Genomic DNA, 57,671 nt, shown 5'->3' with positions numbered 1-57,671 from the left:
CCTCGCCTTCCGGCACGGCCAAATAGCCCTTGACTTTGAGCCCTTGGCTGCCGTACGTAATCAAGTACAGCTTCACTTGTTTGGCATGACAGCGAAGCTCCTGCCTCTCCAGCAGTTGGCCGTCGCGAACCGCGGTTTCCGATATGGACATGATGGCCCTCCTATTTTTGACAGTAGTGCGGGGTTGCGCTAGACTTAAACTGAATCGATCTTTATATTTATCATCCACCGAAAGGCTAAAACGTATGAATACACAATTGGAAAAGGAATTTGACGCATTGATGGAAAAAGCGGCCGAGCTCCTGACAGGCGATACGTCCCCGGAAATGATCGCCAAAATAAAAATTTGGGCGATGTACAGCCACATCCACAAATCGCTTCCGGCGCTGACCTCGCACTGGAACCAAACCCACCCGGAAAGCAAGGCGGCGATGCGCGGCATTTTCGAGGAGATTCGCAGCCTGAACCAGGCGCTGAAAGCAGCCGGCCCGAACGGCGAGGGTTCAAAATAGGGACGCATCCGGTCGCTTCAAGGGCTTGGCAGCGGGCAAATCTGGAGCACGTCTATTTTTTGTTCAGCAGCGAGGCTGAAATTTTGTCGAACGCGCGGGGGAACAGGTTGAACAGCTTGACGCCGACTCCCGCGACGAACGGCAAATTTTTTTCCGGTATGTTTTTCTCGATGGCGCGGATCAGCTCGTGCACGACTTTTTCCGGCTTCAGCATGAACCAGGACACATTTTTTACATAATTGCCGGTCGGATCGGCTCTGTCAAAAAATGGCGTAGCGATAGGGCCGGGATTGATCGTCGTCAGCGATACGCCGCTGCCTGCCAGCTCCTGGCGAAGGCTGTTGGAAAAGCCGATCACCGCATGCTTCGTCGCCGAATAGCCGGTGGATTTGGCCGTGCCGACTTTGCCCGCCATCGATGCGATATTTACAATATGGCCCGAGCGCGCCTGCAGCATATGAGGCAAAACAGCCTTGGTACAGCGCACGATGCCCAAATAATTCACGTTCATCATGTCTTCGAAATGCTCCAACGGCGCGTCCGCAAACGTCTCGAAAAGGCCGTATCCCGCGTTGTTGATCAATATATCAATCCGCCCGAACTTGCCCATGATGTCCCGGACCGTTTCGTTCACTTGCTGCGTATCCGTCACATCGAGCGGGTAGACCGCGCTCTCCCCCGGCAGGCCGGCGGCAATCCGTTCGAGTTTGTCCCTGCTTCGGGCCGTCAGAACCGGGATAGCTCCTTTGGCGGAAAACTGCTGCGCCATGACCTCGCCGATCCCGCTGGACGCTCCGGTAATAAGAACGATTTTGTTCGCAATGTTCAAAGGCGCTTGCTCCTTATTTGTAAAATAATAAAAAAATGGAGAACCGCGGCATGCAGCACTCCATTTCATTGTATCATATGTTCCTGCAAAACTGCTTGCCGTTCCTTATGTAATGAGGACTTGAATATCCAGCTCGCCGATGCTCTCCATGATAAGAGGAATCGTTAACGCTTTTTTGGGCACAAAGCCTGCTGCGGTTACGGATTGAATGAGCTTCGGCGGGGTAATGTCGACGCGAACTCCCTGGTTGAACAGCATCGTGCTGGCGTTGCCGCTGATCATATTGCCCAGCTCCGATATGGCGCTCTTGCCCATTTCGTCCATTTCGGTAATGACGAACCCGCCCATCATGGCGGAAACCATCTTGAGCGCGACTTCTTCGGCAATCCCGAATACGATGTCGCCCTCCATTTGCCCGGTCATACCGATCTGAATCCAAATGTAATTTTCCACAAATTTGACGTCTTTGACGCCGAGCTGCCCTGTTGTAGGACGAATGTTGGCAACTTGCTCGATGACGATTCTAGCCGATTCTAAAAAGGGGGTAATATACTCAGCCTTCATCTGCTCCGGTCTCCTTCGTGAACATGATCCCTCGACGTTTTTCTACATTATACCTAAATTTTTAGGACAAGTATACTGCTTTTGTTCACAAAATAGTGCAAATTGCTTACGACCGCATGCCGACCATTTTCCCGGAGCCGTTCATCGCTTTCCGCTTGCTCAACGGCCTGAAGCCTGGCCGGAGGCCAGGCTCGTGCGTTCTTTCGCCAATTTCGGTGCGCCGTGCATCCGTTCCGCCCGTCCCGGTTTCACTCGCTATCAAGCGCAGCGTATGGGACGGGACGGTCCCGATCCTACGGTTATACCGGTCCGATTTTGGGCCAGGCCAGTTCGATCCCTCTGGCTGTCAGCAGCGACTGCAGCCCTTCCAGCTTCGTTTTGTCACTGCGGACTTGACTGGGCGTATAGCCGTTATCCAGGCAGTAGGCAGCCGTATATCCGGCCGATTCGCCTATATTCCACTCCACGGGATGAAGCCTGTAGCATCCGTTCGTAATATGCGTCGTGCCGATGTTTTTGCATGCGGCTAGCAAATTGTTCACCCTTCTAGGAATGAGACTGCCGAGCGGAATTTGGAACGGGACGGACGAAATATCGAGGAAGTTGCGTCCGCTCATGCTCGGATGCAGATCGATCCGGTAGCAGCCGATCCCGACGCTGTCGTCGAACGGCACGGCGCCAAGCTCGCCGCGAACCGCCGTGCTCACGTGCTGCTCCAGCACCGTGAACTCCGCTTTAATCCGCCGCGATTCGCGGATGTACGGAGCCTGCGCCATCCCGTCTTCGGTGCCGACCACATCGGGACGCAGCCTCAATCCGGGATAACCGGCTTTGCCGTCCGGACGCGGCGCTTCGGTCTGCAGCCAGTACAGCAGCGAATAGCTGAGCTGCTTCGCTTCCTCAAGATGCTTCTTTTTCTTCTCCTTCGAAACGTCATAGATGTTGCCCAGGAAGTAATCGTTCTGCGCCCAGTTCACCAAAGTGATATCCGACAGGTAAGTTCCCGGAACAAAATTGTTTTTATCCGTTATTCGGCGGTAGATGAACAGCGGGTATTTGTCCGTGCCCGGGAATAACGTTTCCTCCGTCGGCTCCAAGGTTTTAGGATCGGGCGATACCCAGTTAAGCTGAGGGTTCGGCCAAAAGTCGGCCCGGAACGATCGCCAGAAGTTATAGTCCTTGGGCTTGTCAATCGTATGGTTCTCGCCTTCGAAATAATCCATCGCAAAGCAATAGGTAAACGCTTGAATATCGTGCGGATCGGCCTCTCCGTCCAGTGCGTGAGGTTCTCCCGTCTGGCTTTTGGACTCCGCTCCCGTGACATATTCCACTCCGGCAAGCGGAAGCACATCTCCGCATTCCGTCGCATCGAGGAAATACGAGGCGTGGATCGTCAACTTGTCGCCGCAATCGTTTTTGACAGTGACCGCTCGGATTTGATCGGAATCGGTTTCGGCTTTGACGATTTTAGAGCGGGTTTGAATGGTTAGCAAACCGCTGTTCATATAAGGAATTAACATCAGCTGCAACACCGCCAGCATGACGCGGGGCTCGGCGCAAAGCCGGCTCACCCCTCCGTTGCCGGGGTTCAGATACACGGCCGAACGGCCATAATCGGATAGCGGAAAATATTGTCGATAATAGCTCCTCACATGTTCCCGGAACAAGCGATAGCTTCGGGTGCACCCGAACTGCTCGATCCACTTATGCTCATCGGGCGGCACGGCCTGGCTCGTCAACTGACCGCCGATCCAATTGTATTCCTCTGTCAGACATACTCTCTTCCCCATGCTGCAAGCGGCCAGAGCCGCCGCACAGCCGCCTACGCCACCGCCAATAACCGCTATGTCCGCATGTATTTCACTGTGCATCTCAAAATCCTCCTTATCCCATTTATGGTTATTTTCACCTCATTTTACTAGACGCTAGAGGTTCGTTGAAAGTTGCGAAAAGGCTGAAATTCAAAACGCACCGGGCGAGCGGCCGACAAGGTGCAAGCTTCAGAAAATGTTGGCAAAATGTATGATTTTCTGTCGAATCCTGATACAATTATGGTAGAAAATCCCTCAAGGAGATGAGAGTCTATGACCGCTAACCAGAATGGGCCGAATCAGCATTGGACTTTATTCCGAATAGCTCTCGTATATCATCTGGCCGCTTTTTTCCTTCTGCTTGTAGACTTGTTTTTCCTGCATCGCATCCCCTATTTGCAGGATTTCCGCTTTGCGGGAATCGCCATTGACATATTTTTCATATGCCTGATCGCCGGTCTCGCGTATTATTGTCTCATGCATTTGAAGTCGGAAGACCGCATCATGAAAGAACAAGCCCAGAGGTACAAGTCCCTGTACGACAACCACCCCGATTCGATCATTTCCTTTAGCCTGGACGGCGAAGTGCTCTCCGTCAATCACGGACTCGAAAGCTTGATCGGCCATGATACCGGCAGTGCGCGCCGCACCTCCTTCATTCCTATGATCAACCCGCCGGATCTGCTCAAGGCGCTGCATCACTTTCAAGTAGCTTCCGCCGGAATGCCCCAGCATTTCGAAGCCGCTTTTATCCATCAAAAGGGATATCCGGTCCAGTCGAACGTCACGTTCGTTCCTACCAAGGTGGACGGCAAGATCACAGGGGTTTACGCGATTCTTAAAGATTTGACGGAAGTCAAGGAACAGAAAAAAGAAATCGACAAGCTGCACCGGCAAAACCAGCTCATTCTGAACTCCGTCTCGGAAGGCATTTACGGTGTCGATACGGGCGGGCGAACGATATTTTGGAATAAAGCCGCAGAAGCGATGACAGGCTGGAGAGTCGATGAAATGCTCGGGCGCAAAATCCAGAACGTAATGCGGCCCAGGCCCTCCTCCGACAATACCTCCGGTTCGGACGAGGAATCTTCTTTGCTCTGCTCGCTTTTGAATCAGGAGGTCAGCGTAGTGAAGGAGGAGCAGTTCTGGCGCAAGGACGGGTCGGGTTTCCCTGTCGAATATATGTGCAGTCCGATTCTCGAAGGGGACGGGCAGCTGCTTGGGACGGTCATAACATTTAAAGACGTTACCGAGCAAAAGAAAACCGAGGAGCTTCTTTTCAAATCCGACAAGCTCTCGGCGGTCGGACAGCTGGCCGCAGGCGTCGCGCACGAAATCCGCAACCCGCTCACGGCATTGAAGGGCTTTTTGCAGCTGATGAAAACGGACAACCCCAAGGAAAAATATTACATTGAAATTATGCAAAAAGAGCTGCAGCGCATCGAATTTATCGTCAACGAATTTCTTTTTGTTTCCAAGCCTCAAGCGATCCAATTCGAAGCCCGCGGCCTCGATTCCATCGTGCTGAGCACGATCGAACTGCTGCAGCCGCAGGCGCTGCTCAATAATATTCAGATTGAAGCGGACCTGTCGTCCGGCTTGCCGCTCGTTTCGTGCGACGAGCATCAGTTGAAGCAGGTGTTCATCAATATTTTAAAAAATGCGCTCGAAGCGATGTCGCTTGGGGGCACGATGCGCATACAGGCGTTTCCGGCGGATGACCGCAAAACGCTGTGCATCCGTTTTATCGACCACGGCTGCGGCATTGCTCCGGAACGGCTGCCCAAGCTGGGGGAACCTTTTTACAGCACGAAAGAAAAAGGGACCGGGCTCGGGCTCATGGTTTGCTATCGCATTATCGAGGCGCATGGAGGTACAATGAAAATACGCAGCAAGCTTGGGGAAGGAACGACGGTGGAAATCACCCTGCCTTCCATGCAAGACGATGCATTTCCGGCGCAGGCAAGCGTCGGCTGACGGAAGGGAGCGCATTTGCAGCATGAACGGATTTTTGATCGATTTGGACGGAACTTTATACCGGGGGCATGAGCCGATTCCTCATGCTCAAGCTTTTATCGGGCTGCTTCAAAGCAAAGGACTGCCTTATTTGCTAGTCACGAACAATTCCTCCCGCACGCCGCAGCAGGTGGCCGACCATTTGCGGGAGTTCGGCATCGAAGTGCCGGCGGAAGCCGTCTACACGTCCTCGCAGGCGGCGGCGCAGTATATGGCGGAGCGCCGGGCCGGGCGGCGCGTCCATATGATCGGCGAAACCGGGCTGCGCACAGCCCTGGAGGCGGCCGGCTTCATCCTGGACGCGGAGACGCCGGACTACGTCGTCCAGGGCATTGACCGCAGCTTCAGCTACGCGAAGCTGACGGAAGCGGTACGCCACCTGAGCAGAGGCGCGGCGTACGTATTGACCAATCCCGACCACCTGCTGCCGTCGGACGGAGGGTTGATGCCCGGCGCCGGCTCGCTGGCGGCGGCGATTCGCACCGCGTCCGGCGCGGAGCCGACCGTGATCGGCAAGCCTTCGCCGATCATTATGGCGTACGCCATCGCGCGGTTGGGGCTGCCGGCAGGCGACGTGTGGGTCATCGGCGACAATGCGGCGACCGACATCCGTGGCGGAGCGGTGGCCGGATGCCGCACGGCTCTCGTGCTGACCGGCGTCGCCAACGCCGGCAACGTGCAGGAGCAGCTGGCGCTGGCGGGCGTCACGCCGGACCTCGTCTGCGAAGATCTGCGCGCCTTCGNGCGGTGGCCGGATGCCGCACGGCTCTCGTGCTGACCGGCGTCGCCAACGCCGGCAACGTGCAGGAGCAGCTGGCGCTGGCGGGCGTCACGCCGGACCTCGTCTGCGAAGATCTGCGCGCCTTCGCGCTGAGCGTTATCGCCGGCAGTGCGGAGGCAGATTTTGCTGCGGGACCATCCGGCGGAAGCTCCGCGATAGCACGCGATTGAATCGCGCACCGGGGCTTCCCGCGCGGTCATTGCAGGCCCGGGCGCGCCCGGCGAGACAGCGTTCGGCCGCTCCCTGCGCGGTGCGGGGAACGGCCGAACGGCTCGCTGGCTGGAGCCGGCGCATTGACAGCAACGCTGCTTGCAGAAGTCAGACTGTCCGGGAAAGACACGATGCTCTGTTGTTAGGGCAGCTCTCAGTGGGGCGCCCTAATTGGGGGCCAGCCATCTTAAAGCGGCATGGCGAGCTGAAAACCTGCAAAAGTGCAGGCTTTTTTGCGGGAAGCAGTTTGTTTGGCGGAAAAGCCTGCGATTGTGCAGGAATTTTCCATTAAAATGAGCCTAAGCTCATGTTTGAGCTGAAAAACCTGCACTTTTGCAGGAATATCTCGTTACCAGCGAATCAACGAGCAAAAAACTGCACTTTTGCAGGTTTTATGGACCGGTATGCTGCTTTTTGCGGGTTGCCTTCTGCCAGGGCAGGGGTTTGCAGACCGGCATGCTGCTTTTTGCGGGTTGCCTTCTGCCAGGGCAGGGGTTTGCAGACCGGCATGCTGCTTTTTGCGGGTTGCCTTCTGCCAGGGCAGGGGTTGCAGACCGGCATGCTACTTTTTGCAGGGTTGCCATCTGCCGGGGCAAGGTTTGGCAGACCGGCATGCTGCTTTTTGCAGGGTTGCCATCTGTCAAGGCAGGGGTTGCAGACGGGCATGCTGCTTTTTGCAGGTTGCCTTCTGCCAGGGCGGGGTTTGCGAACCGGCGAGCTACTTTTTGCATGGCCGCCATCTGTCGGAGCAGGTTTTGCGGACCGGCAAGCTGCTTTTTGCGGGTTGCCATCCATCTGCCAGCCCGCTTGGCGAATGGCTGCGCAGGCTCTGCCAGCGCTGATCCAAGCGCGTTCGCACAGTGGTCGGCCGACCGCCGTCATGCAGTGCAGCAACGCATACTGGAAGCTGCGCGGGGGTACGGGAACACGAAAGGACCTCAAATTCCACTGCCAAGTGGAGAATGAGGTCCTTTCTTTAAGTTAGGACGGCCCAGTTTGGGCCCGTTCAATCGATCGTTTCCCACTCTATATTCAGCGGGCTTCCTATTTCCTGCAAGCGGCCTGCCTTCGCGTCGGCCTGCAGCCGCTGCAGCCATTTCAGCTCGGTCTGGGCCCGACTGTAGCCGCCAATCATCATATGCAGTACGACGCGCGGAACGATGGAAATGTGCTCCTCATACAAGCTTTTCATCTTCAGCATGAGCGCTTTTTGATCCAATATTTTGTACTCCAAAATTTCGGCGATTTTATCCTGATTGCCATAGACGGAAAAAGGCAGAGCGATATACAGCGGATGGTCGAAACGAATCTCCTCGTGGAACTGCTCCAGCAGCAGCTTTTGAAAAAAACTTTTCCCCGACTCGGTGATCCGGTAGATCGTCTTTTCGGGACGATTCGTATCCCGCACTACTTTCAGAGCCTCGACATGCCTGTCCTTCTTGAGCTGGTCGATGGCATAGTACAGCGATCCGTCCTGCAGCTTCATATAATTGTTCATGCCTCTTTCTTTCATCGTCTGCCTGATTTCGTAAGGGTGGCGGTCCTTCTCCATCAGCAAACCGAGAATGACAAGCTTTATCGACATGGCAATCACCTCCTAGTGGCCGGAAGGCACGCTGCCTTTAACCGGAGCTTTGCCCACTTCAAGTTTGGCGCTGCCCATTAGCAAAATAAAAATAAGCCCGAGCACAGCCAAAATGATCGTAATTTGGAACACGGTCGCGATAGAATCGGCAAGCGCGGCAAGCAATTTGTGCAAAACGTCCGGAGGAATTTGCGATCTCACCTGCGGCTGCAGCAGCGCTCTGGCATCGTGGAATTGATCGGCCATGGCCGGATTCGGCACGGCTGCCTTGATTTTTTCCGTTAGCGAATTCACCTGCACGCTTCCGAACACCGCTACCCCGATGGCCGAACCGACCGAGCGGAAAAAACCGACCAGCGATGTGACGGAGCCCCGGCGGCGGAAGTCGATTTTGTGCAGAGCGGACATCGATATGACCGGAAAATTGGCGCCCAGCCCAAGTCCGAGCAGCACCATATAAATCGTCAGCGTCCAGCGCTTGGATTCGATGGAAATCCCGCCCAAAAGCGACGTGGCGACGATGACTACGGCGATGGAAACCAGCAGGACGTTGCGGTATGAAAAGTTGCCGATAAAGCGGCCGCCCAAGGCGCTGCTGGCGACAACTCCCAGCATCATCGGCGTCAATACGGAGCCTGAGCTTGTAGCCGAGCCTTCAAAGACGCCTTGGATGAAAATCGGAATATAAGTGCCTGCGGAGATCAGAATAGCCCCGTAAGCAAAGCTGGCTCCCATACTGGAGGTGAACAGCCGGTTTTTAAACAAATCGAGCGGCACAATCGGCTCCGAAGCGGCTTTTTCCACCGCGATAAACAGTAATAGTAAAACGGCAAAGCCTGCAAAAAGGCTTACGATTTGCCAGGAGCCCCAAGCGTATTCTTTGCCGCCGAGTTCCAGAGCGAACATCAGCGAAAGTATGGCCGCGGTCAGCAAAATAGTGCCGCCCCAATCGATTTTCGGCTTGCTGTGTTCCACCGACTCGTGGTACGAGAAAATAATGAGCAGCAGCGAAATAACGCCAAGCGGCAAATTGATATAAAAGATCCACTGCCACGTCACATAGTCCGTAAAATAAGCGCCTATGACAGGCCCCAGCACGCTGGAGATGCCGAATACGGCTCCGAACAGCCCCTGCATTTTCCCGCGCTTCTCGGGCGGAAAAATATCGAAAATAATCGCAAACGCGATCGGCATCAGCGCCCCGCCGCCGATTCCCTGAATGGCGCGATATACGATCAATTGAGTCATCGAAGCGGAAGTTCCACAAAGCGCGGAGCCGATCATAAACACGACGATTCCGATGAGGAAAAACAATTTGCGCCCGTACATATCGGACAATTTGCCAAAGATCGGCATGGCTGCTACGTTGGCGATCAAATAGGCTGAAAATACCCATACGAATTGCTCGAAGCCGCCCAGCTTCGAAACGATGGTAGGCATGGCCGTTGAAACGATCGTCTGGTCGAGGGAAGCCAACAACAGTCCCAGCAGCAGCCCCACGACGACCCAGGTAGTATTCGACTTGCGTTCTGACATGCTTACAGCTCCTTCTTTACCACATAAGAATGATTAAGTTCTTTACAGCGCTAAAGCGCGTAGAACAGCATTCTTATTGGCGAATAAACCTACCTCTGAACGCGGTCGCTCATCTTCGAAAAGACCTCGGTAGAGGTTTATCTCATGTACGTCATTCTATACATAAATTATTATATTCAAATTTGAGTATTTTGCAATGAAAATTACCCCCTCTTAGCATTGTCCCATTTCCCAATATTCCCCTATCCCATACAGAAGCATTGCCGACACATCGCTCATGACTTATAATGAGGTTAGAAAAGGTTTTTATTCCCTTTACAATTTCGATAAATTTTATTTGTATCCTAACATGAAGAAGGAGGTGTGCGCATGAATATGAACCAGTTGGAAACGCTGCTCACTATCTCCAAAACGATGAGCTTTCGGAAAGCCGGAGAAATTCTTAACTTGACGCAACCTGCCGTATCCGCACAGATCAAAAGCCTTGAAGATGAATTTGGCACCGTGTTGATCGATCGCAACCAGCCTGTAACCTTGACCGACAGCGGCAAACTGTTCCTTGAACACGCCGAAAAAATATTGCGGATCGCAGGCGACCTGAAGCAGCGCTTGGCCGACCTCAACCAGACCCCTCAAGGCCATATTCATATCGGCACAACGACTTCGATCGCCATGCAAATTCTTCCCCGGGTGCTGTCTTACTTCCAAGATCAGTTTCCGCTCATCAAAACGACGATTCATTCCACGACTTCTTCGCAAATTATGAACAGCGTGGAAAATGGTCAGATTGATATCGGGATCACTTATTTGTTTGAAAAAAATCAGTCTTTGGAGACGTCCGTGCTTTACTATGACACGTTCGAACTGATCGTTTCTTCCCAGCACCCGCTCAGCCGTTTCTCTCATTTATCGATCGAAAAGCTGCGCAACATTCCGTTTATCATGCTTTCGCCGGAAACGGCCGGACGCCGGTTTGTCGATCAGGTTTTCAAATCGTACGACGTTTCTCCCCATATTGTAATGGAGCTGTCCAGCAGCGAGGAAGTGAAACGAATGGTCGAATTGAACCTCGGCGTCGCGATCATCTCCAAGCTTTCGGTCACCGACGAGCTTCGCCACGGCACATTGAAAATGCTCAAGGTCAATGAACTGGATATTACGCACCCCGTAGGTGTAGTATATAAATCAGGTCGTTATTTAAGCTCTGCCATGCAGCAGTTTTTACGGGATTTGAAAGGCATGCCGGAAACGCAGTTTCTCGGCTCGGAATAAGGATTACGCTTATGAGGAGGGGGAGCCCCATGAAATTTGATCTACATACGCACCACGATCGCTGCGGTCATGCGCAGGGTGAAATTCGGGATTATATTGAAGCGGCTATCGCAGGAGGTTTGTCGGTGATTGGAATTTCCGACCATTCTCCCTATTTCGGCAGTCCGGAAGATCATGCACAGCCGCAAATCGCTATGGCCAAAAGCGAATTCCCCCGCTATATCGAGGAAGTGCTGCAGCTGAAACAGGAATATGCCGGACGAATCGATGTCCTGCTCGGCGTGGAATCGGACTTCTTTTCCGAACATGCCGAAACGTACAAGAAGGAATATGCGAAATATCCGTTCGATTACATTATCGGATCCGTGCATTTGTCCGGCGGGGTGAGCATCTTCAACCGCAACCGCTGGAAAGGATTGAACGAACAGAAGAAAATCGAGCACAAAGAGGAATACTACCGCCTCATTCAGGAATCCGCCCGCGCCGGAATGTTCCACATTCTCGGACATATCGATGCGATGAAGGGATTCTATCCCGCTTTTTCCGACATTGCGACGCCTAAAGTCAATGAAACGCTGCAAGTGATCGGCGAATGCGGCGTTGCGATTGAGATCAACACGTCAGGCAAAACCAAAGACGTAGGCGGCTGGTACCCGTCCGACGAAATCCTCGAACGTGCGCTCCATTACGGCGTCGAAGTAACGTTCGGCTCCGATGCCCACATCCCGAGCCGCGTCGGCGATGAGTGGGAGCTCGTGCAAGCCAAGCTGAAGGAAATCGGCTTTAAACATTGGGTATATTTTAAAGAGCAGCAGAAGCAGGTCGTTCAGTTGTAGCCATTTGCGAAAGCATGGATGGCAAAGGCTTACCTCTGGCAAAAGCCTGCCTCGCGCTTCGCAGGCGAAAATCGCCCTCTATTGTGGTCTTTTGGGCCAGGTAGAGGGCGATTGCTATTTGCCGCATCCCGCGGGGCGGTTACGCGGCATGCGGCGTGCGGCGTGCGGCGGGGCGGCCCGGGCGCGGCAAGCCGGACGGCACTGCGGCAGGGGCCTAGCGGTACCTTAGCAAGCAGGGTCGACGCGGCCAGGGGCGTGGAGGTATCTCGGCAAGCGGCGGTTCCGCAGCAAGCTGGGTGGCCGGCCCTGCGGGCGCGAGGCTGGCTCCAAAAGCGTGCGAATCCCGCGCTTGCGTTGCTGCGCTGCATGGCGGCATTCCCCCCCATTTGGGGCAGCCCTAATCCGGTAATGCAAGTTCAGGTTGCTTGGCTGTTTTAGATGAAGACGGGCTTGTCCATTTCCAAGTATGTGCCGTGGTGGATTGAGTTGGACTTTGGTTGAGGTGAGTTATGTTAGGTGCGGTCATCGGAGATGTAATTGGATCTGTTTTTGAATGGCATAACACCAAAACTACGGACTTTAAACTATATGACAGGTTTACGAGATTTACCGATGATACTGTTTTAACAGTAGCCATAGCCGACGCTGTCCTTAGCAGGAAAAAGCATCCAGTTGAGCTTGTAGATTATTGGGCAAGCAAAAAGCTGTATGCAAATAAACTGCGGCAGTACGCAAGATGGTATCCTCATGTCGGGTATGGTCAAAAGTTTGAAGAGTGGTCTGCAAGCAACCGTTCCAAACCGTACGGAGGCTATGGAAACGGGTCGGCAATGAGGGTGAGTCCGATTGGATTTGCTTCGAGCACGCTGGAAGAAGCATTGATCGAGTCCAGGCGCTCAGCCATTGTAACCCACAATCACAGACACGGTATCATTGGCGCTCAAGCAGCGGCCTGTGCCGTATTTTTGGCGAAAAACAACAAATCGAAAAGTGAAATTCAATCGTTCATCCAACGTAGATTCAAATACAATTTGGAACAAAAGCTGGACGACATCCGGCCTCACTACTCTTTTGATCCAAGCTGTCAGGGCTCTGTCCCGCAAGCGATAATTGCTTTTTTGGAATCGGTCGACTTTGAAGATGCGATCAGAAAAGCTATATCCATCGGCGGGGACAGCGACACGATAGCGTGCATTACCGGCGGCATTGCGCATGCCTACTACAAGAAAATACCGCATGATATGATATCGGAAGTAATGCTTAAACTCGATCTCAAACTAAGACAAATAATCGGACAGTTCCATGACAAGTACAACATTCCGGTATAGCAGGAGTACAGGCTTCGCCTCTTCGGTAGCAGCTAGTGATTTTTATCGCGTATAGTTGGGGAGAAAAGATTTCAAGACGGCACTAGCGTAGACGCTTGCGAGGCGGCCGGGTGCCCGCAAAACTGCAAAAGTGCAGGCTTTTGCACCGGAAACGGTTCGTTTGGAGGAAAAGCCTGCATTTGTGCAGGAATTTCCTCTCTTGGTGGGGTTGAGATTGAATTTGGGCGAAAAAAACTGCAGATTTGCAGGAATTATTCTCGGCAAGCGCTTTTAGGTGCAAAAAGATGTACTTTTGCAGGTTTTTGCGCATGATGCCGTCCCGCGGGCGCGCTTGCGAAGCGGCCGGGTGCCCGCAAAACTGCAAAAGTGCAGGCTTTTGCGCCGGAAACGGTTCGTTTGAAGGAAAAGCCTGCATTTGTGCAGGAATTTCCGCTCTTGGTGGGGTTGAGCTTGAATTTGGGCGAAAAAAACTGCAAATTTGCAGGAATTTTTCCCGGCAAGCGGTTTTAGGTGCAAAAAGATGTACTTTTGCAGGTTTTTGCGCGCGGTGCTGTCCCGCGGCGCTTGCGAAGCGGCCGGGCGGGTTTGCCGCCCAGCAAGCGTGCAGAGCAGCTGCGCCTTCAGCCGCGGCGGCTGCTCGCATGCTGCAGCTCCGCCCTCGGTCGCGGCGGCTGCTCGCATGCTGCAGCTGCGCCTTCAGCCGCGGCGGCTGCTCGCATGCTGCAGCTCCGCCTTCAGCCGCGGCGGCTGCTCGCATGCTGCAGCTCCGCCTTCAGCCGCGGCGGCTGCTCGCATGCTGCAGCTCCGCCTTCAGCCGCGGCGGCTGCTCGCATGCTGCAGCTCCGCCTTCAGCCGCGGCGGCTGCTCGCATGCTGCAGCTCCGCCTTCAGCCGCGGCGGCTGCTCGCATGCTGCAGCTCCGCCTTCAGCCGCGGCGGCTGCTCGCATGCTGCAGCTCCGCCTTCAGCCGCGGCGGCAGCTCGCATGCTGCAGCTCCGCCCTCAGCTGCGGCGGCTGCTCGCATGCTACAGCTCCGCCCTCGGTCGCGCCGGCTGCTCGCATGCTGCGGCTCCGCCCTCGGCTGCGGCGCGCGTGCAGCCGCCGGCCAAAAAAACCGTCCGCACTTACGGACGGTTTTTACTCTTGCGGCCCGTCCGGCCTGGCGGCGGGCGCTTCGAGGAAGGACAGCTTGGCCTGCAAGCTGTCCTGCAGCACTTGCACGGCCTGCTCCGCCTTCATGGGGCGGAAAAAGTAGTACCCTTGAATCTGGCTGCAGCCGCTGGCTACAAGGAAACTTGCTTGCTCTTCGGTTTCTACGCCTTCGGCGATAATTTCCAGTTCGAAAGATCTGGCGACGGAGATGATCGCCCTGATCATCGCCTGGTCTTTGTTGTCCGAATGAACGCCGCGGACAAATGATTGATCCAGCTTGATTTTGGTCACCGGAAACCGCTTCAAGTAGCTGAGCGACGAGTACTGCGTCCCAAAATCGTCGACCGAGATAGCTACGCCCAAATTGCGCAGCTCGCGCAGCACGTCAAGCTGTTCGTCCTGCATGGCCACATTTTCGGTAATTTCCATTTCCAAATACTGCGCATCCAGGCCCGTTTCCCGTAAAATCCGGCGCACTTTATCGACCAGCTTGTCGTCATGCAGCTGACGCACCGACAGGTTGACCGAAATCGATAGCGGCCGCTCGAATATCCGGTGCCATGCTTTCATTTGCGCGCAAGCTTCCCGCAGCACCCATTCGCCGATAGGCACGATCAGGCCGGTCTCTTCGGCCAGCGGAATAAATTGCGCCGGAGATATGCCGCCTTTGGTCGTATGGTTCCAGCGGAGCAGCGCTTCCACTCCGCTGATTTCCCCTTTCAGGCAGTCCACTTGCGGCTGGTAGACGACTTCCAGCTCCCCCCGTTCCATCGCCTCCCGCAGATGGTTTCCCATCTCCAGCTTGAACAGTGAGTTCGTTTCCATCTGCCTGTTGAAAAACCGGTAGGTGCTTCCGCTCTCTTTTTTTGCCATATACATGGCGCTGTCGGCGTTTTTCAGCAGCTCTTCGCTCGTCGTGCCGCCACTCGGATATTGCGCGATGCCGATGCTCGTATTGACGAAGAACATTTTGTCGGATATGTGAAAAGGCGCTTTGAGCAATTCCAGCAGATGCTCGCTAAGACGCTGCAGCTCCTGCTCCTGATACGGCTCGGAAAACAGCATCGCGAACTCGTCACCGCCGAACCGTGCGAATGAGCGATAGGGCAGCTCTTCTTTTAAAATGCGGTTTACCAATTGCTGCAGAAGCACATCCCCCGTAAGATGGCCGTGGGAGTCATTTACGATTTTAAAGTTGTCGAGATCGAAAAACAGGATGCTGACCGAGGCATCATCCTTTTCGGCGCGTTCGATCATTTCCTTCAGGATCGACTGAAAATACGTTCTGTTCGAGAGGCCCGTCAGCACGTCATGATAAGCCAAATACGTCAGCTGCTGCTCGGATTCCTGAAGCAGGCTGGTGTACTGCTGAAGCTCCTGCTCCCCGGCCAGCAATTCCTCGTTCACGGCCGTCAAATTTTCATTGGCATGCCGCAGCTCCTGCGTACGCACCTCTACCATGCCGCTGAGCTTGCTGCGCTGCCTCGCAATGTATAAATAGAACAGCAAGCCCATCAGCAAAATGCTCAAATAAGCGGCGCGAATGAGCGTAATTTGTTCGGCGATGCGATGCGTGCCGCTTGCCTGAGGCAGCGCTCCAAGCTCCCATACATTGTCGGAAAACACGATTGTCGCAACCATCGGCTGCTTCTGAAAAATTTGGTCGTCGCCATAAAACGCAAGAAATCCGTTGCTGCGAATAGCTATTTCCATATCTCCGTTTTTCCCGCCGCCGATTCCAGCTTCCTGCAGCATGTTGTCCACGTCCAGGCCAACGGACACCAGTCCCCAAAAAACTCCGTCCCGAAAGATCGCTTCCCGCGCAATCAGACCGTTATTTCCCTGTACAAGCTTGAACGGTCCGTCCAGCGTCATTTTTTTCGTTTGCAGAGCCCGCTTGATTTGCATCTGGACGTTCTCGCGCGGATCTTTCAGCAAATTCCAATTAACAAAACTTTCATTTCCGCTCACAGGATACACATACCTGGCAATTCCATCCGGGGCGATAATTAAATTTAGGGCCGAGCTTTTCACCTCGCCGTAAAGGGAAGATAAAAAATATTGTACCTCGCTATCGTTCCTATTTTGCAAATAGCCCGATTTGACGTAAGCCTCCAGCGCCCCCATCAAGTTCACATTCCGGTCTATAGCCGACTTCAGCGCATTGGCCCGGGTGTTCAACTGCGACTGCTCGGAAATTTGCAATTCGTGCATCAAAGAAGACTGGTAGTCTTTAAGCACATTTTCGATACAAAAAATTAAAACGACGAATATGAGAATGACCGCAAAAAAATGAAATCTTTTCATCACTGCTTACCCCTGCATCTTAGTTCTGATGTACTATTTCCATTCAGCGGTGTCAAATTCCTTTGTTTTTTGTAGACTTATGCAGAAAAAAATGACAGAGGCGCGCAAGCAACTGTCATACAGGATGACAATCGGCTGCGCGCCCCTAAGCGTTCCGAACTATTTAATTCCTTGGTTTTTCACGTATTCCAGCCATTGTTTTTTGTATTCCGCCTGGATTTTATCCAAGCCGGCCGCTTTCGCTTTTTCCATAAATGTTTTGAGTCCGCCTTCTACATCCGCTACAAGGCCCGCTTCCAAAGGATACAGGTATTGCTTCTCAACTTGCTCCAAAGCGGCTTTCTCCGCCTGATAGCTGGTGTAGTCTTCGGCAAAGCCGGTAAACTTGTCAGGAGACTGGATTTTGTCCAACTCTTGGAAAATCTTTTTAACGCCGTCGTAGCCTTTGTCAAACAACATGTACTCCGGATTTCTCCAAGCCCAGCTTTGCATGCCTTCTCTTGGGAAGCCGTTGCTGTTCGCATCGCCGATCATCGTGTAGTAACCGTTTTCGACCTTGTAGTTCTTGTTTTCAATACCATACTGCGTCAACAGATTGTACGATTTATCAGTAACCAATTTTTCGTAGAAAGCAAGCGCTCTCTCCGGATTTTTGCTGCTTTTCGGAATCGCAAAACCGTTGTGGATCGGATGCACCGGCTCTGCATGTCCTTTGATCAGAGGAGCCGGGTAGTATTCGATTTGCCAATCCGGATGGGCGGCAGCGATTTTAATCTTCTGATCGTTATAACGGCTCGGATTGTCGCCCAAGTTGGCTGCGGCCTTGCCGTTGGTGATCAGGTCTGTCATCGAATCCTTCACGTTCAGGACGTTTTTCGTCATGTAACCGTTGTCTTGCCATCTTTTGTAAGTTTGCAGCTCTTTCAAGTGTTCAGGCGAACCCCAGTAAGAAGTGACTTCCGTAGGGTTTTTATAAGGAATTTGAAGACCGTAAGGAACCGCTCCGATCGGATCGATCGTCAAGTTTTTGTACAAATCGGACAGGTTCTGCCTCACGTCGCTGTTTGCCGCCAGAGGCGTAATGTCCGGCACGTTTTTCTTGATGCCGTCCAGGTAAGCTTCAAAGTTGGCCAGCGAGTCCGGCTTCGGCAAATTAAATTTCGCACGGAGATCTTCGCGCCATATAAAGCCTGTTGTCACGTACTCTTTGTATGTGGCGGGAACGGTGTAAATTTTTCCGTCGATTTTAACGGCATCCCACATATCTTTCGGCACGAAGCTGTTCAATTTGGGAGCTGCTTTAGGAAGCAGGTCGTCCAGCGGCAGGAACGCTCCTTTTTTCGCATAGGCTTGATACTGTGTCCATTCGGCTGTGAAAATCAGGTCGATCGGCTGGCCGGATGACAGGAGCAGCTTGTATTTTTGATCCCAGTCGGTCCACGTCGTGAAATTAAATTTGACAGTCGCGTTCAAGTCCTTGAGCGCCATTTTGTTGATTTCTTCTTCGATAACCGGAAGATCCTTAGGAGCAGGGCCTAACATATAAAACTGCAATTCGACTTTCTTCGAAGTATCCAGTCCTGTCGACCCCGCGGCTGCGGAAGACGCAGGCGATGCCTGACCTCCTGCCGCCGGGCTGGCTGCGGGTGCGGTAGAGCTGCTGCAGCCGGCAACGACGGAGCCTGCAAGTGCCAGCGCCAGCGATGCGCTGTACATTTTTTTTGTTTTGCTTTTCATGCAAATCCTCCCTTTTTATTATGAATGATATATGTTAGCTGACGGATCGAATCCGGTTCAGTTCTAACCTTTGACAGCGCCAATCGTTAATCCTTTGACGAAAAACCTTTGCACGAACGGATACAAAAAGAGGATCGGACCGGTAACAATCATCGCCATGGCGAGCTTGGTGGATTCCGTAGGAATTTCCTGCCCGAACGACACCCCGGTGCTTGTGCCCAGCTGCGAAACGGCTGAAGCGGTATTAATGATGTCGTACAGGAAATACTGCAGCTCATATTTATTCGGGTCGTTGATGAACAGGGAAGTCGAGAACCAGCCGTTCCAATATTGCAATGCCAGGAACAAGCCTACTGTCGCGATACCTGGCATCGCCAGCGGCAGCACCACGCGGTAATAGATCGTAAAATCGTTGGCTCCGTCGATCTTCGATGACTCCGTAAGCTCGTCGGGAACCGCCGATTTAATGAAGCTTCTCATTAATATGATCAGAAATGGCGTCATCAACCCCGGGAAGATGAGCGCCGCGAAACTATCGGTCAGCTGCAAATATTTGGTTATCATAATGTACCAAGGCACAAGCCCTCCGCCAAACAGCGTTGTAAAATAGATGTAGAAGGACAGCTGGTTGCGGTATTTGAAATCTTTTCTCTGCAGCACGTATCCGGCCATCGTCATCATGAACAGTCCTAGCGTTGTTCCGACGACCGTAACGAAGATCGTTACCCCGTAAGCCTTCAATATTTTTTGCGGAAACGTCAGTACGGCATCATACGCTGCCAGCGAGTACACCTTCGGGATCAAATGATAGCCGTCACGGACAATCGATTCGTTATCTGTGAACGACCCCGACAGCAGCAGAAGAAACGGAAAGATACAGATGATCGAAAGGCCGATAATAATCAAATATGCGATGATATTGAACAACGTAGAATCAATAGTCTTGATTTTCAATGCGGCCACCTCCTAGAAAAGCGCGTATTCTTCGTTCGATTTTTTAATGAAGTAGTTTACCGTCATGATCAAAACAAATCCGAACAAGGATTGGAACAATCCGGCCGAAGTCGCCATGCCGATGTCGAACGTCACTTTAAGCGAGCGGAATACGTAAGTATCCAGAATGTCCGTCGTATTGTACAAAATCCCGTTGTTACCGATGAGCTGATAGAACAGGTCGAACTGGCCTTTCATAATGCTGCCCAAAGCGAACAGAAGCAAAATAATGAAGGTCGGCTTCAGCATCGGCAGCGTAATGTACCAGATTCTCTGGAAGATGTTCGCGCCGTCGATTTTCGCGGCTTCATAGTATTCGTCGCTGATCCCCGTAATAGAAGCGAGATAAATGACCATCGTGTAACCCAAGTTTTTCCATACGTAAAAGGCGACCAGCAAGAAGATCCATGCGACAGGCGTATTGTAAATATCGACCGGATTGGAGCCGAGCCCCTTGAGCGTCGTATTCACAAAGCCCGTATCGTAGTTGAACATGTTATAAGCGATCGCATTCAATAATACGAACGAAATGAAGTAAGGCAAAAACATGACGGATTGCGTTATTTTCTTAAACCACTTGCCTCTCATCTCGCTTAACATAATGGAACAGAAAATCGCGGCTACGTTCACAAACACAATGAAAGCAAGATTGTAAGCGACCGTATTTCTCGTCAGTGTCCACAGCGCTCCCGAATTCCAAAGAAATTTGAAATTATCCAGCCCGACAAACGGACTTCCGAACAGCCCCCCGTTGAAATCGAACCGGGTAAAGGCGAAGTAAATACCCACCATCGGCACATATGAATTGATGAAGAAAAACAATAACGTTGGCGCTATCATGAGAAACAAAATTTTGTTTTTGTTTAGCTCGTACAAGAACCCATTCTTTCGCACCATGCTGAAAAGCCTCCCTACTAAGAAAATTTAATTGCGTCGATATCTGCGGGTCATGTTCGAATTATATACGGAACAAATCCGTCAGCGAAACTGAATATATGCGACCAAACATGAATTATTTGCAGATTTGGCGGCTTTTCCGGGTATGCACATTTTAAACATTCATGGATTTTTCAGCTTTTTGGCGCCATTCCCGCCCTTCGGCCCATCCGATTTCCATTGCAAGAGCAAAATAGGTACGATATACTTTTCTACGAGTAAGGGGGGTGGTTACATGAGAGAGCGTACGCAAGACAACAAGAACGTGTACCGCAATATTTTAATCAGCATCATTTTGTGCATCGTCGTTACCTTGCTTGTATCCTCAACGATTCTTTATGTTAATTTCGATAATATCGCGCTCAAGCAGGTGTATGAATCCGACTCGAACAGCCTGATGCAGACCAGTCAGGAAATTTTAAAAGTGACGGAAACTGCTACCTCCCTATCGTTTCAAATTTACCGGGATTTCGTTGTTTCCAAGCTGCTCTTTTATGACAAGCCTGATATTTACGATGTAACCAGCGCTATGGAACAGTTGAACAATTACCGTCTGGCCATGCCTTTCATCGATTCGATCTACGTGTATAACGGCAAATCGGAACTTTTCTACGTAAGCTCCAACAATTTTCAGAGCGGAACCCAAACCAAATCGCAGTTGGGCGATCAAAGCATGGTGGAAATTTTGGACCATTTTCAGGATTACACGCCTTTTCTGCCGATACCCAGGGCGTATAATCCGGGAGTAAACGGGCTGCCGGGAGCTCCGAAGGTCGGCATTTATTCCTATTTGTGCTACGACGCCATCAACATTAACAAAACGCTCAATTCCGCCGTTATCGTTAACATTTCGGAATCTTTTTTCAATAAATATTTGAAAAGCGTGGCGAACAACCGCTCCAGCAAAGAGTTCATCATTAACAAAGACGGCGTGCTGCTGTCCACGGATGGCGACAACCCGATATTGACCAGCTATGCGGATAAAAGCTACATTGCGAAAATTACAGCCGACGCATCGTCACCGGGATATGTTGTCGACACCATTGACGGCGTCAAATCGCTCATTACCTACACGGCGCCGGATTCGCTAGGCTGGCGGTACGTTCGCACGACCCCGTATTCGGTCATCACGCAAGAAATTACGAGCATGAGGACGAAAACGATCTACATCAGCGCAACGATTCTGCTTGCCGGCCTGTTGATTTCTATTTTCACATCGCGCAGACTGTTCGATCCGATCGATAAAGTCATCCGCAAATTGAAAACGCTGGAAATCGAGAAACGCGACAATTTACAAATATTGCGGCAAGATTTCCTGAGAAATATTATTATGGGCAGAGAAGTGTACCATCCCGTCGCGCTGCAGGAAAAATTGCGTTATTTCGGGTCAAAAGTCAACATCGGGCACCCGTCTTTGCTGATTATGGTGAAGATCGATCATTTTGCCGACAATACCGATAAATTTCAGGATCAGTTCAAGCTGCTGCGGTATGCGGTGATGAACATATGTTCGGAAATTGGAGTTTCCGCTTACTTTGAAGCCGAAGGGATCGACATGGGAGACGATCACATTCTGCTGCTGCTCTCCGCGCAGAACTCCGACTTCGTCTGGGATCAAGACGCTTTCACTGATATGCTGCACAAAATGCAAACGTCCATTGCCGCCTATCTCAAGCTGTCAGTTTCCATCACGATCGGCCCGTTGCAGGATAATGCCGGCCAGTGCATCCTTCTTTACAAACAACTGCTGGAAGCTTCGTACCACAGGCTGTTCAGAGGCCGCGGCTGCATCATCCGTTCGGAGGAAGTTATGGGCTACCGGTCCAAAGAATACAAATTCCCCGTGCAAAAGGAAAAACAGCTGGTCGACAGCCTGATGACCGGGGATTCCGCCGAAGCTGAAGCCATTTACGCGGAAATCGTGCGCGAAACCGCCGAATTTCCTTACTCCGTCGTGCAGTTGGCCATATCGCATTTAACGCTGACCGTTAATAACGTGCTTAATACGATCAATAAAAACAACGCAATGTCAATTCCGCTCTATCTCGATACGACGATCGCTTCGCTGAATCAAGTGGAAACGATCGAGGAAATCAACGCGCAGTTTTACCGCTTGTTCGAGCAGCTGCACAAAAAGCTGGATGAAAAAAGAAGCACGAAGCATGTGGAATTGATTAAAAAAATGAACGACATCATCGAGAGAGATTACGCCAATCAGAACCTGTCCCTGAACTCCATAGCCGACGAGCTTGATATGTCGCCTATTTACATCAGCAGGCTGTATAAACAGCATACGCTGGTAGCGCTTACGGATGTCATCCAGGACGTGCGGATGAACAAGTCGAAAGAACTGCTCATGCACAGTTCCCTCTCGGTGGCGGAAATCGCGGAAAAGACCGGATTTACGAGCGATTCGTACTTTTACAGAAAGTTCAAAAAGTACAACGGCATCACGCCGAACGATTTCCGCCGGCAGCACACGCAATCCGCCGGGATATCGTCGGAAGACGGAACGTAAAAAAGTTGGACCGCCCTTGAAGGGCGGTCCAACTTTTTTTACCACATAAGAATGTTTAAGTTCTTACAGCGCTAAAGCGCGTAGAACAGCATTCTTATTGGCGAATAAACCTACCTCTAACCGCGGTCGCTCATCTTCGAAAGACCTCGATAAAGGTTTATCTCACGGATTCAGCAGGTTGTAGATAACTTGCGCCGCTTCCGCCCGGGTGGCGATTCCCTGCGGGTCGAATTGGCCCGACTCGCGGCCTTGAATCAGATGCATCGCCGCAGCCGTATGCACATACGGTGCAGCCCAGGATGAAATGTTCGATTCATCCGCAAACGAAGCGCCGGCCTGGCCTGCGGCAGCCTCACCGTGAACGGCGTTGTAAGCCCGCAGCATCATCGCGACCATTTCCTCGCGGGTAATCGAAGCGTCCGGTGCGAAAAGCTCGCTGCTCTTGCCGTTGACAACGCCTGCTTTTACCGCGGCCGCAAGGTCCTGCCCGTACCAGGCATTGCCCGGCACGTCGGCGAATGATACGGCTCCGGCTCCGGTCAGCTTCATCGCCCGCACCAAAAGTGCGGTAAACTCGGCGCGGTTCACGCTGCGTTCAGGTTCGAACACGGCGGGTCCGGTGCCGCCTACGATTTGTTTTGCCGCCAGCTCTTTGATCACCTTGCTGGCCCAATGCGTACCGGGTACATCGGTAAACGTCTTGTTCACTTCCAGCAGCACATATTTGCTGAAATGGTGAATCTCCGCAACCATCTCGCCGTTATCGTACGTTCCGCCGATATATTCCATGCTTCCGTCATCCGCAATGTAATAAATGCCGGTCAATTTCGGATCTGCGGACGCACTCACTTTGAAGCGGACGGTAATCGGCTGATTGAATTTCGTCAAATTCACTGTTTTGCCGTCTGCCAATGTAAGGACCAAGCTAAGCTCGTGGACTTCGCCGGCAAGCTTTATTTGCTGCTGTCCGGCCGTTTGGCCTTTGGTTATCGCATGTTGAATGTCCTGCGCCGGCAAGGTTTTGAATTTCAGCGAAATGCTGCTGTTCCGGCTATCCTCAGCGGCAGCCATGCCTGTCAGCTGCTTGAACAGTTCGGACGGCACGGACAATGACAGCCCATCCGTTTTTACCTCCAACTTGTTCCCGGTCAGCAGGTCCGCGGTATTCGCTGGCAGCTTCACTTCGAAAGTTTGAGCGGGCACTTCGACTTTGACTTTGCCGTTTGTTCCCGGATGCAGCTGATCAGGTGATACGGTTACGGTGCCTGGTTGATCCGCTTTTGGATCGCCGCCTTGACTATTTGCGCTGCCGGTTCCATTGCTGCTTCCGCTATCGCTGCCGCCATTGTCGCCGCTGCTTTGTGTCACAGCCAAAGCGCGCTCCGATACAAGCGACTCCCCATATGCATTGACCGCCGTCACCTTGTAATAATACGCCGTCCCTGCGCTCAAGCCCGTGTCAAGATAAGAGTTCGCGGCCAACGCAACCGCGTTGACTTTGAAATAAATACCGTCAGCAGTCGCGGAACGGTACACGTTGTACGTCACCGTCGCATCCGAGCCTGCCACAGCGTTCCAAGACAATTGGATCGCGCTCGTGCCAAACGCTGTCGCGCTCAGGCCTGTCGGGGCCGGCGGCGCTCCCGGCAGGACTATAGCATCGGTCGTTGCTCCGGCAAGGGCCGACAATGCCGATTCCCCGGCGCTGTTCACAGCCGTCACCTTGTAGAAGTACGCCGTCCCTGCGCTCAGGCCCGTGTCGAGATAAGAATTCGCGGGCAGCGCAACTGCGTTGACTTTCACGTAGACACCGTCGGCTGTCGCGGAACGGTACACGTTGTACGTCACCGTCGCATCCGAGCCTGCCGCAGCGTTCCACGACAGCTGGATCGCACTTGTGCCAAACGCTGTCGCGCTCAGGCCTGTCGGGGCTGCTGGCGCTCCCGGCACGACTACAGCTTCAGTCGTTGCTCCGGCAGCGGCCGACAAAGGAGATTCCCCGGCGACGCCCACAGCCGTCACCTTGTAGTAATACGTCGTCCCTGCGCTCAGGCCGGTGTCGAGATAAGAGTTCGCCGGCAGCGCCGACGCATTGATTTTTACATAGACGCCGTCTGCAGCCATCGAACGGTACACGTTGTACGTTACCGACGCATCCGAGCCTGCTACAGCGTTCCACGACAGCTGGATCGCGCTCGTGCCGAACGCCGATGCACTGAGGCCAGTCGGTGCGGATGGTCCGGCCATAGCTTCGGTAGTTACGGAAACGGCATCCGATTTGCCGGTCTCCGCACCATCGACAATAGCGGCCACTTTATAGTAGTAAGTCGTCGCAGGCTTCAGAGCGGCGTCCGTGTAGGAGTTCCCCTGCACCGGCGAAGCGTTCGTCAACACGTACGTTCCGTCCGCAGTCGCGGATCGGTATACGTTGTAGCCCGACGCTTCGGGAAGCGCATCCCAGCCAAGCTGTGCCGATGACGAAGTCACTGTTCCCGCCGCAAGTCCTGACGGCTTGGCGTCCAGCGTGCCGAACACTTTGACTTCCGCCAATTGCGGCGTATACCAGTTGTTGTTCGGGTTGTTCCACAGTACGGCATCGACCATATTGACTCTGACGTACCTGGCTTTGCCCGTAAGTTTGTCGGACGTAAATCCGTAGGTCGTATTGTTCGTTCTGTCGAGCGCGACCGTGTAGTTGACATCGTCGGTGCTCGTTTCGATTTTGTACTTGTAATAGGCTTCCGAGCCCTTCACCATGAACCACGATATTTGAATATTGCTCAGGTCGTAATTGGCGCCAAGGTCAACCCGCCACCATTGCGGCCAGTTATAGTTGCCGGAAGATACCCAGCTTGTGCCGTAGCTGCCGTCATTCGCATTCGTCGCCGGATAGCCTGAGGCTGCCGATTTTGCCGTTGCCGGCTTCCCTTGCGAAATGAGCGGATTCGACGGCGGAATCGTGATCGTGCCCGCCGCCGCGTCCAGCAGGAAGCTGTCATAATAATCCATGGACGCACTGGTGCCGTTCAAGGTCAGCGGCAGCCAAATATACGTGGAATCGCCTAATTTGGAAGGGACCCACCTGTCCGAGTACAACAAGTACGACGTTTTCTCGCTTCCTTCGACCGTCACAATATACGACGATTGCGAATAAAAAGCGGAGGAATTGCCCAAGTTCGCGAGCGGCGTCCAGGAAGCGATATCCTGAATGTTCGTCGTGGTCGAATACATCGCCTGATTCGGATACCAGCCGCTTGCTCCTGACGTGATCAGGTAATAGATGCCGTCTTTTTTCACGATGGCCGGGGCTTCCCGGTAAGGGCCCGTATATATTTTGCCTATCTGCTTTTTAATGCCTAAATAATCGTCCGTAAGCTGGTACAAAATCATATCGGCATTCACGCTCGACGATGAGATCAGGTATGCCGAACCGTCATCGTCCTTGAATACGGTCATATCCCGCGAATCGTTGCCGACCGAAGGCGCCGTGTGATCCGGATCGGCGGGATTCGGCCTGAAGCTGGCGATGTACGTGTAATCCCCGTCGACCGTGTCGGAGGTAGCTACGGCCACCCGGGCCAAGCCGTAATCCGTCGCATTTTCATAGTGCATCCACAGCACGTATTTACGAGCAGCCTCGTTATAAATCACTTTGGGCCGCTCGATGTTGCTGTTTGCGAGATCCGCAGCCGGATTGCCGTTCCGGTCTTTGGACGTCGTCGTAAGCACGTTGTTCCTGAACGTCCAGCTTTTCAAATCTTTGGACGCGTAAACTTTGATGTTGTAAAAATGCGCCTGGTCCGTAGACTTGTCTTCGCCGAACCAGTAATACGTGTCGCCCACTTTGATGATGCCGCCGCCATGGGCCTGGATTTTATTGCCGTTGTTGTCATACCAGAATGTGCCGCTGTCGATCGAAGCAGACCCTGTTCTGGCGACGGTGCTGTCGGATTTGGCCGACTCGCCTGCCGCGCTTACCGCGGACACCGCATAATAATACGTGGTGCTTGCGCTCAAGCCTGTGTCCGTAAAAGCGTTTGCCGCTACCGGCGACGCATTCACGCGTGTATACGTCCCGTAAAGCTGGGACGACCGGTAGATGTTATAGCCGGTTGCTCCCGGAACGGCATTCCACACAAGGCTCATCGAGTCCGACGCGTTCGCGGCAACGCTGGCTCCGGCCGGACGCTTGATGACAGGAGCGCCTACCGTCACTCTGGCTTTCGCCTTGAGGGCCGAATCCGCCACTTTGCCCGCTACTTCAAAGCTTCCGGCCGTCTGGTACAGGCTCGGATCGACGGCGTCCCAGGTCACATTGACGCGGCTGACCGTTCCGTCGCTGAACGTGGCGTCCACGGCCGCCGGCAAATTCAAGGGATCTCCGACGTCGATGGTCAGATCGATGGCCGGAATGTCCGTCAAGGTCGCATAACCGGCGAGAAGCTTTTGAATCTCCTCTTCCGTGATTTCCATTATATTGCCGTGACGCACGCCTGTCGGAAGCTGATAATCGGCGTCATTCATAAGCGTCCAGTTCCCCGATGCCAAATCGGTGGCGCTGTATCCGGTATATGTTCCGTTGTTGAATCCGTCCACGTACATATACCATTTGCCGGATGTCGGCGATTTGATGACGGAAGGACCCTCCACCTGCGGAGGAATAACCGCGTTCGGATAGCTTGCCGTATCATAAGCTCCGGTCAGCCCGGTCGTCGATACGGCCATCTTGATCCCTTTGCCGCTTGGCGCCGCCGCGGGATCGTTCGCTCTTTCATCCTTGTAATACGTGTAGTAAATGCCGTTATCTTCGATTACCGTCGAATCGATTTGATCGTGGCCCGGATCGGCAAACAACTTGGGAGCTGAAAAATTGACAAAATCAGTCGTCGTTCTGTAATAAACTCTGTGCTCGCCGGATACCGGATTCCCCGGGACTTTGGACGACCAGATCACCACGTAGTTGTTGTGGGCAGGGTCGTAATACGCTTCCGGCGCCCATGCATCCGTGCTGTTGCCCGGCGCAAAAGGCACCGTCCGGCCGTTCGTCCAATGAACAAGATCCGTCGAATCGTAGATCAGCAAATTCTTGCTCGTCCATGAATCCGTGGACAGGAAATGGTATACGCCGTCCTGGCCGCGAATAATGTCCGGATCGCGGACGGACTTGTTGCCGACATCGGCTTTGAGCACGCTTTTGCCCTTGTTCAGAGCCGTCCAATGCAGGCCGTCGCGGCTGTACGCCTGATACAGCGACTCGTCGGCCGCTTTAAAATACGAAAGCAGGAAGCCCGCATAAGCTTCTTGCGCCGGCACAGTCACGGTAAACGTCTTCTGCGCATGCTCGCTGCCTTTGGTCAGCGTTGCCGTCAGCGTGACGATCGCGCTCGGCGATCCTTTGGCCGGGCGGCGCACCTTGCCTGTGGCGGGATTGATGACCGAGCTATCGCTCGCAGCCCAAGAGATTGCGGAAACCTCCACCCCGACCGTCGGCAGCGCTAGATCGTGCTTGAGCGCAGCGATATCGCCGCCCAGCGTCAGGGCAGCCGCGTCCCATGCGACCGAATCGGCATCGCTGGCCTGCTCCAGCACTTTGACTGAGAACGTTTTCGTTTCTTTCAAGCCTGCTTTCTCCAAGGTGGCCGTCAACGTAACCGTGCGGTCTCCGGCGCCATGTACCGGGCGAACGACGGCTCCGCTTTGGCTGTTAACCGTCGACTCGTCGTCCGATTTCCACGTAATCGCCGTGCCGTTCGCGCCCGACTCAGGCAGCGTAAGCTTCGCCTTGACCGCGCCGGTATCGCCCAGCGTCAGTTGGGCTTGATCCGTCAGAACGTCCTGATACGCCAGTTCTGCGGCAATCCCTTTAATTTCCGCCGGACTAAGCACCCTGTCGTACAGACGGAAATCGGAAACTTTTCCTTTAAACCATTTGTCTCCGGAATAAGCGGGTCGGCCGATAAAGTTATAAAGCGTATTGCCCAAATCTTTGGAGGTAGTCGTCATCGTCGTATTTCTGGCGATTTCCGTTCCATCCTCGTACAAAATTCCCGTGTAAAACGCGTCCGAGCTATTTTTGGACATTGTGAGCGCAATATGTTTCCAGACGCCTGTGCCCAGCGGCACCCCGCTGCGCGATGCGCTTTGTTCCGCGGACCAGCGGTCTGTCGTGATGCTGAAACGGAAGCTTCCGTTGCCGCTGCCGTTATCCGCGGGAATAAGTCCCAAATACTTGGTACCGCTTGCAGAACCGGCGTCGGCAACGTTTGCAAAGCTGAAAATCCATGAAGGCCGGGCATTGGCCGGGTCTACGAATACGTTCGTTGAGACGGTTACATTGGTAACTCCAGCGAGCAGGTTGTTCGGCATTTGCACGGACCCCGACGACCCGTTCAAAGAAACGGCGCCCAAGGTTCCTTTGCCGGCCGTCCAAGACGCGCCTGCACTGAGCGTGCCGTTGTTGCCGTTGCCGGACGAATCCGCAGCTGTCGTGCCGCTTGTCTCATCCATTTTGTACCAAAGCTTCAAATTAGGTTCCTGTACCACTTTCACGCTAACCTGGTAATCGCTTCCAAGATACGTCAGCGTAATCGTGGCCGTCCCCGGTTGGATTCCTTTGACGACCCCCGCTGCATCGACTGTCGCGACTGTCGGATCGGAAGAGACGATCGCCGCTTTGGCAGTAACGTCTTCCGTCGTGCCGTCCGGGTAGGAAGCCGTAAGCACCGTAGTGTGCGTCGCATTGACGAATGGAAGCGCATACGAAATGGAATCCAGTGAAACGATCGTTTTCAATTGCAGGACGGTTGCCGTAAAAGTCTTGGTGTCGCTCGCGCTTCCCTTGCTGATCGTGGCCGTCAAATGCACGGTAGTGTCCCCGTCCGGAGATCTGTGCACAGTACCGTCGTTCCCGATGATATCCGGCCGGTCGGAGCTCCAAGAAACGGCAACCCCGCCATCGATCGCAACCGGAAGCGCGATATTGGCCTTAACGGCCGACAGATCGCCCAAATCCAAAACCTGTTTGGCCATCTGCACGCCCTGGCTGTCGCTTACATTTTCAATCATGACGCCCCGGATTTCCGTCGCACTCAAAGCGCGGGTATAGAGGCGAAAATCGCCGATTTGTCCTTTGAACCATTTGTCTCCGGAGTAAGCCGGCTTGCCGATAAAATTGTACGCCGTATTGCCCAAATCTTTGGGCGTAGTCGTCATCATCGCGTTCCTGGCAATTTCGACGCCGTCCTCATACAAAATCCCCGTATAATAAGCGTCCGAACTGTTTTTGGCCATCGTGACGGCGATGTTTTTCCATACGCCCTTGGCCAAAGGATTGCCGCTCCGGCCCGCGCCCTGCTCGGCTGTCCAGCGGTTCGTCGTAATGGCGAAGCGGAAGCTTCCGTTGCCGCTGCCGTTGTCGGCGGGCAGGAGGCCCAAATACTTCGTGCCGCTTGCGGAACCGGCATCCGCCGCACTGCCGAAGCTGAAAATCCACGAAGGTCTGGCATTGGCGGAATCGACCCAGACGTTCGTCGCAACCGTTACGTCCGTTACTCCGGCGAGCAGATTGTTAGGCATCTGCACGCTGCCGGTCGAGCCGTTCAATTGCACGGCGCCCGTTCCTGTAAATGCCGCGCCTGCGCTGAGCGTGCCGTCGTTGCCGTTGCCGGATGAATCCGCGGCCGTCGTCCCGCTCGTCTCGTCGAATTTGTACCACAGCTTCAAATTAGGATCCGCAGCCGCAGCCGATACGTTCACGGCCGGTACAAACGGAAACAAGCCCGCGACCAGCGCAATGATGACGAGCATAGACAAGAATCTGTTCTTTCTTTTTTGCATGTGTTACCCCCATTTCCTTCATATTCACGTACAATTCCGATTATTTCAGAGCGCGTACGGCCAAGGAAACTGAATTTCGGGACATGTTTATGCTATTTTCGAAGATTTGCCTTGTGCACATTTTTAACTTTTATGAACTTTTTCGCAGGACGCTCGTTTGAAGATGTTGTGAAAACCGCTTTTTTTCTTTACAATCCAATCCCGGGATACTAGAATAGATCGCATGTTGGATGTTTAAAATACGCAATTCATTCAAGCGAGGTAGACTTCATGTTTCGAATCCGGCTGAATCCGCCGCAAGTATTAGCCATCGGTTTTTTAACTATTATTTGTATCGGCTCCCTGCTTTTGTCTTTGCCCATCGCCTCCGCGGACGGGACAAGCACCGCTTATATCGACGCATTGTTTTTGGCGACATCGGCCACTTGCGTGACAGGACTTTCCCTTGTCAATATCGGGGAACACTACTCCATTTTCGGTCAAGCGGTGATCATCGTTCTTGTGCAAATCGGCGGGATCGGATTTATGACGGTAGCCACTTTGATCGCCCTCGTCTTCCGCAGGCGGATTTCCTTTCAGGAGCGCCTCATTTTGCAGGAAGCGATGAACCACGGTTCCACGGAAGGAATCGTCCGGCTCATACGCAAAGTGATTGTATACGCTCTGGTCATCGAATTGTCGGGTGCCGTCCTGCTGTCGATCCGCTGGCTCTTTGAAATGCCGCCGGGCCAGGCCGTATATTACGGCGTTTTTCACAGCATTTCCATTTTCAACAATGCGGGGTTCGACTTGTTCAGCGGCATGCCGGACAGACCCGGCAGTTTGATGTATTATGTAGACGATCCTTATATAAATATCGTGTCAATCGTCCTGATTGTGCTCGGCGGGGTCGGATTTATCGTTATCGGCGATCTTTTGAGCTACCGCAGCACAAAGAAACTCACCCTGCACAGCAAAGTCGTGCTGTCCGTCTCGGGCGGATTGATCGCCATCGGAACGGTTGTCATTTTCGTATTCGAATATACGAACCCGCTGACGCTGAATCCGTTATCGGCAACAGGCAAAATATTCGGCGCGCTGTTCCAGTCGGTGACCGCCCGCTCCGCCGGGATGAGTACCGTCGACATTAGCATGTTCAGGCAGGCGACGCAATTTTTTGTCATCATTATGATGTTCATCGGCGCAGCTCCCGGATCTTCAGGCGGAGGCATTAAAGTAACCACTTTCGCCATTCTTATAGGCGCACTGATCGCTATGATCCGCGGCAAAGAGGATATCGTCCTGTTCCGGCACCGCATGGCCAAAGACCGCATCTATAAAGCCATTACGTTCGCCCTGCTTTCGTTTATCGTGATCGTCGTCGCTTCCATGGTGCTGTCAACGACCGAAAGCTTTCCTTTCCTCGGCATTTTGTTCGAGGTGACGTCCGCCTACGGCACGGCAGGCATGTCGCTGGGCTTAACGCCCAAACTCACCACTTTCGGCAAAATACTGATCATGGCGCTGATGTTTATCGGCCGTCTCGGACCTGTCACGCTGGCCTACACCTTGACCCCCAAAACGAAAAAAGAGCTGTACCGCTACCCGGAAGGCAAAATTACGATCGGCTGACGCCCGCTTCCGGCGGCGCTGCTTAAATAAAAAACAGGCTCGATTGCAGCAATCGGCCTGTTTCTTTTTAATATCCTTCGCCTTTGCCTCCGGTAACGATGGCAATGCTGGAGCTGGCTCCGATGCGGGTGGCACCGGCAGCGATAATTTTCCGGGCCGTATCGATATCTCTGACCCCGCCGGACGCTTTCACGCCCATTTCCGGGCCTACGGTCTTTCTCATCAAAGCGATGTCTGCCGCCGTAGCGCCACCATGTCCGAAGCCGGTCGACGTTTTGACAAAATCGGCCCCGGCCAGTTTGCTGAGCAGGCTTGCTTTCACTTTTTCCTCGTCATTCAGCAGGCCCGTTTCCAAAATGACCTTGACTACAGCCTGCCCGCGGCCCGCAAGCACGACACCTTCAATATCCGCTTTCACGGCGTCCAGATCGCCGGATTTGAGTGCGCCGATATTCATGACCATATCTATTTCGGTAGCGCCGTTGGCGATAGCGTCCCGCGCTTCGGCCATTTTGGCAAAAGTCGTAGTCGCGCCCAGAGGAAACCCGATGACCGTCGTAATGCCGACTTTCGAACCCGCCAGCTCCGCTGCAGCCAAAGGCACCCAATGCGGATTCACGCAAACCGTCGCGAACCCGTACTGCTTGGCTTCGCCGCACAGTTTTACAATTTCGTCCCTGGAGGCATCGGGCTTCAACAACGTATGATCGATAAGCGCAGCAATCTCCGGCCCTGTTTCGTTTCCTTGCGAACCGGCCGTTCCCGCATTCACAGGCTGGCTCCCGGCTTCAGCCAACACTTTTTGCACAGTTTGTTCGATCCATTCCTTTACTTCCAATTTTGTTCTCCTCCTATTTTTCAACTGCTCTATGAATTGTATGATCAAGACTGGTATTCAAGCAAATATTTTGCCGTGAATTGATCCGTAATTAACGTATTCGTATACTTCCCGCAGATAGCGCCGTGGATGGCATCCACTTTTTTGACGCCGCCGGCTACCAAAATCGACTTTTCCTTGTTTCTCAGCTCCGCCAAATCGATCCCGATCGTCCGCCGGTCGAGCTCTTCGCTGCAAATATTGCCTTCCAGATCGATGAACCGGGAGCAAATATCTCCGGCGCCCTTGGCGTGAATGATCTCCAAATCGGACGGGGAAAAATAGTTCGCTCTGATCAAAACGGAATCCTCGGTCGGCACGCCAACCGTAAATACCGCCAAATTGGCTTTCTTGCCCATATCCAATATTTTGCGTATATGCCGGTCGGCTTCAATCGCCTGCTTGACGACAGCGTGATCGACGATCGCGGGCAGCGGCAAAAAATGCGGATTCGTATTGAACGCCCCGCCAAAAAGATGAACGATTTCCGAGGCGTACGTGTTCGTCTCCGAGTAGCTGACACCGCCGTTAAGCTGGACGACCGATACGTCCCTCACATGCTTGTTCTGCAATTGAACGGCTACCTCATATAAAGTCGTGCCCCACGTAACCGCGATCGTATCGCCGTCTTTGACGATTTCATACAAATATGCCGCGGCCGCTTCGCCCAAATATTTTTTGACGACGGGATCTTCGTACTGGGGAACCGAGACGACAATCGCCTTTTGCAGCTGGAACTTCTCTTCCAGTTGGGAAGCCAGATTGCCGTTATTTTCAGTAGGGTCCATAATTTTTATTTGAACGATGCCTTCCGCTTTGGCCTGCTGCAAAAAACGCGATACCGTTGGGCGGGATACCCCCAGCTTTTTGGCAATATCCTGCTGACTATAGTCCAATTGATAGTACATTCTGGCTGCATCAATGATTTTCTCCAGCTTGTCTCCGCTCATACGTTTCCGCCCTTACGCTCTCAATTGAAATTATGTTCAGTATTGATTAGCATAATTTCATATTTAATTATACGAAGATTTTGTCAAAAACACAATGCCTTAACATGAAATTTTGTTCACTCGATCCATCGTTTTGGCTTGCTCCCAAGCAAAATCGTCAACCACTGTATATCAATAAAAAGAGAGCCGCTCTCGTAAGAGTCGTCTCTCCTAAGGGTAAGAAGTCTTAAGCGCGCTAACAGCGGTCAATTCAATTATTTTGCCGCTTCGACTATAAATGTGCCCTTATACGGTTTTGATTGTATCATAATTTCGTAGGTTCCCGGCTGCGGATTATTCAATAAAAACATGTTTTTCCCTGGTTTTAAATCAGCGCTAAAATTCAAATCCTTTGAAACAAGCTTTAGATCGGTTCCTGCGTTCGCTTTCACATCAAATATGGCTTTAATCATGGAACCGGCTTTAAATTCCGTATTTTTAGGGGTAATCCCGGAAGCGGAGACGTCGATTGTCGCGATTTGCATATCGTTTTCTTCATCGACCGTCGCTTTTTGCGATTGCGGCTGGCCAATGGTTCCGATGCGGATTTGATCTTTTTGCAGTAAAAAATACCCTGTAGAAACCGTCATGCATACAATTAGTACAATTGTACTGGTGTATACAGGCTTCCGAAGCGAAGGCTTCTTGGATTTCTTTTTTTTAACGTTTTTATTTAGACGCCAATCCATAGTTTTCTGAACGAAAAATACAGCCGAAACGAACACAATATCTGCAACCATGACAACCAGATTCGATCTGAAAAACAGACTGCCTATGATAGCTCCAAGCATCGCCCCCATCGAACCGGCCAATACTCCATTTATGGCTGATTGAACGCCGAATGGTATACCGCCGGGAAAACCGGTGATGATAGCAAACAATATTGTAATCGTCACAATTAAGCTCAATTTAAAATCCAACGTCTGTGCCGCGACAACACCAAATGCAAAACTTGATAACAAGGCAAAAGCAGAACTTGCGGTCAGTCCGGCAGTTCTAGTCAACATGGCTTTTCTTTGAACCATATAAAAAATATGATAGCCTGTGATCAGAACAATTAGTATGAAACTTCCTATGTTAAGCAGCATAACAACCATCACTCCATCTTTGCTCGTTTAAATATTGCAGTCTCATTACAGTTTTTTAGCAAAGTCCCAATCCGGATAAACGTAAGGAATGGTTGGAGCGGCAGCAGGTTCTACATTTTGAACAACGATTTTAATTACTGTCTGGTTAAGATAGGTTGTTGTTGCAATGGTACCCGTAATAGTTACCCATGAGTCGTTCGCATAACTGCTTGCATTTTGAGCCTCGGCAATCATTCCATAAGGAGATATATCTGCTATACAATGGGTCATCGCCATTCTGCCGATAATAAATTGATTTCCGGCCAAGTCATTTTCTCTATAAATGAATCCTTTAACCTTAATTTGCTTGCCTTCAAAATTAGAGGCGAATGTATTGAGAGCCTGCAACTTTTCGATAAACCATTCATCTTTCATTTCTATCAGATCTTGCTTATATAATAACATCCCTAACTTTGCATAGTCTCGGTTGTATTTGTCTGTTTTAAACATTTCTTTCGCCGCTGGGTCTTCATTTCCTGCCAACTGAGCCAAATCGGCAGGAACACCATTGTTATAGGCAGACGTTCCTCCCAAATTCACCCCTTTATTTTTGGCTAGCGAACTAGCAAAGGACTGGTTAGGAAGGAATATTCCAAATAACAGCGGTAATATAAACAATCCATAAATGATCGTGTTTTTCCATAAAGACCGTGAAGGTTCATGACTGTGATCGTGCCCGCCGTAAGCACAAAAAGCTGCCGGCTGTTTGAACGAACGAATTGAGATGTAGAGTTGGAAAACTGCAAAGATAAATAATCCTCCTGCAGCAATATCTACATATTTCACAAGCTGCGGTGCAATAAAAAGAAGAATTTCCCCCGACAACGCTAAATATGCTAAGAGTACTGAGAAACCCAGTAAAATCGTCAATCTCAAAAAATGATGCACAACATACGAGTTTTTCATTAAATTGTTCTCCCTGCTCATTTCAATATGAACCTTTCGAGAATCAAAGTACTTGTATAGACGCAAACGATAACTAGTGAACTGTATAATACTACATATCTGGTTTTAAAAACTGCCGACATCATCAAAATCCCTTTCAAGTTAAGCATGGGACCGAAAACCATAAATGCGACAAGCGAGCTTTTCGAAAATGTCGTGACAAACGATTGCGCGACAAATGCATCCGAGGTTGAACAAAGCGAAAGTAGAAATCCGAGGCCCATCATCAGCAAGTTTGCGCTTCCTTGAGTGTGTCCAAGTTCCACCAAAGTGCTCTTGGATACGAACGTTTGAAGCAATCCAACTAGTAATGCACCAAAGATCAAATATTTACCCATCTCAAAAAATTCGCTAATTGCATGTTCCATTACTTCCAGCAGTTTGTTCTTGCTACTATGCTCATGGTGCTCGTGGTGCTTAGTCGTATGCTGCTGAATGGGCGGACCTATCTTTAGTTGATCCGTTTTTACGAAGTAATAGACGATAAGCCCAATAACGAGCGCCACAAGAAAAGCCAATCCCATACGCGAAAAAACAATATCGGGTTTGTTGCGAAAAGCCGTATACGTAGACCAGAATACAATCGGATTTATGATCGGCCCGACCAAAATAAATGTCGTGGCAACATGCAGGGGCATTCCTTTTTGAATCAGTCTGCGAATAGCCGGAATCATCCCACATTCACATATAGGAAAAATAATGCCAATCACGCTCGCGGCAACAATACCCAAAATGGGATTTTTCGGAATCATTCTTCTGATGGTCTGCGCTGAAACGAAAACTTCCAACAACGCTGAAATTAAAACTCCAACCAGTATAAAGGGCATTGCTTCAATAATGATGCTGACAAACATCATTTTAAATATTTGCAGCTTGGGGTCATTCAAAATCGTCTCGGGTGCTTTGGTAGAGAAAAAATATAAGATCACTATAGCCACCAAAGAAAAGACAGCGAGTAAATTGCTATTCCACCTGTTTGACTTTTTTGATACTGCCGTATTTTGCATGAATATCCCCTCTTGATTTTGTTTAATTGAAGAATACCCTCTGCGTTAGCCAGATTCCGCCCAGCACAAGCGCTACGCTGGAACCTGCAATTACTGCCCGCCTTGAATATTTCCAACGGTGTAATAGTATGAGCAGCGGCAGCAGCATTGCGACTAACGTCACCTGGACGGTTTCAATCCCAATATTAAAGCTGATCAAATCAGCAGCCAGTTCGCTTTTCGGGATATCCATCTCTTTCAAAATATCTGCAAAGCCCATTCCGTGTATTAAGCCGAATAAAAATGTAAGTACCGAGCGGTGGCTGACACGGTTACGAACGATATTTTCTACTGCGACAAAACAAATGCTTAGCGCAATCGCAGGCTCAACAATTCTCGAAGATACATTAATTATCCCCAGCACCGTCAATGTTAAAGTAATGCTGTGAGCGATCGTAAATGCTGTGATCATGGTCGCATATTGCTTAAATTTTTGCCTTGCGATTAACAATGAAAACAAGAACAACAGATGGTCATAGCCGGTTAAAATGTGATTCATTCCGAGTGTAAAGAAAGAGAACCAGCCTGTACTTGATGTCGGTTGGCTTGAACCATCACTCTGAGGTTCTTCTGTTTGATTATTGGGGATATTTTGCTGAAGCTGAGCATCCTGTTGCAAACCGGCATAATCATTTTCAGTCATTTGCATCGCCCATACCCGGTTTTTCCCGGATAGAGCCGACGTACTTTTTTGCTTGCCGTAATTAATAGTAAGCAAATCAACGTAGTTGGTCATTGCGTCATTTAAGTATAGATTGTCCACCAAAGAAATCGGCTGCGATGCGGTGACTGGCGGGAAAGTGAGCTTCAATACAACCTTCGTTGCATCCCCCTGTCGATCGAGAATAAAACTGTCCACTTGTTTCCAGTCCTGCGACTCACCGTTAATTTTCAAAGAAATTTTTGTTTGCAGCAGCGATTTAAGCTTATCTTTCACTGCATCGAATTCATCCTGTTCGAGCATAGAATTATTGTTTACATCTCCGCCGACTAATTCAATAACGGATAATTCGTCAAGCGAATAGGTCATTTCAATGTTAGATTTTGTTAAATTTAGCGTCGTATAACTGGCACTGTAAGCATGTGCATATACTGACCGATCGAACGGTAGGAGAATGCATAACAAAACTGACATCAGCCAAATGAAAAGTCTCAATGTACCATTAAGACGGAACATAATTCTCCTCCTTGTTAAAGATAAGGGGATGCCATTCTCGCGAATGGCATCCTGCTATCATTGAAGTAATGCTTAGATGCTTATTTACTTAATGAGTTATAAATGACTTGAGCGGCTTCAGCACGGGTTGTGATCCCCTTCGGATCGAACTTGCCCGCCGCGCGTCCTTGAATCAAGTTCAGCGACGCTGCCGTTTTTACAAATTGTGCTGCCCAAGGTGAAACTAGAGATTCGTCTACAAATGTCGTCGTACTGGCTTTCACAAACGCTTTGCCGCTTTGATTTTCGTACGCCCGCATTAGCATCGTGACCATTTCCTCACGAGTAATTTGCGCATTTGCATCGAAAAGTTCAGTACTCTTTCCTTGTACGATGCCTGCTTTCACTGCAATGGAGATAGCTTCGGCATACCAGTCACCGGCCTTCACATCAGTAAAAGCTACATCGCCTTTCGCTGTCAGATTCAGCGCTCTGACCAGCATGGCTGTAAATTCGGCGCGCGTTACGTTGCGTTCCGGTTCAAACATTGTTGCGCTCGTCCCGCTCACAATTTGCTTCGCCGCCAGCTCTTTGATTACATTCGCTGCCCAATATTTTTCCGGGATATCAGTGAATGATTTTGTCACTTCAAAAACCGCATATTTACTGAAGTGACTAATCTGAGCTACCATGTAGCCATCTATATATTTTCCTCCAATGTACTCTAGCTTTCCATCATCAGGAATATAATAGATACCGGCCAATTTCGGATTCACGGTAGAATCGACCTTTAACTTAATCGTTATCGGTTTGTCGAACTTCGAAAGATCAACAGTTTTGCCATCCGCAGTAGTAATGGACAGGTGTAATTCATAAACTTCTCCGGAAAGCTTAATGTCCGTTTTGCTTATGTTTCTGCCTTTGTCTACGATATTTTTCGCCTCGGCATCGTTCAAAGGATTTAGCTTCAACGAAATTGTACTGTCTTTCGACTCAGCTGTAGAAAGCTTGTTTATTAACTGCTTGAACAGATCGGAAGGTACGTTCATAACGATTTTATCCGATTTGATCATTAAGTTGTCTTGTTTAATCAGATCGACCGTATTCGATGGAATCTTAACTTCCCAAGTACTTGCCGGAACTTCGACGGTTGTTTTGCCGTTCCCGGTGAGCATATCCGCCGTAATCATGAAAGAATGATCTCCATCGCTTGTATTATGGGTGGTACTGCCTGTCCCGGTTCCGCTTCCGGTTCCACTTCCACTTCCGCCCCCGGTTTCTCCTCCGGTTGTTGGAATCGCTACATTTACTGCTGCGGAAGCTGTATAATTTCCGTCAACAGTCGTTACGGTTATCGTCGCCGTTCCTGTACGAATTGCCGTAACTTTTCCTGTCGCATCTACCGTCGCAACCGATGTATCGCTCGATTTCCAAGTGACCGCTTGATTCGTCGCATTCGCAGGTGCGATCGTTGCTGTCAGTCCATATACAGCCCCCTGCACCGTCAGGTTGATTGCGCTCGTGTTCAGCCCCACTCCGGTAACTGAGACTATTTCAGTCGCATTCATCAATTCCCTTGTATCGCGGACGCGAATCCGGTCGCCGTTAGCGTATTTGCTGCTCATGCCTGTCGCTAATAACGTATCCCCAATGGATAGCTTAGGAATCGCCACTCCGGTTTCTTCGAGAACATATCCGTCTACGAATACGAGGACATCTCCACTGCCATCGTTAATTACATATGAAAAACTGTCGGGAATGGAAGTTACCTTCCCTTTTACCTGAACCAACTGACCCTGATACTGATCGGAAATCGATTCTCCCGTTGTGACTAGCTTAGGTGGAACAGGCGGTCCTGAGCTTACTTTAACGATACTTTTATCAAACCCATTAAACATGACTTCCTTGTCATTGTCGAAAGTGCCGATATAACCGTATATTCGTATCGTATCTCCAAGTTGTAACGAATCTTTTGGCACCTCGTTAAATGCCATAATTCCGCCGCTATCGTCCTGAATGTAAGCAGCGTCGTAGAATATCCCTGCCTGAGCAGTTACCTTCCCTTGGACAACCACATTTGTACCATCCGGCAGTTTGCGGGCATCGGCGATCGGAATCACTTTCTGTTCATTCTTCGCTAACCAATTGACTACGTTTAACGCGAATGGAACATTGTTAGTCGGGCCGTCGTTTTGTGTCATTTGCTTGTCGTTGAAAATATTCATTCCCGCCACAACAATCCTGCCAGTTCCAAGCTGCTCCGAAGCTACTAACGGTATAGCCGACCCGCCGGTTACATCGGTCAAAGCTGGACCATTTTTGCCATTAGCTGTTCGGACATTATATTTCACCGTATCAGTTTTTACTTGAGGAGAGTCTTGAAACGTTGTTTCGTTCCCCGTTGCAAGAACAGTAACTGAACTGCTGTCCGTAAGCGGAACTTTGTTTCCTGCCCCATCGTTTTGGGCAAGACTCGCTCCACTGTAAAAGTCCAATAAGGATACGAAATCAGTCAAACGGTTACTTACAGGCTTCAAATGGAGCCGCACTGAAAAATTAGAAGTTAACGGAGTTCCCCAGAAATTACCGCTTGTTGTTTCGTCAAAGACTCCATCGTTGTTAATTAAAATACTTGAACCAATACCCGATAATAAACTGTTTAGATTTTGAGGAGTTCCGTTGTAATTGCTCTTTTCGGTCAATAATAACGATCCGCCGCGATCAATGAAACTTTTTAATACAGTGATTTCACTTGCAGAATACGCACTGCTTGGATGAGTTACCATCAATACATTGACGTCGCTTAAGAGTTGATCGGTAAGCGCAGTTTTATTTTCAATAACCGTATATCCCTGTTGCTTCAAATTGAGTGTGAAGTTTTTAAGGTTATCGCCGTACGTACCGGTATCGCTCGTCGTATTTTCATTATTATGCGTAGCATCAATCATAACTTTGATGCCGAGCGGCGGTTTCACAGTGATCGTTTGTTCATATTTATTATCTCCCAGGTCATTCCCGTCCCCGGCCGCAAGCACGACAATCAACTTGTGACTCCCTGAAGGCGGATTCGACCAAATGACGCTGGCATCTGCATTTTTATTAGCAGCAAGTGAAGCGATCGTAGCATCTCCGATTAAATGAGCCGAATCAATGCTGTCATAATAGAAATGTGCGGTAAGATTTGTCACATTGATCGTTCCAAGATTGGCGACGCCAGCTTTCAAAGTGACAGGCATGCCGGCTATGGCAGCTCCTTCTACAACTGTTAAATCGTTTACTTTCACGGACAACGGATCTTCCGGCGACCAGATCGGCGAAGAGTAGATTCTATCGCCATCCTTTTGCGTGACACGAATAACGAACCATTGCTGTCCTCCTATGACATTGACTGACGGCTTCCAGTTAAACGACGACGTATTTCCGTCTGGCGTGTAACTGTCGTAAACTCTGCCGCCATTGGTAACCAACTCGACTTTAGCAATGTTGGTATTATCGCTTGCCGGTACAGAAATATATTTCGGATCGGAGGGGCTTTTATCGCTGCCTGTAACATTAAAGTTCAGCGTCTTGGAGTCGACCGTAGCACCCATGTAGTATCCGTTTGCCAATACATCCAGTTGGTAGTTCGGATCTTCACTGAAATAAACGTGCATTTTGCGCATTGCATCAAACAAAGAATCCGTAGAAAGATCATTAGCGACAATAATCGTACGTTTCTTCGTTTGTCCCCAAGTCGCGTTATGGTTATCTTCACCGTACGTCGGCGCTACATGCCATCCCAGGTCGAGGGCGCTGAAAAATTTGTTTTCCGCGTTGACATATGCATACTGTCCTGACCCATTGCCTACCTCAAGCATTGTGAAGAGCTTGTCGACATTTTTATCATAAGGAATGAAATTGTCGAACGCATTCGCCGACATCGCCGGGTGATTGAACTGCGCTACAATATTATCATAAGTCAACGTCCAATTGTAATAATTTTGAAGATTTTGATATTTCCCTCCATCTTGGACACGATCGATGAAGTTTTCGGTTCCAAAGACGTTAGAGTGACCCCAAGTGGTTGAAGTCATTTCAAATCCCGGGAATACGACAAAGCTTCCGTTTTTCGTATATTCTTTCGCAAGGTCTTTCGTTAGCTGCCAATCAGATCCGCCTGTTCGCTCAGGCATCCCTTTATGATCGACACTATCTGTACCAACAAGCGAAGAATCGATATCATGCGAGTGATCGGAGAAAGCAAAGTAGTCGTAACCATGAGCCAGAGCCGCTTTTAAAGCCATTTCAGGGGTGCCTGTTGCATCTTTCACAGTATCGTGTGAGATACTGGTATGATTATGCATTGTTCCCCGATAATGGTTGCCTCCGGTAAACCTCGGAACAATCTGGAATGACCAGGAATATGTCGAAAGATTGCCTCGTAAAGACAAATCTTTGGCCGAAACTTGGACAGTATGAGTCCCGACAGCCATATCATCGTTCGAAGTTAAAGTTAACTTGATTTGACTAATCGATTTTTCAGCTTGCGCAGTGAAATCTTTGCCGTCAATGGAAATCTTCAGAGAATTCACATCCACGCCGCTTGGATCGTCCAAATTGACGGAAACGACCGGATGGGATGATTCAATATTGTCATTATTAGCCGGAAGCTCGTTGGAATACGCCGGGCCGTCCGTATCTTCTACGATATCCACGCTGTTTGGAGTATTAGAGTCTCCGGAAGTCAGCGTCTGTCCGTTGCCTTGAGCTACAATATAGTAGGACAACTTTCCAGGCGCCGTTGCCGCCGGTATTTTGGCATTGTAATTCACATTGTCATTAGCGGCCGTAAGCAATGGGATTGAAGCAAAAGAGGAATCCCCCGAATACTTATAGTAAAGGGTAATGGAATCCGCATATTTCGCCGTTGCTTTGATAGGTACATCCAAACCGATATAATATTTCGTCAGAGGAACATGATTGAACTGCAGATCCCCTTTAATATCAGAAGCTTTCCTTGGCAGAACATAGTATCCGCTCGTATAAGGAGAAGCTAACTTGGATTGACCCACGATCCCTGTAAAAGTTAACGTATCGCCCAGCGCAATTGCACTGTTAATATCAATCCCGGTAGACCCCAATATTTTGACGATAGCTGTATTGCCTGAATCGTCAATAATCGTCACGTTATAGTCCGGACCAGTGGATGGAATATTGGATACCTTTCCTCTAACAGAGACCAATTTCCCTTCCAACGGTTCTGCTGTTGCATAAGCGCTTAAAGCAGGTAACGTAATCACGCTCGCAACAGGCGCCGTATCCAACCCTTCATCCGTAATCATGGTCGGAACAAATTGTGCCATACCCGAAGTAAATACGAATTTTCCGGCAACTTTAACTTTATGTCCGATCGTGACTGATTGTGCTTGGCCGGAAATAACCTCGATTCCACCTGTAGCGTCTTGTACGTAGAAATTTGCTTTTTCAGTTCCAAGCGCGTTATTATCCGATGTCACTACGCCCTCGATGGTCGTAGAGAATCCGATATGAAGCGGCAGCCCGTTGGTGTCATTGTAACGCAATTGATTAATAGGAACTATCGCGTTCGGGTTTCCCGCTGCGTCAACACGCGCATAGATGCTTTCTTTTGGCACAGGCTGCGTTGTATCCGTATAAGTAAGGTACACCGTTTGATTATTATTCGAATCTGAGAAATTCAGTGAAAATGACCCATCTGCCGCTGCCGTGGTTTGTCCCGCTGAAGAAACGATGCCGGCATTTACCACATAGGCTTTGACTGTCGACGAAACAGGAACAGAACCTGCGATTCCTATTGCGGTTGCATTGCCGCCTGAATTCGTGAAGCTGATTTTCGCGGCGTTGGGAGAACCCATGAACTTCGAGTTGCGGATGCTAACTTCTACAGGATTACTTGGGCTGCTTGGTGCATTCAAAACAAAATCCTTGGACGGATCCTTCGAGAAAAAACCATTGCCCAAGCCAAGTGCTACTCTTGGATCGGAGCCTGCATCTGTTTTACGCAGTATAGTCCCGCCTCCGACACCGGTGTTAAAGAAGGGCGATCCCCAATGATCGGTTTTCGTGGTAAAACTGGAGTTGGTTCCGTTGCCGAAAGTAACAATATCAATCGCTTTGGGATCATCTTGACTGCTTAATCCGGTTGTTGAATTAGCAATGGCAAGAATCCCCCCTGCAGACCCGCTGGGATTAAGGGTGCTTGTTTGGTCCGGTGTTACGGGAAGACTTGCACCCGTTGCTCCAACATTACCTGATACAAGATAATATCCATGAGCTTTAATTGTGCCGGTCAGCTTGGTGCCTGCTCCAAAGCTTGTACCTGATGATGACACATAAATGATTGCCCACTGATTATTGAAATTGATATCCTGATTTGTTGTATTGTACAGCTCGAAAAACTTCGTATTATAAAAGGCTCCGCTGTTACCGCCATTTACATACAATTGGCTGAAAACGACATCGCCGGGTTTGATACTCTGAGTAACGGTAAGATTGACCGAAATCGGATCGCTCTGCGTTTGCCCAGTTCCCTGCGCTGTAATGTAAGCCGTCGTCTTGGATAGAGCGTTATTGAGGTTTGAAATTGCAAACGACCCATCCGCTGCCGCAATTCCAGTTCCACCTAACGTAGTCAATGCAGCGTCCCAGTATACGGCTACTTGTACACTGGCTCCAACAGCTCCCGCCAAACCACTAACTGCGTTCAAACTCGAAAACGTGATTTTTGAAGAATCCGGATTTTTCGTCTTACCGGAGACAGGCGCAGGCGCAACCGTCACCATGCTGCTTGCTGTAAAACCGCCATCTACCGTGGTCGCTGTAATCTTTGCCGCTCCTGCGGACACTGCCGTCACTCCGCCACTGGTGTTCACCGTAGCTACGGCAGCATTATCTGTGCTCCAATTCACTGCATTGTTTGTCGCATTCGCCGGGCTTACCGTTGCGACCAGACCATACACAGCATCCCCGACCGTCATATTGACAGTATTCGAATTGAGCGTTACGCCAGTTACACTAACGGTGCCCGACAACGAGGTCCCATTGATGACGATATCAGCGATTCTGCTGTTGCCATTACTTTGAGAGATCGTCCCTGTTCCATTGGTACCGGCATTTGATGAATTAATCGAAGAATTAGACGTATTGACCCATCTAATATAAACAGTTGGTTGATTGTCCAATTCGCTAGGCAGATTTACATCTTTTTGTGCAATCGTTGTCGTAAGTGAATAGACATCTGAAAATGGAACAAAATTAGTACCATCTAGGCTGTACTGAAGCTGAAAATCCTTCGGACCGCCATTTGTACCATATTGCTTTGAAGAAAGTGTTAATCCAGAGTATCCAGCCGTGCTGAATTGCGCTTGCCAATACCCTCCTGCAGGAGTAGCCCAGCCATCTTTATATATAGTGTTGCCTGTAGCTGAGTAAGTAGCTGTTCTACTATTGCTTAATGTCAGCTTGGCGATGCCTTTATTATTGGCATTACCGGCAGTTGCAGTATCCACGTTCGTCGACGAAAAGGTCCACCCTGCTACAGTCTCGGGTACGCCTGCATATGCCTTCTGAACCAATCCATTAGGCAAAATCATCGTGGCCAGCATCATCACAACCATCATAAGGCTGTACCATTTCTTGTACTTACCTATCCTTTTTAACATTAAGGCGATTACCTCCCTTATAAAATTGCATAACAAAAAAAACAACACAACAAGCGCCGCCTAATCCTCTATCTACCCCCTCAATAGAATTAAGCACCCCACAACGAAAGCGCTTTCCCATTTTCCTCAGGAATTAACCTGCTAATTGCTAAAGTGAACATTTGAAAAATACTTTTTTTACAATTGATTCCAATGACATTAATTCATCACTTTGTAAACATTTTTTCAAACGTCCCTTAGCTATTCTAGACTTCATTTGTTTTGTGTATATTAGCACAGCGTTAAGGGATTGTTAAGGCGGTTTTTGGCATAATCTTAATATTTGGAAATCTGCCTTATCGAATATCGCAAACTATGCATAATACCAATAACTACATGCTAGAATAGAAAAAAATTGAAATTTTGAATAAACAATAATTTACATTTGTTTATTTTATCATTTGTAATGAAAATAGCTCCAAGAAGAAAATAATACCATTTCCAATTTTTCAATGATTTTTCTTATCGTATCGGGTAGTGTAACGAGAGTTTATTGGCGGAATTGTATGCTAAAAAAGCCCGCCCCCCCATTTGATAGGGCAAGCAGACTTTTTTTCAAAAGACTATTCGTTAGATCTCTTAACGATAAACGTTTGTAACATACTCGCGGGAGAACTCTCCCAGCCCGTCAAAGAGCGCGTCGACGAAGCGCGCCGGATCGGTCAGCAATGTGCCTGCGCCCAGGTCGCGGTAATTTTCGAAAGAGCGGCCCCATGGCGCGCTGGCGTCGCCGCTGCCGTTATCTCCGGCAAACGTTCCGTAGCTGGACCAAAGATTCGGGTTGTTATCGTTGCGATGCGGCCATAGGGAAGTTTCCAGCGGAATCAGACCGTAGGTCAGCGGCGCGCTTTTGAAGTCATTGGAATAATTGGCGTAGTAGTTTTTGCTGCGGTCGCTCATGTTTTGTACATCGGTGCCCGATTTGAACACGATACCGCTGTTGCCTTTTGCTCCTTTATCGTCATACACCCGCAGCGCATGGCCGAAATCCTGCTCGCTTTCCGTAATCGGAGAGTCGTTTTGGGCGCTGTAAATTTTCGGATGACTGCCGGACATACTGTATTTGCCGTCAAAATAAACCGTGCTCAGCCCTGGTGTATACGTCTTGTCAGTAGACCAAGGGGACGAATACATGCGGAGCTTTTTGTGCCGTCCCATGAGCACCGTTTCCAGCTTGCCGTTCGGATCGTCGACTTTGTTGCCGTTCAAGTCCGTGCCGCCGGGTTTGCGGATGACCAGCATCATGCTTTCCATATCGTTCTCATGGTCGCCGAGACCGTTCCCGAGATCTGCTACAACGCCTCTAACATCCTGCTTCGCGTAGTAGAAATAGTAGCCGATGAACCAGTGCGTTTTGGACGAAACGAAAGAATAGTACACGGACGGATACAACGCTTTGCCGCCCAGACCGTATTGATCGATATTTTCCCAGTTGTTTGTCGTATTCCAGTCGCCGTCGTAGTCAACGCGCGTCGGGATATCCTGCTGCGGATCGCTGCCGATATCTTGGTAAAGCAGCGGGGACCAAATTTCGGCAAATTTGCTTTGTTCCTCTGCCGTCGCCGCTTCCGCCTTGGAAACAAGCCCCGCCGGCGCGATACAAGGCACAGCCAGTGCCAACATCAAACTAAAGGTCAAAATCTTACTTCCGATTTTACGCATCACAGTTACATCTCCTTTTATATTCACGAATTTTTTTGCGGGCGTCTGCTTCTTCACGGCCGGTAAAATACCGTCCTGCCCGGCGTAGTTGTACACCAAATTTTCATCATAAGTAAAAAATAATGTCGGGCGCTTGCCCAGCCGTTTTTCGCGACGGATACGCCTGCAGGCGCTGTACCGCGCTCATAGATTTTAACCTTAAGCGCGACCTCATCTTTCGGCTTGGCGCTATTCTCCCCTCCCTTTTCCGTCCGGTCGCAATCTTCGATCCGCCGGAACAGCCGATCAACAGATTGCATAGAAGCGCACCGCACAGCATTCCCGGAAAACTTCCGTTCCAGGCATGCATCCGAAGCGGCTTTTAAGCTGCTCCTATGTTGCGTAACCGCGTCCTCCTTCAGTCGATGCAACAACTCCTTTATAACCCGGAAATATAAAATCTGGAAACAGACGATTTTCCATGCGGTAAACCGATCATGCCACCCTGCTCTTTATGTACTTCCCGGGCAAAAACAAACCAAATTCTACCTCCCAACCTTTTTCCGCTTCCCTCTTCCGGATTTCGCTAACAAACAGGCAATGCGAAAAGCGATCCGGCCCGCTCGCCGCGGCTGCACAAGCCGATACCACCGTTTTGCCGCACTCGTAGGACAGAAAGCGGAATTCCGTAAAATACCTCTGTATAAGGAACGCATGTTCGTTATATAATAAGAATAAACGTTCGTATTATGGTGGTGTTCATTATGAGTGTTAATTCAAGAATCGAAACGGAAGAAGATGTTCAGATCATCAAGGAATACACGTTGCTGCCTATTTTGCTGGATATGTTGGCGAGGGATATCGACGAATTGAAAGTTTACAAGGATAAGATCGTGTACAATCATCTTATTTTTTATCTTCGGGAAGTTGAAAATTCCATTTATCCCGAATTGCAAAACATCAAAAGCAAGATGAAGAAACGGGACATGAAAGTGCTCAGTACGAACACGAATGCTTCAGGCATCCACGTCGAATACAAAGTCCGCGGCTACGTTCGTCATTTCACCATGCTGAGGAGCCTGGTCAAAGCGGAGCTGATGACTGCGCTGATGAATATGCGGGGGCGGTTGCGGTGAGCTAAAGGATTGTATTTTCGACCGAATCACCTCTTTGGCTTATGTCGCTTTTAATTGATAATCTTATTTGGCGTACAGGAAAAAATCGCCATTTTAAAAAAACCGTGAAGGCTTGATGCTGCGCGGTTTTTTGCTAATTATCGGCAGAATCTTTCATTATTCTTTTATTGGGCTGATCTACACTTAAAATAACCAAACAAAAATATCCAAAAGGGTGATGACATGTTACCTATGGATAACATAGGTTCAATAGCGAAAGTACGCGGTAAGCGTAAATATTTGCTGGAAGAAGAGCGAGTTTTTTCCGAATCGTTACTCTGGCAACTACAGCGGGATTTTTTCGACGAAAAGGGGGCTGCTGCTTGGCAATCCGGCCAAGTGCCGCATTATGTGACAAGCAGTCCCACGTTGGCAAACAGCTACGCCGAGATCGTATTTGCTTTTTTGCGCGACCGGAAGAGGATGACGTCATCCGGAGAGAGTTTAGGGCATTCTCGGGATGAACCGCTTTACATTTGCGAATTAGGCGCCGGGTCGGGGCGGTTTGCATTTCATTTTATAACGCGGTTTGTCAAGATCTGCGAACAATTTCAACAGGAAACGATACCGATTTGTTATGTAATGACGGATTTTACTTGCAGCAATCTTGCTTTTTGGAAGCGGCATCCTCAGTTTGCTCCTTTTTTTCAACGCGGTTTATTAGATATGGCCTTGTTTGATATAAATAAATCGAATCGGCTTCAATTACAGATAAGCAACCGGGAGATCGCCGCAAACGAACTGGCCAATCCGCTTGTGGTGATTGCCAATTACGTATTCGATAGTATCCCTCAGGATTTGTATTATCTCGAACAACGCAACTGGTTTCAATGCTTAGTGACTCTGTCCCACGACCAAGATCCGGACACGCTTGCGCCTGAGGAAGTACTATCGAATGTGCATGTGAAATACACGCATCGTTCTATCCAGACACCGACTTTTCCAGAACATGATTGGAATCAGCTCATTCTGGAGTACGGGAATATGCTAAACAGCACCCACTTGCTAGTTCCAACCGTCGGCTTGCGCTGCTTGCAGAATATGAAGTCCTTATCGCGTAAAGGGCTAATGCTGCTTACCGCCGACAAAGGCAACCACGATCCCGCTTTACTGCCATACAAGCCGGCCTCCGGTCTGGTGCGTCACGGCAGCTTCTCGCTTCCTGTTAATTTCCATGCTTTCCGCTGGTTATGCGAGAGAAATGGGGGGAGGGCCTTATTTCCGGAACATCCCCATCATCAAATCGATGTAGGATGTCTCCTGATGCTGGACAATCCGGAGCAGTATATAGATACCTGTGCGGCTTATGAACGGTATGTCAATGAATTTGGTCCGGACGATTTCTACAATATTGCCAAGCATGCACGAAACCGATATTCAGACATGGGCCTGAAGGAAATGATGGCCTATATTCGCCTCAGCCGTTATGATAGCCACCATTTCTCGTACTATTTACCGAGACTGTTCGAGTTGGCGCCTACTTTTTCCGAGAGGGAACGTGCCTTGGTGATCGATACGGTTCATAAGGTTTGGGCGACGTACTTTTCGTTAGGCGAGGATATGGACTTGGCTTATCATATAGCAGCTATGTTTTACGAGATGGGCTGTTATTCGCAAGCCAATGATTATTTTCAACGATCCGTTCATATTTACGGGGAGCATACGGGTACGCTGTATAATATGGCGTTATGTTATTTTTTGCTTGAAGAGTTCGAGCAAGCCGAACTTTTGTTGGAGAAAGTGCTTATATATGATCCTGTCAATGAGGAAGCCATTCTATTATTAACCCAAATCCATTCAAGGAATATGAACGAATCCTAGAGTCCGGAGGACATATGGAACATTCACGCTTCCAATCCAAGCTTAAAACGAGCAATGTGAGCACAACGCAATCATCAGAAAATATAAAGATTGGCTCTACGTTGGAGCAGAACGTCCAACTGGCCGGGCAACTTCCCATTACTTACCTGCAGCGAACGATCGGCAACAGGGCCGTGGGCCAAATGCTGCAGCAAGGGGGGGCAAGACCGCCCCTGCAGGCGAAGCGCGCACCGATTCCGAATAACGCTTCGGGGCTTATTCAGATGCGTAAAATTCCGGTTAATAATCCGCAAGACGGTACGCTTGAGGAATTCAAAACGGAGGGATATACCCGGGATTTTTTGAAACGCGTTCAAGAGTTTCTGAATTTCTACGATGAAAAAGCGGCAACAGAATTAAACGACGCTCTGGATAACGGTGAGTATAAGAGGGGAAATGAGGACGAAGTAGACATAGATTACTTTCCTTTGCAGGAGGAACTGGACCATTTTGAAGTGGCTTTATCGCCTGAAATAGAAATGGCAGAAGAAAGAATTGAAGATAATAAAGGTCCCCAATCGCTGACCAAGTTCCAGGGCAATGTGTTCGAACGTACGACGTTAGCAGACTCAGCTATGGAAGAAACGAAAGCAATCTCAACGAATGCCTTTCAATCCAATTTCTCCGGAATCGATTTCTTGACAAACTTTCCGGGCGGGCCATTTGGTCAAGACAAATCTCACATTTCCGGCGGCATGGCTGCTATGGTCGCTGCTTACAAAAGAGAGTACAAAAATCGTCGCAAACATGCAAGAAAGATGTTATCGAAGATGTTAAACCCTAAAACAAAGACGACTCAAAGCATGCTTGAAGCATTGCAAGAGGCATTTAATTTTGATGACGAAGGTGTGGTCAAAGAAGTCGTTACGAAATTGGAGAAAATTCATAAGAACAATGAAGATATGGATGAAACGGATGATGGCGAATATATTACGGCTGAGAACCTTGACGATGATTTGATTAATTTGGTCGCCGATAATTTGTTATTCACCTGCCCATCTGATGTGTACGAGCACCTGCCTTTACGAATCCAGGAACACTTTATCCCTTCCTCGGTATCATCCCACCAGCTAAGTATTATTAATGAGCGTTCCCTTGAGCTAGGAGTGACGAAACCTGCTAAGCCAAGAGGAAGTCGCGACCCGGATCCGGATTATGACGGTACGGACTGACCTCTTTTACATATTGGAGAGGAGTGGGGAATGCAACTGGTTTTTCACCTCAATGCAACTAAAGGTAAATGCTATGATATGTTACTGTCTTTGCCAAATCGCTCCGCCGTCCTGAGCGACCACAAGCTCGCCGTCCAGCAACGCCCAGCCCCGTCTCACCCTATCATTGCCCTCGTTCGATTCTACGCGAAAAAAGAGCTGCGTTGCCTTTCTTAAATTTGTTTTTAGCTTGATTTCGAGCGGCTGAGGGACGGGTCCATCGAAAAAATCGCTGTAATCCTCAAGAGCAAAATGGTATAATTTCTCCCCTTGCTCGTCAAGCGCCGTCCCTCTGCCGTATGTTTGATCCGGGTAGTAAGCAGGCGGGGGCTTGACGTTCTTATAGCGGCTTGTAGATAAGATCCAACTCTTCCCAGCATCGTGGGTATAGTAATACGTCATCATTTGTTCAGAGCCATAGATGATCTCGACTGGGAGAATCAAATTTGAATCTCCTTCCTCATCGAATACCGGTGCAAATACATTTGCTGTAAAAGATACTTTCGAAGTTTCTTCGGGAACGGGGAGCTTTTCTTTCGTCCAATGAAGCCCTCCGTCCGTCGTATGATAAAGAATGATATCGTTATTCCCGCCGCTGCAAGTGATCCACCCTTCCTTGGAGTTGCGGATTGTGATGCCGCTCGCTCTCCCGACAACTTGGCCGCTTATATCTTGGATCCTCGTCCATTGTCTGTCGTTTTCTGAGATTCGATACAGCGCCTTTTTTTCCGTCCCATTCGTAGAATCAGATTCGACGAGAAGCCAATTGTCAGCCCCGACCAAGTAGTTTGCAAATAGTAAAGTGCCGGAGATCTCCCACTTTTCTTTGGTCGGAAGAACAGAGTGCGTCCACTCTTGCTGCGGGTCGAAAGAGTGTTCATACACATCGATTCGATCCGCTCCGTGATGAAAAGCAAACAAGTCGAACCCTGCACCAGCTGTATCGATGCTAACTCCCTTTGGCGTCATATCGGTCCACTGTTTACCGATGTTATCTGAGAAATAAACCGCCCCGTGTCCCAAAGCCCAGAACAATTCGCCGTTATTGTAATATACGATTCGATCCAAGTTCAACTTTTCGGAGGAGTCCGAAGCTTGCTGGGAAGAAGTATTACTCTTATGTTCCAGCCCTTCTTTATCAGACTCTAGTGGCGTCTTTTTCGGTGGAGACCCGGAAGTTTGAGGTATTTGCGATATGGTGTCAATTTCCGGCTTCTTCACAGCTTCTTCCCTGCATCCGGCAGCGATTGATAGCAGAAACATACTTAGCAGCATAATCGATAGCTTATTCATAACGCCTCCATCATCCATTTATTTCCTTTTAATTAAACGCGCGGCCGTTGAAAAAGTTGCTTGTTGGAAGTTTTTGCGGAAATTATCGTACCAAAACAAATTAAGCGCAGATCGTGAAGCTAGTAAAGGTTCCTATCTAATAAAATCCCTACTTGTTCTGCTACCACTTCAGGTGATTTAGGTATACCTTCTGTGAAATAAGATTCTACTATTCCTACAATAGCTGATCCAAAGAATCTAAGAATAACATTTTCATTTAGTCCTTTATTCTTCCCTCTGGTTGTATCCACTCTTCCCTTTATTTCCTCAATGACAAACTCAAGAAAATGACTGCGGAAAGCAAATATTCCTTGGCCTGTTATCATCGTTGAAAAGAATAAATAATTGCTTTCAAAGTATTTAAACCAAACAAGATTTGCTTCTTTAACATCCATATTTAATGCTAATTCACACAACTTTATTTGCCACATGATGGCGTCATTGGACGGGAAAATCGTTGGAGATTTTATGAACGAGGACAGGACGGCATATTTTTTAGAGCAGTACGGAAAAATTCATACTGCTTACGGGTGTAAAGCATCGATATTAGGAAGAATTACTTTGCAAGAAATGTTAGGTATGAGCGATTTTATTGCGGGAACAAATGATGCACCAAATTTCCCTAGAACTGACTATGTTGCAAACGAAAATGCGAATCAGTATATTGTTGTAATCGATTCTACTGGTAAACTTGATTGGAAATATGAACATATTACAGAAGGAGGAGAAAACGCTATTGGAGACCATATAATAGAGATTCTTACAAAAAAAGTTTCCGATGCGTATCTAGCCCACCTGCAAAATCTAGGTATTTCCTATATTTTCGGTGGAAAAGAATCATTAGATTTCAATGTTGTAGCAAAAAAACTAAAAGATTTATTTCATATCGATCAAATATTGGTAGAAGGCGGCGGCGTTATTAATGGCTCCCTTTTGAACGAGGGATTAATTGATGAATTGAGTCTGCTGGTATTGCCGGTTGTGGATGGTTCGGCTAATTCCAAGACAATTTTTGATACGAATCCTGCCCTTAAAAACTTCAAGTCAGTAAACTTCGTTTTGAATGATGTTGAAAAGCTCGATAATGACGGCTTATGGATGAAGTATTCAGTAAAGCGTGATTAAGTTATCCCCATTGGAGTTGAAACCATAGCATAAAACAACAGGAGCAGGAGGGTTAACCTCGCTGCTCTGTTTTTCTTGCTAACCGAATAGAAAAGGGGTATACAGCAACATCCATTGCAGACGTTGTAGCGTCGACAGGTAAAAGCAAAGAGCCTAGTCAATCAGGAAGGCCACGCGTCCTTTCGTCTGGCCCGCCTTGAGCCCATCGATTACTCGCGGCGCCTCGCGGGGATTTGAACGATCACGAAAATCGTCAATACGCTGCCCGCATAGCTTTTGCTGAATCCCATGCTTTGGATGATTTGCGGCAGCCACGCCGTAATGCCATAAAACAGCATGGCCAAAAAGCCGAAGGACAATGTCAGCAACCACGCTTGCGTAAGAGCGATAAAGGGATGCGTTCAAGAAAACGGGTAGTCCACGACAGCGATCCCTTCCACAAATGGGCCGACTCGCTGCAATAAGTTCTGATGCAGCGGATGCTGGGTATAATCCCGGCAAGCCTGCCGATTCGCAAAGGTTACCCGAATGCCTAACGTATAACCTTGCTTATGCTCCACTTCTTCCGTGACGTTAATCCCGGCACTAAGGTCTACAATGCCCGGGATCTTATTCTTAAAGGCTTGGACTTGCTTCACCGCTTCTTCTTGTTCGTCAATCGTAACATTAGGCTTAAGTTTCAATAATACGATATGTTCATACATCTTTCTGCCCTCCACGGTTTCTGTTGAGAATGTTCATTCTACGGTTTGCAGTTGTTTCATACGGGATTGCTCCTCATCCATTTCACGAAGTTTTCCGCTACGAGATCAAGGTTCAACCGCTGATCTCTGCCCCTTGCCATTCTTGCTTTCATCCAGAAGGATGATATAAGCTAGTGTATATGGACTCGACTAAGCTAGGAAGAGATCTGGTTATCGTAGGATTGGGAGTCCTACTTTCATCGTTCGATAGGAGGGATGGCGATCATGTCGATCAAGCTGGACCGTTATGAGGAATTAGCCCGTTTTTTGCGCACACGCCGGGAACGGATTACCCCTAAGCAAGTAGGATTGCCGGAGTCCGGACGCAGACGCACGCCCGGACTTCGCCGCGGCGAGGTTGCCTTGTTGGCGGACGTAGGATTGGATTGGTATACCTATTTGGAACAAGGCCGTCATATCAACGTATCCGCTGAGGTCCTTGAGCGAATAGCCATTGTGTTGAGGCTTGATGAATCGGAGCGCAAGCACCTTTTTTTTCTTGCACGCAAACAACTCCCCTTAGCAGAAACGAAGATATCTGCTCAGGTGAGCCAGGCGCTTCAAAGTTTTTTGGATAGCCAACACACTTCTCCGGCGAATGTCATGGATGCACGCATGAACATCATTGCCTGGAATGCGGCCTACTGCGCATTGAACGGGAATCTCGCCGCCTTGTCGGACAAAGAGCGAAATTTTGTTTGGATGACTTTTACCTCTCCCCGTTTTCGCTACATCAAGGGAGATCAATGGGAGCTGCATGCGCGTCGGATAGCCGCTAAATTCCATGCAGGGTATGCGCGTCACGTTGACGACCCTTGGTGGTCTGAACAGTTCGATGCGCTGTGCCAAGCCAGCCCCGAATTCCGGGAATTTTGGGAGTCGCATGAGGTTCTCGACGCTATTGATGCCCCAAAGGCGCTTCGTTGTCCGAATCTCGGGATCTTAAATTTCGATCATGTTTCGTTTCAATATTTGGAGGATCCAAGCTTGATGGTTTCCATCCACGTTCCCCATCGGGACGGCACGGTGGAAAAAATGCAGAGGCTGTTAAGCGATTACCAGCACCAGAATTCGGGACAATTTGCGACTTCAACTTGATCATTTTCTAACTCTTAAACTTTATGTCAATAATGCTTCATGCTATAAGTCGAATAAACCTGTGATGCGTATGCTGTAACAGTTTCCTTTCCATAGTAGGAATTTCTACACTACCATGACAGCAAGTTCCCTGCTTATTTTTTTGCCATAAGTGGCTTTAAAATTTCCTCCATATATCTTTGAATTTTGACTCTAATCTCTGACTTCACTACATCGCGTATTATAGATATGCTGTCTTCATAGCCGCGGCAATTGAATTTAACTCGAAGGGTATCATCCACTTTCTCCTCTTCATAGATCTTTATTCCTTGTGTTTTAAGCATTTTTTTTGTCTCCGAAATATCTTGAATAATTCGATCTACCAGTATGTTTGTTATAACTGTATAAAGCTTTTTCAAAGAATAATCGGAAAGTTCAATTTTACGGAGGTTGCTTTCAGCTACTGTAAGCATAATGGGTAAAATCATTGAATTTTTAACCAAAACCAATTCTTCAAAAGAGGGCATCTGCTCCTTACGCTCCGGTTCTTTCTGTCTCCTCTGAATAAGAGCCTCGCGGTGTTCAGGCAAAAGCATTCTGCTGGATTCCCACAATCCATTCCCGGATAATTTCTTGCTATTCATCTGTAGTGTCCTCCAATTTTTCGAGACCTGTCAAGCGCTTGCCCGGCCTGCAAGAGAGAGGATGCACGGAGTATAGACGTTGTTCCAAAACGATTTTTAATTTCGTCAGTTGTACGCTCCAGCTCTCTGAGTTTTTCTCGGTTGCCAAATAGTGAAATCTGATACTCAGTGTCCTTACTGAAATTGGAAAGTGTGATATAAAGCTTTCGTACGGGCAAACCATCCCAGTGTCTATAGAATATGCGGCAGGCTCCTTCGTAAACTTCTCGAGTAATATTGGTGGGATCCGGTAAAGTAGCTTGGCGATAAAATCCTGTAGGAAGGTCAAAGTTAGCCCCCTGCACTCCCACATGGATAACCCGTCCCGCATACCCTTTTGATCTGCAGCGCCTGCATACTTCTTCTGAAAGTTCATGAAGAATAACATTGATGTCTTCCTTAGTACCATAATCACGCGGCAGCGTCATTCCGTGACCGATAGTCTGATGTCCTCGATCAAAAGTCCCTGGAGATACCGGTGAGTCATCCAAGGTATCAGTAAAAAAATGTGCATTTTAATATGTGTACATAATCGTCACTACTTTCCCTTTACTGTAAGGCAGTCAGACACAATTTTACTTTTAATGACAATGTACA

Annotated in this window: 41 protein-coding genes (1 of these 41 running past the window's edge); 14 read left to right on the top strand and 27 right to left on the bottom strand. The window is 49.6% G+C overall.

Annotation, left to right across the window (positions count from 1 at the left end; translation table 11 throughout):
• Positions 1-151, bottom strand: the beginning of a protein-coding gene (locus tag AC0LWT_RS34420) for an alpha/beta hydrolase family protein (RefSeq protein ID WP_474686113.1). The gene continues 674 nt to the left of window position 1, outside the view; only the first 151 of its 825 coding nucleotides appear in the window; the start codon lies at positions 149-151; its stop codon lies off the left edge, out of view.
• Between the two features lie 94 nt (positions 152-245).
• On the opposite strand from AC0LWT_RS34420, the gene AC0LWT_RS34415 reads away from it, so the two are divergent.
• Positions 246-512, top strand: coding sequence for a DUF2573 family protein (locus tag AC0LWT_RS34415; RefSeq protein ID WP_474686111.1), 267 nt, complete (start codon positions 246-248; stop codon positions 510-512).
• A gap of 52 nt (positions 513-564) precedes the next feature.
• On the opposite strand, the gene AC0LWT_RS34410 is transcribed toward AC0LWT_RS34415, so the two are convergent.
• The 3 genes from AC0LWT_RS34410 to AC0LWT_RS34400 all read right to left on the bottom strand — a co-directional run bounded on the left by AC0LWT_RS34410 (position 565) and on the right by AC0LWT_RS34400 (position 3,776).
• Positions 565-1,341 carry an SDR family NAD(P)-dependent oxidoreductase gene (locus AC0LWT_RS34410; RefSeq protein WP_474686109.1) on the bottom strand — a complete coding sequence of 259 codons (777 nt, stop codon included), beginning with the start codon at positions 1,339-1,341 and terminating at the stop codon, positions 565-567.
• Between the two features lie 105 nt (positions 1,342-1,446).
• Positions 1,447-1,905 (bottom strand): chemotaxis protein CheX, encoded by a 459-nt coding sequence (locus AC0LWT_RS34405; protein WP_474686107.1) that lies wholly within the window; start codon positions 1,903-1,905, stop codon positions 1,447-1,449.
• 299 nt (positions 1,906-2,204) lie between these two features.
• Positions 2,205-3,776, bottom strand: coding sequence for an FAD-dependent oxidoreductase (locus tag AC0LWT_RS34400; protein WP_474686105.1), 1,572 nt, complete (start codon positions 3,774-3,776; stop codon positions 2,205-2,207).
• A 213-nt stretch (positions 3,777-3,989) separates the two neighbouring features.
• Between AC0LWT_RS34400 and AC0LWT_RS34395 the strand changes: the two genes are divergently transcribed.
• The 3 genes from AC0LWT_RS34395 (at position 3,990) to AC0LWT_RS34385 (ending at position 6,683) form a co-directional block, all read left to right on the top strand.
• On the top strand, positions 3,990-5,693 hold the full coding sequence (locus AC0LWT_RS34395; RefSeq protein WP_474686103.1) for a PAS domain-containing sensor histidine kinase: 1,704 nt from the start codon (positions 3,990-3,992) through the stop codon (positions 5,691-5,693).
• A gap of 22 nt (positions 5,694-5,715) precedes the next feature.
• Positions 5,716-6,510, top strand: a complete 795-nt coding sequence (locus AC0LWT_RS34390) for a TIGR01457 family HAD-type hydrolase (RefSeq protein WP_474686101.1) — start codon at positions 5,716-5,718, stop codon at positions 6,508-6,510.
• Positions 6,504-6,683 (top strand): hypothetical protein, encoded by a 180-nt coding sequence (locus tag AC0LWT_RS34385; protein ID WP_474686099.1) that lies wholly within the window; start codon positions 6,504-6,506, stop codon positions 6,681-6,683. The genes AC0LWT_RS34390 and AC0LWT_RS34385 overlap by 7 nt, the downstream gene beginning before the upstream one ends.
• Before the next feature lie 432 nt (positions 6,684-7,115).
• Here the strand turns inward: AC0LWT_RS34385 and AC0LWT_RS34380 are convergent, their stop codons facing one another.
• From AC0LWT_RS34380 to AC0LWT_RS34370, 3 genes are all read right to left on the bottom strand, one after another.
• On the bottom strand, positions 7,116-7,514 hold the full coding sequence (locus AC0LWT_RS34380; protein WP_474686097.1) for a hypothetical protein: 399 nt from the start codon (positions 7,512-7,514) through the stop codon (positions 7,116-7,118).
• A 215-nt stretch (positions 7,515-7,729) separates the two neighbouring features.
• A complete protein-coding gene (locus AC0LWT_RS34375; RefSeq protein WP_474686095.1) occupies positions 7,730-8,308 on the bottom strand; it encodes a PadR family transcriptional regulator in 579 nt (192 codons plus the stop codon).
• 12 nt (positions 8,309-8,320) lie between these two features.
• The gene (locus tag AC0LWT_RS34370) at positions 8,321-9,844 is read right to left on the bottom strand and encodes an MDR family MFS transporter (RefSeq protein ID WP_474686094.1); all 1,524 of its coding nucleotides are present in this window, start codon (positions 9,842-9,844) and stop codon (positions 8,321-8,323) included.
• 369 nt (positions 9,845-10,213) lie between these two features.
• Between AC0LWT_RS34370 and AC0LWT_RS34365 the strand changes: the two genes are divergently transcribed.
• From AC0LWT_RS34365 to AC0LWT_RS34355, 3 genes are all read left to right on the top strand, one after another.
• A complete protein-coding gene (locus AC0LWT_RS34365) occupies positions 10,214-11,116 on the top strand; it encodes a LysR family transcriptional regulator (RefSeq protein ID WP_474686092.1) in 903 nt (300 codons plus the stop codon).
• 29 nt (positions 11,117-11,145) lie between these two features.
• A complete protein-coding gene (locus AC0LWT_RS34360; RefSeq protein WP_474686090.1) occupies positions 11,146-11,952 on the top strand; it encodes a histidinol-phosphatase in 807 nt (268 codons plus the stop codon).
• A gap of 509 nt (positions 11,953-12,461) precedes the next feature.
• Entirely contained in the window at positions 12,462-13,280 is an 819-nt protein-coding gene (locus AC0LWT_RS34355; RefSeq protein ID WP_474686088.1) for an ADP-ribosylglycohydrolase family protein, read from the top strand.
• A 1,136-nt stretch (positions 13,281-14,416) separates the two neighbouring features.
• On the opposite strand, the gene AC0LWT_RS34350 is transcribed toward AC0LWT_RS34355, so the two are convergent.
• The 4 genes from AC0LWT_RS34350 to AC0LWT_RS34335 all read right to left on the bottom strand — a co-directional run bounded on the left by AC0LWT_RS34350 (position 14,417) and on the right by AC0LWT_RS34335 (position 20,365).
• Positions 14,417-16,738 carry a bifunctional diguanylate cyclase/phosphodiesterase gene (locus AC0LWT_RS34350; protein WP_474686086.1) on the bottom strand — a complete coding sequence of 774 codons (2,322 nt, stop codon included), beginning with the start codon at positions 16,736-16,738 and terminating at the stop codon, positions 14,417-14,419.
• A gap of 159 nt (positions 16,739-16,897) precedes the next feature.
• Positions 16,898-18,475 (bottom strand): extracellular solute-binding protein, encoded by a 1,578-nt coding sequence (locus tag AC0LWT_RS34345; protein WP_474686083.1) that lies wholly within the window; start codon positions 18,473-18,475, stop codon positions 16,898-16,900.
• A 63-nt stretch (positions 18,476-18,538) separates the two neighbouring features.
• The gene (locus tag AC0LWT_RS34340) at positions 18,539-19,429 is read right to left on the bottom strand and encodes a carbohydrate ABC transporter permease (RefSeq protein ID WP_474686081.1); all 891 of its coding nucleotides are present in this window, start codon (positions 19,427-19,429) and stop codon (positions 18,539-18,541) included.
• 12 nt (positions 19,430-19,441) lie between these two features.
• Positions 19,442-20,365 carry an ABC transporter permease gene (locus AC0LWT_RS34335; RefSeq protein ID WP_474686079.1) on the bottom strand — a complete coding sequence of 308 codons (924 nt, stop codon included), beginning with the start codon at positions 20,363-20,365 and terminating at the stop codon, positions 19,442-19,444.
• 274 nt (positions 20,366-20,639) lie between these two features.
• Between AC0LWT_RS34335 and AC0LWT_RS34330 the strand changes: the two genes are divergently transcribed.
• Positions 20,640-22,922 carry a helix-turn-helix domain-containing protein gene (locus tag AC0LWT_RS34330; RefSeq protein ID WP_474686077.1) on the top strand — a complete coding sequence of 761 codons (2,283 nt, stop codon included), beginning with the start codon at positions 20,640-20,642 and terminating at the stop codon, positions 22,920-22,922.
• A 162-nt stretch (positions 22,923-23,084) separates the two neighbouring features.
• Here AC0LWT_RS34330 and AC0LWT_RS34325 read toward each other — a convergent pair whose 3' ends face one another.
• A complete protein-coding gene (locus tag AC0LWT_RS34325) occupies positions 23,085-30,758 on the bottom strand; it encodes an immunoglobulin-like domain-containing protein (RefSeq protein WP_474686075.1) in 7,674 nt (2,557 codons plus the stop codon).
• A 270-nt stretch (positions 30,759-31,028) separates the two neighbouring features.
• Here AC0LWT_RS34325 and AC0LWT_RS34320 point away from each other — a divergent pair, with 270 nt between their 5' ends.
• On the top strand, positions 31,029-32,369 hold the full coding sequence (locus tag AC0LWT_RS34320; protein ID WP_474686073.1) for a TrkH family potassium uptake protein: 1,341 nt from the start codon (positions 31,029-31,031) through the stop codon (positions 32,367-32,369).
• Between the two features lie 67 nt (positions 32,370-32,436).
• Here the strand turns inward: AC0LWT_RS34320 and deoC are convergent, their stop codons facing one another.
• The 9 genes from deoC to AC0LWT_RS34275 all read right to left on the bottom strand — a co-directional run bounded on the left by deoC (position 32,437) and on the right by AC0LWT_RS34275 (position 48,188).
• Positions 32,437-33,093 carry a deoxyribose-phosphate aldolase gene (deoC, locus tag AC0LWT_RS34315; RefSeq protein WP_474686139.1) on the bottom strand — a complete coding sequence of 219 codons (657 nt, stop codon included), beginning with the start codon at positions 33,091-33,093 and terminating at the stop codon, positions 32,437-32,439.
• Positions 33,094-33,251: 158 nt separating this feature from the next.
• Complete coding sequence (gene deoR / locus AC0LWT_RS34310; RefSeq protein WP_474686071.1) at positions 33,252-34,196, bottom strand: DNA-binding transcriptional repressor DeoR; 945 nt, start codon at positions 34,194-34,196, stop codon at positions 33,252-33,254.
• Between the two features lie 254 nt (positions 34,197-34,450).
• Positions 34,451-35,323 (bottom strand): cupredoxin domain-containing protein, encoded by an 873-nt coding sequence (locus AC0LWT_RS34305; protein ID WP_474686069.1) that lies wholly within the window; start codon positions 35,321-35,323, stop codon positions 34,451-34,453.
• A gap of 45 nt (positions 35,324-35,368) precedes the next feature.
• The gene (locus AC0LWT_RS34300) at positions 35,369-36,268 is read right to left on the bottom strand and encodes a TIGR03943 family putative permease subunit (RefSeq protein ID WP_474686067.1); all 900 of its coding nucleotides are present in this window, start codon (positions 36,266-36,268) and stop codon (positions 35,369-35,371) included.
• Between the two features lie 17 nt (positions 36,269-36,285).
• Complete coding sequence (locus tag AC0LWT_RS34295) at positions 36,286-37,314, bottom strand: permease (protein WP_474686065.1); 1,029 nt, start codon at positions 37,312-37,314, stop codon at positions 36,286-36,288.
• Positions 37,315-37,336: 22 nt separating this feature from the next.
• A complete protein-coding gene (locus tag AC0LWT_RS34290) occupies positions 37,337-38,530 on the bottom strand; it encodes a HupE/UreJ family protein (protein WP_474686063.1) in 1,194 nt (397 codons plus the stop codon).
• Positions 38,531-38,610: 80 nt separating this feature from the next.
• Positions 38,611-46,188: an S-layer homology domain-containing protein gene (locus tag AC0LWT_RS34285; protein ID WP_474686061.1), complete on the bottom strand. Its 7,578-nt coding sequence runs from the start codon at positions 46,186-46,188 to the stop codon at positions 38,611-38,613.
• Between the two features lie 618 nt (positions 46,189-46,806).
• Positions 46,807-47,889, bottom strand: a complete 1,083-nt coding sequence (locus tag AC0LWT_RS34280) for a hypothetical protein (RefSeq protein ID WP_474686137.1) — start codon at positions 47,887-47,889, stop codon at positions 46,807-46,809.
• A gap of 53 nt (positions 47,890-47,942) precedes the next feature.
• Positions 47,943-48,188 carry a hypothetical protein gene (locus AC0LWT_RS34275; protein WP_474686059.1) on the bottom strand — a complete coding sequence of 82 codons (246 nt, stop codon included), beginning with the start codon at positions 48,186-48,188 and terminating at the stop codon, positions 47,943-47,945.
• A gap of 444 nt (positions 48,189-48,632) precedes the next feature.
• On the opposite strand from AC0LWT_RS34275, the gene AC0LWT_RS34270 reads away from it, so the two are divergent.
• The 3 genes from AC0LWT_RS34270 (at position 48,633) to AC0LWT_RS34260 (ending at position 52,075) form a co-directional block, all read left to right on the top strand.
• On the top strand, positions 48,633-49,004 hold the full coding sequence (locus AC0LWT_RS34270; protein ID WP_474686057.1) for a YhjD family protein: 372 nt from the start codon (positions 48,633-48,635) through the stop codon (positions 49,002-49,004).
• A gap of 222 nt (positions 49,005-49,226) precedes the next feature.
• Positions 49,227-50,864, top strand: a complete 1,638-nt coding sequence (locus AC0LWT_RS34265) for an SAM-dependent methyltransferase (RefSeq protein ID WP_474686055.1) — start codon at positions 49,227-49,229, stop codon at positions 50,862-50,864.
• 14 nt (positions 50,865-50,878) lie between these two features.
• The gene (locus AC0LWT_RS34260) at positions 50,879-52,075 is read left to right on the top strand and encodes a hypothetical protein (RefSeq protein WP_474686053.1); all 1,197 of its coding nucleotides are present in this window, start codon (positions 50,879-50,881) and stop codon (positions 52,073-52,075) included.
• Between the two features lie 81 nt (positions 52,076-52,156).
• Here AC0LWT_RS34260 and AC0LWT_RS34255 read toward each other — a convergent pair whose 3' ends face one another.
• Positions 52,157-53,407: a WD40/YVTN/BNR-like repeat-containing protein gene (locus AC0LWT_RS34255; RefSeq protein ID WP_474686051.1), complete on the bottom strand. Its 1,251-nt coding sequence runs from the start codon at positions 53,405-53,407 to the stop codon at positions 52,157-52,159.
• A 119-nt stretch (positions 53,408-53,526) separates the two neighbouring features.
• A complete protein-coding gene (locus tag AC0LWT_RS34250; RefSeq protein WP_474686050.1) occupies positions 53,527-53,862 on the bottom strand; it encodes a TetR-like C-terminal domain-containing protein in 336 nt (111 codons plus the stop codon).
• A gap of 13 nt (positions 53,863-53,875) precedes the next feature.
• On the opposite strand from AC0LWT_RS34250, the gene AC0LWT_RS34245 reads away from it, so the two are divergent.
• Positions 53,876-54,571 (top strand): RibD family protein, encoded by a 696-nt coding sequence (locus AC0LWT_RS34245; RefSeq protein ID WP_474686048.1) that lies wholly within the window; start codon positions 53,876-53,878, stop codon positions 54,569-54,571.
• A 209-nt stretch (positions 54,572-54,780) separates the two neighbouring features.
• Here AC0LWT_RS34245 and AC0LWT_RS34240 read toward each other — a convergent pair whose 3' ends face one another.
• Both AC0LWT_RS34240 and AC0LWT_RS34235 read right to left on the bottom strand, forming a co-directional pair.
• Positions 54,781-54,930, bottom strand: a complete 150-nt coding sequence (locus AC0LWT_RS34240; protein ID WP_474686046.1) for a hypothetical protein — start codon at positions 54,928-54,930, stop codon at positions 54,781-54,783.
• A 42-nt stretch (positions 54,931-54,972) separates the two neighbouring features.
• Positions 54,973-55,275: a Dabb family protein gene (locus AC0LWT_RS34235; protein WP_474686044.1), complete on the bottom strand. Its 303-nt coding sequence runs from the start codon at positions 55,273-55,275 to the stop codon at positions 54,973-54,975.
• A gap of 264 nt (positions 55,276-55,539) precedes the next feature.
• Here AC0LWT_RS34235 and AC0LWT_RS34230 point away from each other — a divergent pair, with 264 nt between their 5' ends.
• Positions 55,540-56,412 carry a helix-turn-helix transcriptional regulator gene (locus AC0LWT_RS34230; RefSeq protein ID WP_474686042.1) on the top strand — a complete coding sequence of 291 codons (873 nt, stop codon included), beginning with the start codon at positions 55,540-55,542 and terminating at the stop codon, positions 56,410-56,412.
• A gap of 134 nt (positions 56,413-56,546) precedes the next feature.
• On the opposite strand, the gene AC0LWT_RS34225 is transcribed toward AC0LWT_RS34230, so the two are convergent.
• Positions 56,547-57,035, bottom strand: coding sequence for a YhjD family protein (locus tag AC0LWT_RS34225; protein ID WP_474686040.1), 489 nt, complete (start codon positions 57,033-57,035; stop codon positions 56,547-56,549).
• Positions 57,032-57,565: a DinB/UmuC family translesion DNA polymerase gene (locus AC0LWT_RS34220; RefSeq protein WP_474686038.1), complete on the bottom strand. Its 534-nt coding sequence runs from the start codon at positions 57,563-57,565 to the stop codon at positions 57,032-57,034. Before AC0LWT_RS34220 ends, AC0LWT_RS34225 begins: the two co-directional genes overlap by 4 nt.
• Between the last annotated feature and the right edge of the window lie 106 nt (positions 57,566-57,671).

This window comes from Paenibacillus sp. sgz302164 (assembly GCF_056120505.1).
Note: the sequence above shows the minus strand (reverse complement) of the source record. Positions and strands in the feature narration are given on the sequence as shown.

Excerpts from the sequence above, each read along its gene's own strand:
- deoR (WP_474686071.1), bottom strand. The coding sequence starts at position 34,196 with ATGAGCGGAGACAAGCTGGAGAAAATCATTGATGCAGCCAGAATGTAC.
- AC0LWT_RS34405 (WP_474686107.1), bottom strand. The coding sequence starts at position 1,905 with ATGAAGGCTGAGTATATTACCCCCTTTTTAGAATCGGCTAGAATCGTC.
- AC0LWT_RS34415 (WP_474686111.1), top strand. The coding sequence starts at position 246 with ATGAATACACAATTGGAAAAGGAATTTGACGCATTGATGGAAAAAGCG.
- AC0LWT_RS34255 (WP_474686051.1), bottom strand. The coding sequence starts at position 53,407 with ATGAATAAGCTATCGATTATGCTGCTAAGTATGTTTCTGCTATCAATC.
- AC0LWT_RS34305 (WP_474686069.1), bottom strand. The coding sequence starts at position 35,323 with ATGCTGCTTAACATAGGAAGTTTCATACTAATTGTTCTGATCACAGGC.
- AC0LWT_RS34230 (WP_474686042.1), top strand. The coding sequence starts at position 55,540 with ATGTCGATCAAGCTGGACCGTTATGAGGAATTAGCCCGTTTTTTGCGC.
- AC0LWT_RS34370 (WP_474686094.1), bottom strand. The coding sequence starts at position 9,844 with ATGTCAGAACGCAAGTCGAATACTACCTGGGTCGTCGTGGGGCTGCTG.
- AC0LWT_RS34260 (WP_474686053.1), top strand. The coding sequence starts at position 50,879 with ATGGAACATTCACGCTTCCAATCCAAGCTTAAAACGAGCAATGTGAGC.
- AC0LWT_RS34360 (WP_474686090.1), top strand. The coding sequence starts at position 11,146 with ATGAAATTTGATCTACATACGCACCACGATCGCTGCGGTCATGCGCAG.
- AC0LWT_RS34350 (WP_474686086.1), bottom strand. The coding sequence starts at position 16,738 with ATGAAAAGATTTCATTTTTTTGCGGTCATTCTCATATTCGTCGTTTTA.
- AC0LWT_RS34235 (WP_474686044.1), bottom strand. The coding sequence starts at position 55,275 with ATGTATGAACATATCGTATTATTGAAACTTAAGCCTAATGTTACGATT.
- AC0LWT_RS34400 (WP_474686105.1), bottom strand. The coding sequence starts at position 3,776 with ATGCACAGTGAAATACATGCGGACATAGCGGTTATTGGCGGTGGCGTA.
- AC0LWT_RS34225 (WP_474686040.1), bottom strand. The coding sequence starts at position 57,035 with ATGAATAGCAAGAAATTATCCGGGAATGGATTGTGGGAATCCAGCAGA.
- AC0LWT_RS34295 (WP_474686065.1), bottom strand. The coding sequence starts at position 37,314 with ATGCAAAATACGGCAGTATCAAAAAAGTCAAACAGGTGGAATAGCAAT.
- AC0LWT_RS34335 (WP_474686079.1), bottom strand. The coding sequence starts at position 20,365 with ATGGTGCGAAAGAATGGGTTCTTGTACGAGCTAAACAAAAACAAAATT.
- AC0LWT_RS34375 (WP_474686095.1), bottom strand. The coding sequence starts at position 8,308 with ATGTCGATAAAGCTTGTCATTCTCGGTTTGCTGATGGAGAAGGACCGC.
- AC0LWT_RS34275 (WP_474686059.1), bottom strand. The coding sequence starts at position 48,188 with ATGCAATCTGTTGATCGGCTGTTCCGGCGGATCGAAGATTGCGACCGG.
- AC0LWT_RS34290 (WP_474686063.1), bottom strand. The coding sequence starts at position 38,530 with ATGTTCCGTCTTAATGGTACATTGAGACTTTTCATTTGGCTGATGTCA.
- AC0LWT_RS34355 (WP_474686088.1), top strand. The coding sequence starts at position 12,462 with ATGTTAGGTGCGGTCATCGGAGATGTAATTGGATCTGTTTTTGAATGG.
- AC0LWT_RS34245 (WP_474686048.1), top strand. The coding sequence starts at position 53,876 with ATGATGGCGTCATTGGACGGGAAAATCGTTGGAGATTTTATGAACGAG.
- AC0LWT_RS34280 (WP_474686137.1), bottom strand. The coding sequence starts at position 47,889 with ATGCGTAAAATCGGAAGTAAGATTTTGACCTTTAGTTTGATGTTGGCA.
- AC0LWT_RS34285 (WP_474686061.1), bottom strand. The coding sequence starts at position 46,188 with ATGTTAAAAAGGATAGGTAAGTACAAGAAATGGTACAGCCTTATGATG.
- AC0LWT_RS34270 (WP_474686057.1), top strand. The coding sequence starts at position 48,633 with ATGAGTGTTAATTCAAGAATCGAAACGGAAGAAGATGTTCAGATCATC.
- AC0LWT_RS34320 (WP_474686073.1), top strand. The coding sequence starts at position 31,029 with ATGTTTCGAATCCGGCTGAATCCGCCGCAAGTATTAGCCATCGGTTTT.
- AC0LWT_RS34330 (WP_474686077.1), top strand. The coding sequence starts at position 20,640 with ATGAGAGAGCGTACGCAAGACAACAAGAACGTGTACCGCAATATTTTA.
- AC0LWT_RS34365 (WP_474686092.1), top strand. The coding sequence starts at position 10,214 with ATGAATATGAACCAGTTGGAAACGCTGCTCACTATCTCCAAAACGATG.
- AC0LWT_RS34380 (WP_474686097.1), bottom strand. The coding sequence starts at position 7,514 with ATGGCAACCCGCAAAAAGCAGCTTGCCGGTCCGCAAAACCTGCTCCGA.
- AC0LWT_RS34325 (WP_474686075.1), bottom strand. The coding sequence starts at position 30,758 with ATGCAAAAAAGAAAGAACAGATTCTTGTCTATGCTCGTCATCATTGCG.
- AC0LWT_RS34345 (WP_474686083.1), bottom strand. The coding sequence starts at position 18,475 with ATGAAAAGCAAAACAAAAAAAATGTACAGCGCATCGCTGGCGCTGGCA.
- AC0LWT_RS34265 (WP_474686055.1), top strand. The coding sequence starts at position 49,227 with ATGTTACCTATGGATAACATAGGTTCAATAGCGAAAGTACGCGGTAAG.
- AC0LWT_RS34300 (WP_474686067.1), bottom strand. The coding sequence starts at position 36,268 with ATGAAAAACTCGTATGTTGTGCATCATTTTTTGAGATTGACGATTTTA.
- AC0LWT_RS34395 (WP_474686103.1), top strand. The coding sequence starts at position 3,990 with ATGACCGCTAACCAGAATGGGCCGAATCAGCATTGGACTTTATTCCGA.